The following is a 57671-nucleotide window of genomic DNA, read 5'->3' as shown; positions in this document are numbered from 1 at the left end:
TGCTCGGCGATACGGCAAATCTCATCTCGAATATGCTGGGGTTCCAATACTTCAACATCTGCGCCAAAGCCCAGAATGAACCCATATAACCAGGAATCGTCGGGAAAAGCGACCTGGCTGATATAATACCCAGTCCCATCAGGGATGACGTTCTCGATCCCAAACCATTCTTCCGCAATATGACGGACGCGAGCATGGAATTTCAAGGTTAACCCAGCCTGATTGTCTGGACGAGTCCATTCCTGCTGCCAGGGTCTGTCCTGTGGGTTAATTACTTTACGCTCGAAGCGCACATCAGCCAGTGTGACATCTTGCATGCGTACGAGTTTGAACATGCGAAATTGATTTCGCTTGTGACAAAAGGCATACAAGTAATAGGAGTGCTTCTTGAGTACGATGGTATGAGGATCGGCAGTTCGATGAGTCTGGGTACCTTCCGCACTGCAGTAGGTAAAGGTGACGGGGCGTAATTGATCCATGCCCTGCTCGATAAGCTGAAGCTTGATTTGCAGGGCTTCGGGATGCGTCCAGGTTGAATAATCGACGATGAAGCGATTGGTATTGGCCTGAAAATCATCATTCTTGGCTTCAGGCACGATACTGCTGAGTTTTTCTACCAGAAGCTCACGGGCCGCATTGGCATGAGAAGTGGATACACTGCGTAAGGCGGTGACTATGGAAGCGAGGTCTTTGTCTGTTAATACGTTTCGATCCAGGCGGTATCCCTCTGCCAGACCAATGCCACCGCTTGCCCCCTGATACGTTACCACCGGAATGCCAGCTTGGCCCAATGTGTCGATGTCCCGATAGATGGTCCGGATCGATACTTCAAACATATCTGCCAAGTCTTTGGCTTGTACCCGTCCACGATTGATTAGCAACACCACGATGGCTAATAAACGCTCCAGTTTCATATGTATGGATTCCTTTCATTGGTTTATCTGTTGGATTCAAATATGTTATATTGTTGAGCATCACACATAGGAGTGGAATAAGCAATGAAGCGAATTACGATTCTGATCGCAGACGATGAAGTTGAGATCGCTGATCTGGTTGCTTTACATTTACAAAAAGAAGGATATCACACCGTTAAGGCCTTTGATGGGAAGGCGGCGGTACAAGCCGTTCAGACCCAAGCGATAGATTTGGCGATTCTCGACATTATGATGCCTGGTATGGACGGGTATGAGGTGACCCGTAAAATTCGGGAGCAGCATCATTTACCGATCATTTTCCTGAGTGCCAAAACGTCAGATATGGACAAAATTACGGGACTCGTGATGGGTGCGGATGATTATATGACCAAACCGTTTAATCCGATGGAGCTTGTTGCCCGGGTTAATTCTCAGTTGCGTCGTTCTCTGCAATTCAGCCAGTCTGTGCCTGTTCAGCGCTCCATTCTGGAGAAGGGCGGGCTCATCATCACGCCGGATCAACATCGCGTTACACTTTACGGCAAAGCAGTGGAACTAACACCGAAGGAGTTCGACATTCTGTATCTGCTCGCGAGTCACCCCAAACAGGTGTTCAGTGCAGAAAACATTTTTGAACAGGTGTGGGGAGAAGCCTATTACGAGAGCGGGAATACCGTGATGGTCCATATTCGGACCCTGCGCAAAAAGCTGGGAGAAGATGTGAACAAGAACAAGTTTATCAAAACCATCTGGGGTGTGGGGTACACGTTTAATGACTAAACGACGAAGAAGTTTTCGTACAACCATGATTATGTTGTTAGGGTTGAGCATGCTTGCCTCGGGCGCAATCACCTATGGAGTTTACAAGCTTATGCAAGCCTATTATTCGGGTGTCCGTGCAGAAGATCAGCTCGCTGAATATCGTCATTTTATGAGAAGTATCGGAGATATCTATTTCTTCCTGATCTTATTTATCCCGCTGGCTATTCTATTTTTCTTCTGGTTTACCAAGCCCTACGCGACGTATTTCAAGGACATTTCTGCAGGGATCAGGCATTTGGCCAATGGGGACTTTCAGCATCGTGTGCAGATCTCCTCCAAGGACGAATTAGGTACGATTGCGGAGGATGTAAATCTGGCAAGTGAGAAGCTACGGGAAGCGGTGGAACGAGGGGATTTTGCTGAAAATAGTAAGGATCAGCTAGTTGTCAATTTGGCGCATGATTTGCGAACACCGCTGACGTCTGTGCTTGGATATTTGGATCTGCTCATGAAGGATGATCAGCTGACGGAGGAACAGATTAGGCACTTTACGTCAATTGCATTCACCAAATCGCAGCGTCTGGAGAAGCTGATTGATGATTTGTTTGAAATCACCCGTATGAACTATGGCATGCTGCCTATAAACAAGACACAGCTGGATCTTAGTGAGCTGCTGAAGCAGATGAACGAAGAACTCTATCCTGTATTTGAGAAGAACCAACTAGTCGCCCGATTAAAAATAGAAACTGAACTTACCATCTCCGGTGATGGCGAGTTGCTGGCTCGTGTGTTCGAGAATCTGCTGATTAACGCTGCACGGCACGGCAAGGATGGCATGTACGTGGATATTAATGGATATCGTGATGCAGAGCAGATCATCATTCAGGTGATCAATTACGGTGGACATATTCGTCAAGAAGAATTACCGCATATCTTCGATATGTATTATACCGGAGATCGTGCCCGGACTCCTCAGGAGGGTGGGACAGGACTCGGCCTGTTTATCGCTCGCAATATAGTTGAGCAGCATGACGGTACGATCTCGGCCAAGAGCGATGTGGTACGGACGTTATTCGAAGTTCGTTTGCCCATATTCCAATAAGATTCACGTCAAATTTAAGAAAAACTTTAAAATTGCCCTGCTTTTTCTTTAACTTGTGTTGTCTATCCTTGATGTATGAGGTAAAAGGAGGAACAAGCATGAAGAAGTGGGGCTTTTTGATATGTATTATTTTGATCGGATATATCGTTACGCAATCACCGGGATGGATTCAGCAGAAAAATGAGTTACCCATCGAGATTCAGAATACGCGTGAAAATCCCGCAGGTTATACGGTATCCGTCACGGGAAATATTCAGGATCAGGTACATAAGGGGAACTTGTTACTGGTTGATAAGCAATACCCCGTTCACCCCGAAGGGGTTAAATCCGATATTGTATATGTGGCACATGAGGATGATCTGCTTCGTGGCTATGGAATCATGGACCAGAAAATCAGGTTATCCCGGCAGGTGGCGCAGGAGTTTCAGAGGATGGTTGAAGCAGCAGGCGAAGAGGGAGTCCGATATTTTCTCGTCAGCAGTGGGTACAGGGACTTTGAAAAGCAGGACGAGCTTTATCGGGAAAAGGGTTCAGACTATGCACTTCCTGCGGGACACAGTGAGCACAATCTCGGATTATCCCTGGATGTCGGTTCCAGCTTGGCTGCCATGAATGAGGCACCAGAGGGTGCCTGGCTGGAGAAGAATGCATGGAAACACGGATTTATTTTGCGTTACCCGAAGGATAAAGTGCGCATCACGGGTATACAGTATGAACCATGGCATTTTCGATATGTAGGGCTGCCGCACAGTGCTGTCATGTATAAGAATAATCTGGTGCTGGAACAGTATCTGGATTTGCTAAAAGAGAAAGAGAACATTACTGTGGAGGTAGAGGGTGAGGAGTACCATATCCGCTATTATAGGGCCGCCCAAGATATGACCGTTTACATACCTGAGCAAGGCCACACTGAAATATCGGGTGATAACATGGATGGCGTCATTGTCACTGTAAAGAAATAACAGGGCAACGCAAAGGAGGCAAAACAACATGAAGCATAACAACCAGAAGAAAAGCAAAAATTATATCCTTTGGATTGCCGTGTTCATTATCTATGTATATCTACTGACGAAGCTGATTCTGTTCAAAGGAAATCCAGTCGACTTTGGCATCGTGAAGGATCGACTGATGGCGTTCTTACAACAACCGGATCTGATCCATACGCGAACCGTCAACCTGACGCCGTTTCAGGAAATCTCACGAGACTGGAACAGTCTGTCGTTACATCGTCCGGGCACCGCAATCCATCTGGTAGGCAATATACTGGCCTTTATCCCATTGGGCATCTTCATTCCTGTGTTAACGGGCAACAAATTATTCTCTGGAATAAAGGTGTTACTGTTATCTCTGCTGCTAAGTATGGGCTATGAAGTGACACAGTTAGTGACGGGTATGGGCATATTTGATGTGGATGATCTGATGCTTAATACGCTCGGCGGCTTGATGGGATATATTGTTTTCACCATGGCTATGGGTCTGAAAAAGGTGTTGGTGGGAGGAGAATCCCGCGTGACGACGAAGAAGTTAAATTCTAAGGAAAGTCATGTGTAAGAAATGGCATTGGGCATTAGAAGGAAGTTGCCCTTGAAGTAACGGAGGACACACACATACTGAAACCACCACTGCTCCCCATCATTGTGCAGACTGCACGTTACGGGGAGTTTTTTGCTGTTTCATAAGGTATCCAATTTAGGATGGGATCAGTGAACTTTGCGAGTAACATCGCCAATGAGGTAGAGTAGAGATGATGCCGTTAGTACCTATTCCTTACCAAAAAGGAGGACATACATTGTATTCATTAGCTAAAGAACTAGCAGGAACCATGAGAGCCATTATGCAAATTGAAACCGAAATTGCTGAAGCTACGAATAATCACTACGATGAAGTAGTAGTGCGTGATTTAGAACAGAAAAGAACTGATCTGATAAGAGCTTGTACACGTGATGAGTTGCTGGTGATAAAAACAGTCATGAAAGTGGGACAATCGGAGAGAGGATATCGTCATTATTTCGATTCGAATGATGTTGAGATTATTTATCTCCCTGTTGAGTTAAACGAGCATGAGTTGATGCAGAAATATTCCTATTATCTTATACATAAGACTGAACGCGAACTTGTGGATAGCATTGAGTACTATACCGCTGTGTCGGAACAACTGAGAGAAGGTATGGAGATCTTAAAACTCTAAACTGTGATCTGTAAGTTCTAGGAGGCTTGTAAATGTTAATGAAAATTGTTGTATATCACTTCGATGTGTTCTACTATTACGTTCCCAATCAATATGCAGGAAAAATTGGCGAGTGGAGAGGAGAATTTATCGATTTTTTGCAGAGTCTAGAGTATAAGCACCCATTCACCCTGTATATCGAGTCTATTGATCATGAGGGAAATACGGAATATGCTCACTTTATTCGTAGTTACGGGGCGGATGATTTTGTGGACTGGATCAACGTGGAGAAATTAAATTGCAGAGGTGTATATCGTATTCCTGAACCACCTGATGATTCAGAAGTTGGATTAAATTTTGAGTTTTAAGTGATAAGAACCTACTCATAATTAAATTGATGATGCATATCGACAGTTAAATAAAAAGCTCCCTGCTACGTGCTGATTGCACGTGGCAGGGAGCTTTTGTATAACTTCATCACATTAATGATTTATATCATTAAGCTTTTTTCATCATTTGACGCAATACAGTTTGCAGGATACCGCCGTTATGGTAGTAATCCACGTCAACCATGCTGTCCAGACGAGCGATAACAGGGAAGTCGAACTGTGTACCGTCTTCACGAGTTACGGTCACTTTCAACTCTTGTCCTGGCTTCACATCATTGCTGAGGCCAGTAATGTCATACGTTTCACGTCCGTTCAGGCCGAGGCTGGACCAGCCGTGACCTTCCTGGAATTGCAATGGCATTACGCCCATGCCGACCAGGTTACTACGGTGAATCCGCTCGAAACTTTCTGCGATAACGGCTTTGACGCCGAGCAGGAATGTTCCTTTTGCCGCCCAGTCACGGGAGCTTCCTGTACCATATTCTTTACCAGCGATGACGATCAGGTTCTGTCCTTCATCCTGATACTTCATGGAAGCATCGTAGATGGACATTTCTTCGTCCGTTGGCAGGTACTTCGTAATACCGCCCTCGGTGCCCGGAGCCACCTGGTTACGAATACGAATATTGGCAAATGTACCACGCATCATTACTTCATGGTTACCACGGCGTGAACCGTAGGAGTTGAAGTCTTTGCGCTCTACGCCATGCTCTTTCAGGTACAGTCCAGCCGGGCTGGATGCTGCAATATTACCTGCTGGAGAGATGTGGTCCGTTGTTACGGAATCCGCAAGCAATGCCATCACGCGTGCAGAACGGATATCTGCAATATCGTTCAACGTGTCGCCAAGCTCTTGGAAGAACGGAGGATTCTGAATGTACGTGGAATTCGGATCCCACTCGTACAATTCACCTTCCGGTACAGAGATTGCATTCCAACGCTCGTTAGCTGTAAATACGTTCTCGTACTTGTTGCGGAACATCTGAGCGTTCAGGGAACTAGCGATGGTATCCTTGATTTCCTCGGAAGTAGGCCAGAGGTCTTTCAGGAACACAGGCTCATTGTTCGTATCATAACCGATTGGATCGGTTTCAAAGTCAATATTCACGGTACCCGCAAGTGCATATGCCACAACGAGTGGTGGTGATGCCAGGTAGTTGGCTTTAACCTGTGCATGCACACGGCCTTCGAAGTTACGGTTACCGGACAATACAGCCGCTACGGTCATATCGTTCTCAGCAATAGCTTCGCTCACTTCGTCCGGCAGTGGGCCGGAGTTACCGATGCATGTTGCACAACCGTAGCCGGCAACGTTGAATCCGAGTTTGTCGAGGTACGTGATCAGGCCTGCTTTTTCCAGGTACTCGGTAACAACAAGGGAACCTGGTGTCAGACTGCTTTTCACATATCCTGGTTTGGTCAAGCCGCGTTCAACTGCTTTTTTCGCCAGCAGTCCCGCTCCGACCATAACACTTGGATTCGAGGTGTTCGTGCAACTTGTGATCGCTGCGATCACAACAGCGCCTGCTTTCAGTTCACTGCTGGAACCGTTCGGGTGCTTCACAGGTACGGTTTGTTCGATTTTCTCATCGCTCAGTCCGTAGCCGCCTTTATCTACAGGTGTGCGAATGATGCTGTTGAAGCTTTCTTTCATTTGTGTCAGCTCGATGCGATCCTGTGGACGTTTTGGTCCTGCAAGACTTGGTACAACAGAGCCAAGATCCAGTTCAATCACATCTGTGAATTCAGGATCAACGGTGCTGGAAGTACGGAACATGCCTTGAGCTTTGTAGTAAGCTTCAACCAATTCAACCTGTTCGTCAGGACGACCAGTGCTGCGCAGATAGTTCAACGTTTCACTATCGACAGGGAAGAAACCGATGGTAGCGCCGTACTCTGGTGCCATGTTGGCTACTGTTGCACGGTCAGCCAGACCGATGTTGGCAAGACCTGGTCCGTAGAACTCAACGAATTTACCAACAACGCCTTTTTTACGAAGCAATTGGGTAACGGTCAGTGCCAGATCCGTTGCTGTTGCGCCTTCACTCAGGCTGCCTGTCAGTTTGAAACCGATAACGTCCGGTGTTACAAAATAAAGCGGTTGACCCAGCATGCCTGCTTCAGCCTCGATTCCACCAACACCCCAACCAACAACGCCAAGACCGTTGATCATGGTGGTGTGGGAGTCTGTACCTACGAGGGAATCCGGGAATACAACGGTCTCGCCGTCCACCGTTTTCGTTGCTGCCACGGAAGCCAGATACTCCAGGTTAACCTGGTGAACGATACCTGTGGATGGTGGAACAGCACGGAAGTTGTTGAATGCCGTTTGTGCCCAACGCAAGAAGCGGTAACGCTCTTCATTACGCTCGAACTCGACTTGGATATTGTAATCAAGTGCATCGTTGGTGCCGAAAGCATCAACCATAACGGAGTGGTCGATAACGAGATCGACGGGTACGAGCGGGTTGATCTGTTTCGGGTCGCCGCCTGCTTTTTTCACAGTATCACGCATTGCAGCGAGGTCAACGACAACCGGTACCCCGGTGAAATCCTGCAGAACGATACGTGCAGGGATGAATGGAATTTCCTTGTTATTGTCACGGCCATCTGCCCAGCCGGTCAGTTGTTTTACGTGTTCTTCGGTAATGGCACGTCCGTCGAATTGACGAATTGCTGCTTCAAGCAACACTTTAATGGAGAAAGGGAGCCTGGAAAGATCGCCGTGGCCGCCTTCCTGAAGAGCATCGAGACTGTAGTAGCGGTAAGACTTGCCTCCAACCTCAAGACTGCGAGCGGCGGAGAAATGATTCTTTGCTGACATACATGTACCTCCTTGGGATGTGTCGGTGAGATGAAGAAAACGTTCATTTAGGTGAAGAACAGGCCTTCATCGTTCCGTGTTCTCGTTCGTTAGTTTCATCAGGTGAAACGTAATTTCATAATCATAACTTTAGTTTTAAGTATACCGTTTTCACCTCCGTACGTAAAGGGCTTTTTACCTGTTCAATCAAGCTTTTGAACCAATGAAGGCGTTTTCGTGAAGCGAGGAGGAATAAGATATATCATGCACCTGTATTTGCCGAATTTAGAGTCTTCATCCCGAGCTGTGTACATACAACCGAAGACCCTCTCATATGAATAGTAGGAGTTTATATATGCAATGAGATATCCCAGACATTACTCATGCCAAAGGGGGACATAGGCTTGGAACGGGAATGGAAGAGTGCCTTATATACTTACGTGAACCAGTACAATCGCTGTGAGATCGACTACCGTCCACAGACCAGCGAACGGATCGTTACTGATCCTGACTTCGTGGTGGAACGGGGAGAGCGTATGGCAAGGCTGGACGAATGGTACCGTAAGCGGCGCGCCGTGCCTCTTCGCAGCGAGACTAGCGCCAAGCTTGTGCGTACGCTTATGGATGGACAGGAAGAAGCGGTGGTGGATGTACAATTGTACAGCAGGCTATTCTACGAAAAGAGCGGGATCACCCATCGGGAGGACCGAATTGAGCGAGAGCGGCTAACCTTTCTGCGGCAGAGTGGTGGATGGATCATTGGACGGGTTGAGCGGGAAGTACCAGAGCATCGCCCCGTTGGGGAAGGGCGTCCTTTTCAACAGGCCGATTTTGTACAGGCGATGAATCGGCCACTATTGAATCGGGAAGTTTTGGGTCAAGGCAGAAGCTCGAGGCAGCAAGCTTATCGCAGAGATTTGGCGGTTGCCTATGCGGATCGATGGTGGAATGCGGGGAATCCGGCATTTGAGGAATTTGATGTGGATTGCACCAATTACGTGTCCCAATGTATCTTTGCAGGGGGCGCACCCATCCACTATACTGGTAGAAGAGAAGCTGGCTGGTGGTATAAAGGGTATATGAACGGCTCCGAAATGTGGAGTTACAGCTGGGCGGTTTCCAATAGTCTGGAGCGTTATTTATCAGGCAGCAGCTGGGGTCTGACTGCGACAGTCGTAGATCGTCCGGAGCAACTGATGCTGGGAGATGTTATTCTCTATGATTGGGATGGAGATGGACGATATCAGCATAGCACCGTTGTAACCGCATTTGATGCGGGCGGTATGCCGCTTGTTAATGCACATACGGTTAGCAGCCGTCACCGATATTGGGATTACCGGGATTCTTACGCTTGGACGGAGCGGACGGTATACCGGCTTTTTCATATTGCAGATGAGTTTTAATGACGAAAGATTTTCGGGATGCGGTGACGCAGACATCCAGTTCCGTGTAAAATAAGACCATGTAACGCAAGCAGAATAACAAGGGTGCTGAGCATGCAAGGATGACAGCATCAGGCACAGATAATCGGAGGTTACGCATGAGTATGGATAAATTAAAAGTAGGCGTCGTGTACGGCGGAAAATCGGGCGAGCACGAGGTGTCGCTGCAGACGGCGTTTGCTGTAACAAACGCATTTGATTATGAGAAGTATGAACTGGTTCCTTTTTATATCTCCAAGCAGGGGACGTGGAAAAAAGGACCTGTCATGCATGCGCCGTTCGCGCAGATTGAAGATCTGAAGCTGGAGCAATCGGCAGGCGGAACTCAGGATGCGCTGAACGCACTGTTTGGCCGTTTGTATGGCGGAGCGGAAGCGCTGGACGTCATGTTCCCTCTGCTGCATGGTACGTTTGGTGAAGATGGCACCATTCAGGGCATGTTCGAGATGGCGGATATGCCATATGTAGGTGCAGGTGTACTCGCTTCAGCTGGTGGCATGGACAAAGTGGTCATGAAGAAGCTGTTCGCACAGGCTGGCATTGACCAATGTGCCTTTACGTATTTTAACGCTACACAATGGAAGCAGACGGAGCACGAAATGATCGTACAGGTCGAAGATCAGCTGGGGTATCCTTGTTTTATCAAACCGGCAAATCTGGGCTCCAGCGTAGGCATCTCCAAAGCGCGTAACCGCGATGAGTTGAAAACAGCTGTCGAGTTCGCACTTCGGTACGACACGAAGGTCGTCATTGAGGAGTTCGTTGAAGCACGCGAGGTTGAGGTTAGCGTCCTCGGCAATGACGAGCCTATGGCTTCCGTTCCTGGGGAGATTGTATCCTCCGGTGAATACTACGACTATGCAGCCAAGTATATTGATGGTCAATCCCAGATGCTGATTCCAGCTCCACTAGACCCTGAGGCAGCAGATCGCATTCGCGAAGCAGCGTTACAGGCGTTCCGTGCGATTGAAGGTAACGGTATTTCCCGTGCAGACTTCTTCATTCGGAAAACGGATGGCGCATTACTTATTAATGAAGTCAACACCATGCCTGGGTTCACACCGTACAGCATGTATCCACTTTTGTGGCGTGAGACCGGTGTTTCGTATGCCGAGCTACTGGATCGCATGATTGAGCTGGCACTGGAGCGTTACAACCGCAAGCAGGCACTGAATTACGAGAACGGCGTACAGGCGTAGACGAAAACGACAAGATCAGGAGGGGTATGCATGGGATTTCAGACTGAATTCAATTCCGTATGCAAATTCAAGAGTGAGCAGGAGCTGTTCGAACTGCTTGAATACGGTCGCGGCAAAATGGTTAAACAGGGCTTCCGGGTATTTCCTACCGGTCAGAAAGTCATTGCTTATACACCGGATAACGTGGCTGTAGCCATCGTGAAGATCGTGGTTTCCATTGCAGAGATCAACTTCCAGGGGCAAGAGGTAACCGAAGTGGAGATGCAACTGATCCGTAAATTGACGGAGGAAGAATCACGTATCCAGACCGCACTTGCGGATGAGATGTTCTTTGGAGAGCAGGCACAGGAATAGTTGTTATGATTGTGAGTGTGGGGCGGAAGGACTGATTTGCCAGAATACGATTATGGTCACTCTTTTAGGGTAAAACTTGGTTATATACAGTGACGGTACATCCTGACGGCTGAATATGCCGTGCGGGTTATCCGCCCTAACAGAGAGGAAGAAATTCATGCTCGTACGTTTTGGTTATGTGGCAATGTCCGTGCTTGTTGAGAATGCCTCACCTTCCCGGACCATGACCATGTCCAGTTTCAACAAAATCGATGACAGGGAAGCAGCCATCCGCAAGCTCGAACGGATTGCAGCCGAGAACCTGCACAATACATTACGTTTGCTCAGGCACAACAAAGGCAGCCATATTCATGTATATCGCTTCTCTTCCAAATTGATTCCACTGGCGACACACGAGGACTTGAATGACTGGGACCCGTTCCCGGCACTGAAGCAGGACTTTGCGGCCATTGGTGATTTTGTGAAGGCAAATCATATGCGTGTGTCCTTTCATCCGGATCATTTTACTGTACTTAGTACTCCCCGCGAGCAAGTTTTGCACAACTCGATTCGCGACCTTCGTCATCATGTTCGGATGCTGGATGCTATGGGGCTGAATGCCACTGCCAAGAACAATATACATATTGGTGGTGCGTACGGGGACAAGCCTTCGGCGGCGCTTCGTTTTGAAGAAAACTTTTTGAAGCTGGATCGGGATATTCAGGAGCGACTGACACTCGAAAATGATGACAAAACGTTCAATGCGGCCGAGACACTAGCCGTGTGCCAGCGCTTGGGATTGCCCATGGTGCTAGATATTCATCACCAGTGGGTCAATAATGAGGGAGAACAGCCATGGGATCTGTGGCCTGATATCCTGAAGACCTGGCAGTCACCGCTCGCGCAGGCAGATTCACCAGCTGATCAGCCATTGCCACCCAAAATCCATGTGTCCAGTCCGAAGAGCGAGAAGGATTTGCGAGGTCATGCTGATGGTGTAGAAGTAGAGCCTGTGCTCGACTTCTTGCGTCATATCGCAGCAGATACCCCAAGGATTGACGTGATGATCGAGGCCAAACGCAAAGATGAGGCACTTGTGCAACTGATGCAGAAGCTGGCATTCTATCACGAAGAGGGTGTGGAGTGGGTGGACGAGTCTACCGTCATCATTCATCCTTAGAGCCAAAAGGGGCCTGGGCAACGAGAAACTTTACGACCTGTGGGGCGTATACTTTTAACAAGTATTTCAACTTTTCGTAGATTGATATAGAAAGTAGAGTGAACGCTTTGAATGAGAAGGAAAAGATACCTTATGTCGTGACAAGCAAAAGCTATACTGCCGTTGCCATTAATGCAGCTTCCAAAGCTGGCGAATGGATCAAAAGCCGTCTTGGGACGGTAGCTGAACTTGGCACCAAATATTCACCCCAGGATCTGGTGACCGAAGTGGATAAAGGAGCGGAGCAGATGATCCGCCGCCTGATTCTCACGCATTTTCCCCACCATGCCATTCTGGGTGAAGAAGGCGTCGAACCGGGACCGGAAGCATCGGCAAAAGCACTGAAAGAAGCAGAGGAAGAAGAGTTCCTCTGGATTGTTGATCCGGTGGATGGAACGACGAACTTTGTACACGGATTCCCGTTTTATTCGGTGTCCATCGCATTGGCTCACAATGGTGAAGTCATTGTCGGCGTAATATACGACCCTTCCCGTGATGAACTGTTTGTTGCGGAAAAAGGGAAAGGAGCTTACGTCCACGGAAACCGGATGCTTGTATCTGGTGAAAAGGAACTGGCTCAGAGCCTGATTGCGGTTGGATTCCCGGCAGACACAACCTTTGCGTTGCCACTGAACATGGCCGCTGTGCAGGCTCTTGCTCCGCAAGTTCGTAACTTGCGTGCGGGCGGATCTGCGGCCCTTCATCTGGCGTATGTGGCCGCAGGACGTCTCAGCGCCTACACCGAAGTTGGACTGAAACCGTGGGATATAGCCGCAGGTGCGCTGCTGGTTGAAGAATCCGGCGGTAAGGTGACCGATACTATCGGAACGCCTTACCAACTGTCCGTGAATCATGTCGTTGCCAGCAATGGTAAAATCCATGATGCATTAACAGGTGTGTTGAAGGAAGCAAAGGCTACTGGGTTAGAGTGAGTTTATTCAACTCATCCATGCTTTACTTTTAATTGTACATTAACGGAGGGGGACAGAAAGCATCTGAAGAAACGAAGTGCTCGCCTTTATCACCTGATTTCTCCCTTGGAAAAGGGAATCAAAGAAATCTGGGGATAACAGCGATCGGAAGATGATTCTGTACACGAAGTGAAAGTACAATAGTATAGGTACGCATGTATGACTTTAATTAAAGGAGCGAAAACAATGGATGAATCCAAAGAACTGGAACGACGGCTCAGTGATATGCTGACGGAAGGGGACATGGAAGAGTCCGGCGACACCGATCAGCGGGAACGCCAGCTGATTCCTCCCAAATATGAAGTGCGGATTCAGACGGAACGTGATCCAATCGTCGAGGAAACGTTAAAGTACCGGAAGATGGCACGCGAAGTGGACGATCGTTATGATCGATATCTGGAGCGAGCTGCCGGGAACAAATCGGAGAGCGACACGGATCATTCGAATTCTGAAGACTCATAAGCCGCAATCTTAATTAATCACAGAACGTCATAGCTGAGCTTAACCAATAACAGGCTCCCCATCAGGGAGTCTGTTATTTCATGTGTGTTCTCAGCAGAGAGGACAACGCCTACTTTAAAATGATAGAATAGAGTAACACCAACCTATGTCATTGGAATGACCGATGTACTATACAATAGTGTAATTATAGATTAGAAGAAGGAGTGTTACCCCGAATGAAGCGTAAACGTATATGGGAAAATACAGCTGCTGGTTTAACAGCCAGCATGCTGGCAGGGATGCTGCTCTTCACGTCGTCTGCATTGCCTGCACACGCTGCAGACGTTAAGACTGGCGGATTGCCAGCAGGTACTAACGAGGCATCACTGACTGCCAAGAAAGACGCCGTAGCCGTAACGAAGGAGTTTCGCATTGTTACCTTGGGAGACTCCATAACCGTAGGTTATGAGCCCAACACCAAAGAGCTGCCTTATGGTTATGTAGAACGTCTGCAGGAGCAGGGTTTGCTGCATGGACGTACACAGGTGGACAACTACGGGATTGCTGGATTGAAAACCAGTGGCCTGAAAAACTTCACTACTGCAATTAAGGATGGCAAAACGCTGACTTCTGAAGCCATTCAACCAAGTCTTCCCGATCCAAGAGCGGGACAGATTGGAGCCAATACAGCTGCAATTCGCGAGAGTATAGCGCAGGCGAATCTGGTTGCAATCACCATCGGGGGAAATGATGTATCGGAGTTGCTTGGTACAGCAGACAAACTTAGTGATCAGGAACTGCAAGAGAAGGTAAAAGAATTACTCACCACATATACAGCCAATGTTAGTGCAACGATTAATGATATCCATGAGATTAACCCGACAGCTAAAATTGTCATCGCTGACCAGTATCAACCGATGCCAGAAGTAGCGGGCAAAGCTCTTTATGCCAAACTCATGGAGGCATCCCAAGGCTTCACACAAACCATTGATGGTATTGCAGCACAATTCTCGGCTCAGGGTACCGATGTCAAAGTGGCACACGTGGCTAAGGAATTTGTTGGCGGCGAGGGCACCATGACACATATGATCAAAAATCGTGATTTCCACCCGAATCAATTCGGATATGCAGCCATTGCCGAAGTATTTGCCAAAACGATCTGGGGTGACTTCACCAAGCTGACTGCACCTGCGACAGGTGAACCGATGAACATTATTGTGAGTGGCAAAACATTGAATACACCGTACAAACCGATTATCCGTAACGGCAAAAACTTTGTGGCAATCCAAGATATCGTGAACGCTGTCGGTGCTACTACGGTGTGGGATAACAAAACCTCAACTGCAACGATTACATACGGAGACCGGAAGGTTGCTGTAAAAATTGGTGCCAATGCTGTGCAGGTCAACGGAGCTTCCGTTACCGTGGATACACCTGCATTCCTGAATAAGGTAGGCAAAGAGTCCAAAACATATGTACCGCTTGCCATGGTAGCTGAAGGTCTTGGCTTTGACGTGCAATATATAGCGAAGTTGAAAACCGTTTTTGTTAATCCATAAGTTTCGAATACGAATGTAATGAAGAACAATCTGCTACGTATGTGCAGGTTGTTTTTTTTATGCATTTTTCTGAAAATTACCGAGTAAAATGGCCTGTGAAGATGGGAGGGCAAAAAGGATATCGGAAGTTTCTCTGACCGACTCAACGTGTTGTCCTTTTTGTTCAGAAGTTGTTCAGAGCGATCCTATAATGTAGGTAGTATAAGAGGAGGAAAAGCCTTATTATTGTGTAAAATCATAGTGTAGACATATTTGATGGGGTTACATGGAAAATTCACGAGAGAAGAGGGGAAACATGCGCGTTATTAAGAAATTGATGCTAAGCATGATGGCATTCATTCTGGTGTGTTTTACTTGGCCAGTTCTGCCCATACATGCGGCGGGACAAATGATGTTTGAAGGTGTACCTTCAGTTGAAATGCGTCCAGAAACAGAAGGCAACCAACTGGTAAAACCTGATGTAGCGAAGGTCGTTTGTTCAGATCCTACTACCGAAGCAAGTTCACCAAGTTGTCCAGTAATTAAGTGGGGAGACCTTACGTATTGGATCTTTAGCGACATAAATAACGACATGTTGTTCTACGTTGCAGTGTATAACCAAAAGGGGACTTTGATTAATCATAAGGTCTTTTCAGGTGCACGTTATATTAAAGAAATTATTGTAGATGAAAATAATGGTTTGGTTATCTTAAAAGGGCAAGCTAATAACACCACACAAGTGACTTTTGAAGAGTTAAAAGAAATTACCTATACCCCAGGTGTAGATCTCAACGTTACTGACAATAAGGTTGGGATGAATGAAACAGTTAACTTGAATGTAACCATGAGGAGTCCTATAGAGGATTTGGACGGGGATATCGTGTTTAAATCAAGCGGCTCAACGTTGACACAGGTAGAACTTGCTAACTGCAAAGCGGAGTATTCATTGGACTCCTCTACTCTGGGACTCGGAGTGCATACATTTACAGCAGATTATATCCCAAAATCGGGCAGTGAGTTCAAAATGAATACATCCAAGCCGGTTACTATTGAGGTGGCATACAGGGTCAATTTTATGGATGGACAGGGTAACGTTTTTTCGAAAAATATCGTGAGGGATGGTGGACTCGCTCAAGAACCGAACCCAAGCCCAACGCGAGCAGGTCATACCTTTGTAGGCTGGTACACAGATCCGACAGATCCAGCAACCCAGTGGAACTTTGGGAGTAATACGGTGGCGGGCAATGTGACGTTGTACGCACACTGGACGGTGAACAATTACACCGTGACGTATGACGCGAACTACAGCGGAGCGGGAACCGCGACCACAGAGACAGTGGCGTATGGAGTGAAAGCGAGTGAGCCGAGCCCGACCCCAACGCGAGTAGGGTATACCTTGGCAGGATGGTACATAGCTCCGACAGATCCAACCACCAAATGGAACTTTGGAAGCGATGTGGTGGAGGGGGATGTAACGCTGTACGCACACTGGACAGTCAAAATTACGCCACAGCCACCAACTCCATCGTTACCTTCACCTTCTGTTCCATCATCACCCTCATCAACTCCGGTGGTTACTCCTGCGGATGGGCAACAGAGTCAATTCACCGTGTTGATTAACGGTAAAGAAGTATCCGCACGCAGAGTAGATGAGACGTCAGCTAATGGTCAGCCTGTCGTTCGTTTGATTTTAACGGCTCAAGGATTAACGGATGTGATGAACATGAACACTAACTCTTCGGAAGCGAGGATTGTCATCAACGGGTTAGGTACAGCGGTCAAGCTAGAGATTCCTGTGCAGCCGTTACAGTCAAAGGTTAAAGCTGATGCCAAGGCTAAACTCCAGATAACAGTGAATGGTAATCGTATATCTATTCCATTGAATAATCTGGCTGATCGGAAGTCAGACTCTGCGTTAACTGTTTCCATCATGGAAGGCTCCAAAGAGGCACAGGCACGTGTAGAACGTGTGGCGCAAACGATGGAAGCAAGGGTAGTATTGAAACAGCCAATCACGTTGTCTATCGATATCAATGGGCAAGATGCAGAGGATGGTTCGAACGATTACTTGCATAAGTCTATCCTGATCCCTGCTGGGCTTAACCCAAACCAGATCACAGTAGTTAGAATTGATACGAATGGGCAGCTTCATTTCGTACCTGCTGTTTTTACAGCCACACAAGCTGAGATATTGTCTACTCAGGGCGGTGATTATACGATTATCAGTATGAATAAGGTATTCAACGATGTGCAGCAACACTGGGCTGGAGAAGATATTCAGCAGATGGCCAACAAGCTGATTGTTGATGGGCGGCCTGATGGAAGCTTTGCACCTGAACAACCGATTACTCGTGCTGAATTCACAGCCATGCTTGTACGTGCCATGGGATTATCCGGAGGTAGCGTAAAAACCGAATTGCCTTCCGCTTTTAATGATGTGGATTCGGAACAGTGGTATGCCAATGCACTCATAACTGCAGGAAGTAAGGGGTTGGTTAATGGTTTCGCAGATGGGTCATTCCACCCGGATGGTCAGATTACTCGGGAGCAGATGGCTACGATGCTGGATAGGGCATTGAACTTGATGAAACTTCCTAATGACCAACTGACAGGTGCTGCTCCTTCATTTACAGATGCATCGAATATCTCGAACTGGTCTTCTGACGCCGTAGCTCGACTGGTAGAAACAGGGATCGTCATGGGAATGAACGGGGGAACCTTCGCGCCTCAGGAGAATGCAACGCGAGCACAGAGTACGGTGATGTTGATGAGACTTATGCGCTTTGCTCAACTAATCAATTAATGATTAGCCAAGTTAACGATTACTTGTGAAAAAATAAAACCCAGGTTTAATTGAGAAAGCAAAAAGCAGTCTGCTCTTTGAATGAGTAGGCTGCTTTTTGCTTTCTCAAGATACATTTTCAACTGTATACCTTCTCTAGTGACCTAAAATGTTGCATAAATATATCTTGTCAGATGACCATGGATGTGTAAATATGAAAATAACTTACAATAAAACCACTGACCCATAGCATCACAGCACCCTTCGCAAGCCAAAGGAGCGCTTAGAATGAGCAAAATTAAGAACGCTTTCACAACACTGCCGATTCATCACAAAACGATTCTTCTCATCGGACTTTTGATGTTAATCAGCTTTACGTTTTATGCGTCTGTACTTCGATATGTGTTCAGTATCTATGACCGTCAGATCTATGAGAAATCCTCGCAAGTCCTCAATATGTCTTCGGTAGGCATTGAGAATCAACTGCGTGAAATTTCCAATCTTTCCTTCAAGGTGATGTCAGACGAGCCGCTTCAGCAATATCTGCTCCAACTGAAAAAGGTCGAAACGGGTTACGAGAAAAATGGATTGCGCAAAAAGATTACCAACAGGTTAGTCGCTTACGCGGGTTCCGAAAAGTACGTCTATTCCATGCTATTTATCGATAATGATAATAACGTTATGGCCGCAGGCAATCGGGAGGGAATTTCAGAGTCGAAGCAAAAGGAATTGGTTGCACTGGGACAGCAATATTCCGGCTCCAATGCCTGGCACACCAGCGGGGATAAACAGTCCCGACTCTTGTCCGTCCGACAGGTGAAATCTTTTATAGGCGGGGCATTTACATTGGAAGACCTCGGCACACTGATTATCCGCGTACGTCTGGACCGAATTGTACAGGATCAGATGCAAGAACCGGCTGAGGACTCTCAACTACTGATTACCGATGGAAGAGAAGTGATCTATCCAACTGAATCGTCGGTCAGTGAAGCCGAGATTGAGTCTGAATTGAAGCGCACCCAGCCCTACGGAATTACCATGTTGGAGCAGGGAAGACATTTTGTTGCCCGTGCCCATTCTTCCTATACGGATTGGACCTATTTGTACACAACCCCGTTTGACCAGATGTTTAAACAGATCCAGTTTGTCAAGCAGTTGGTCACGATCATCTTCATTATGATTTTTCTCGCAGCGCTTATCATTGGAGCGAGATTCTCTCGCAGTATTACCCATCCGATTGCCCAGTTGATCAAAAAGATGCGTAATATCGAAAAAGGCGATCTGGATAAACTGGAGGAGGCAGCCCTCGGCAATGTCCCGATATCTCCACAGAATGAGGTTGGCCTGCTGCATCGTACATTCAAGATGATGCTTCAAAGAATACGTGAATTGATTGATGAGAATTATGCGAAGCAACTGGTGATTCGTGAGACTGAATTGAAAGCGCTTCAGGCTCAGATTAATCCACATTTTCTATACAACACGCTTGAATCGATTAACTGGCTGGCCAAAGTACAGAAGCAACGTCAGATCTCGGAAATGGTGGAGGCACTCGGATTTCTGCTACGAAGCTCCGTGAACATGTCCGAGAAGTGGATCACGCTGGAAAGAGAGTTGGACATTGTCCGCAGTTACGTGACGATTCAGCGCACTCGTTTTGAGGAAAGACTGGATTTCGATATGGAGATTGCCCCAGAGGTAGGGACGGCCCGGATACCGAAGTTAACATTACAGCCTCTGGTGGAGAACGCTATACATTATGCACTCGAACCAAGTATTGACCCCTGCCGGATTCGAATCCGAGCGAGAGCAGAGGGAGATAAGGTGATTATTGAAGTCGAGGATGATGGTCCTGGGATGACACCGGAATTCCTGGAACAGTTACATGAAGGACGTATTCAGACAAGAGGACAGGGCATTGGGTTATCTAACATCCAGGAACGAATCAGACTGACCTTCGGTGATGAAGGTGGAATGGTGATGAGCAGCAAGCCCGGATCAGGAACTGTAGTATCGATCAGCATACCTTGGATTAGAGAGGACGATGACGATGTACAAAGTGATGCTCGTAGATGATGAACGTGTCATTCTGGAGGGGATTTCCCAGGTGGTCGATTGGGCCGCGGCAGGTACGGAATTGGTGGATACGGCGAGGAACGGGATCGAAGCATTGGACAAAATCGGACAGTCTAGACCCGATATTATCATTACGGATATTTCCATGCCAGGTCTGGATGGTCTCGGGCTCATAGAGAAGGCATCCGAAGCATATCCGGGAGTACGCTTCATTATGTTATCCGGCTATAAGGAGTTCGAATATGCCCGCAGAGCGATGCAATATGGTGTGAAGCATTATTTGCTCAAGCCCTGCAATGAGAATCAGATCCATGATGCGTTAACTGAACTGTTGCAGGAACATCAGGATGCCCAAGTGAAGGAGAATGTTGCTGGTGAAATGAAACAGCGGCTACAACGGGTGCTTCCGCATGTGAAGGAGCAATTTCTGCTGGAGTTCATGACCAACCGAACCTATGGGCCAGTTGATTTGGAGTATTATCAGGAGCTATTCGATCTGGAGCTTGAAGAGAACGCGGTTCGGTTACTGCTGTTCCGAATTGTGGATGAACATGATTACAGTCACTTATTTGCGATCAAAAACATTGCCAGTGACCTGCTCCCACATGTACTGTTAAGCACAACCATCGAAGGCAAACTCTTGATTCTGCTCGCGGATTCTGCTGATCCGGCTGGACTGAGGGAGAGCATTGAAGAAGTTCGGGCTGCGTTTACCCGACTATATAAATTGGAAGTGACGGCTGCGCTTAGTGAAGCGGATCGAATGATCCAGTCCCGGCGGTTGTTTCGTGAGGCATCGCAGTATCTGAACCATCGCTTCTTTATCGGTGAAGGTAAGCTGATCACGAAGAATGATCTGGTACTGGCCGGAGAATGCGACGGGGTGCATGTAGAGCAGGATGCCGAGCAACTGTGTCAGTTGATCAAATCGGGCAATACCGAGGAAACAGCGGCAGAGGTAGATCGTCTGTTTGATCTATTATCGCGTCAGCAGCTGGAAATCGAGGTGACTCGCTCTTACGTAGTGCAACTCTACTCGGCGATGGTTCATGTCTGTCCACCTGAGGAGGCAACGGAATTCACCCAGCGTATGGCAGAACTGCCGCATATCGATACGTTATCCGGTTTGAAATCTTTTGTTGCAAGCAGTACAGCCCGATTAACTTCCGGTTATTACAAAAACCATATCAGCCGCCAGTCTTCAGCTGTTGAGAAGATGATGGATATCGTGGATCGTCATTTTGGAGAGGCGGATCTTTCACTCAATGGAGTCGCCCATCAGATGCTCTATATGAATCCGGATTACCTGGGCAAGATTTTCAAAAAAGTCACAGGCGAGAATTTTTCCAACTACGTGAATCGCCTGCGCATTGAACGTGCATGTGACCATATTCGCAGAGGCGGGGATGTGAAAGTATTCGAGCTTGCTGAATTGTTCGGATTCGGTGGGAATTCACAATATTTCAGTCAGGTGTTCAAAAAGTGGACTGGTATGACACCTACGGAATTCCGTAGGATCGGCATATAACAATGGACTACCAATCATGTGATTCATGTCTGGGGAGGACGAACAGCGCCGAGAGGGGGACTGTTGTCCTCCTCTGTTTTTTGAACCAACAAGACGGTTTTGTGTATTCAACTATGGTCGTACATTTGCGAAAATGACATTAACAAGTTTGTGAAAGCGTTATCAGAAACGAGAGGATAACTCCTTCACACAACCATATCAACATAAAAGGGGAGATTGGCATGGTGAAAAAGGCAATATTCCTGATGATGGCTGCATTGCTCGTTTTTACAGCGGCGTGTAGTTCAGGTGGAGGAAACGAACAGGGTTCTTCGGATGGATCGGTTACCTTGCGGATCGCTTGGTGGGGCTCCGATGCACGACATGAATATACACAGAAGGTCATCGACCTGTACAAATCGAAAAACCCGAATGTCAAAATCGACGTGGAATATGCTTCATTTGATGACTACTGGAAAAAGCTCGCACCACAAGCAGCAGCAAATCAGTTGCCTGACATCGTTCAGATGGATATTTCCTACATCAGCCAATATGCACAGAATGGTCAGCTTGAGGATCTTGCACCATATCTGGGTAACCAGATCAAAGTGGACGATGTGTCCGAGAATGTTATCAGCACAGGTGTAATTAACGGTAAACAATACGGTGTACCTGCCGGTGTTAACGTTTTGGGCTTCCAATATGATCCGGCATTGCTTAAAACAGCAGGTGTGGATGCAATCCCTGACAATATGACTTGGGAATCGTACGAAGCACTGGGTAAACAAACCGCAGATAAAGGCCTGTATTTGGATGGAGGGGTAGCTCCGGATATTTTCTTCCACTACTTCCTGCGTACCAAAGGATTGTCGCTATACAATGCAGAAGGAACAGGGCTTGGCTATGATGATGACCAGTTGTTTGTGGAGTTCTTCGGACTTATGCGCCGCATGATCGAGCAGGGCGCAGCACCTACACCGGACGTAGCTAACCAAACCAAAGGTATTATTGAGGAATCGGATCTGGTGAAGGAAAAAGGAATTGGCGTGTGGCAATGGTCCAACCAGTTCGTAGCCTTGCAACAGGTAGCGAACCGTCCACTCGATATCGCGCCAATGCCAGGACCGGATATGGAAAAAGGACTTTATATGCAACCAAGTATGTACTGGGGTGTAACGTCAAACTCCAAAGTGAAGGAAGAAGCGGCTAAATTCATCGATTTCTGGGTGAATGACGTGGAAGCCAACAAACTGATCAAAGGTGAGCGTGGTGTACCAATCTCAGGAGCAATCAAAGAAGCCATCGCACCTGAGCTGAGTGATGCAACGAAACAGGTCTTTGAATTCGTAGCAGCCATGGAGCCTAAAGCTTCACCAATGAGCTCTCCGCCACCGGTTGGTTCACCTGAAGTAATCTCTTCTCTGGCAGATGTGGTTGAAGAGTTGAACTTTGGCAAAATTACACCCGAACAGGCAGCAGAAACATTCCGCAAGAACGCCGAATCTGTACTTGCGAACAATAAATAACAGTTGAATGATGGCTTGCTCGTCCCACTGCAGGGATGGTCGGGAATGGGGCTACTCGCGAATGCGAGGGCCTTTCCCCGTCCAGATAACCCGAAGCAAGGATTGAGGCAGCAGGCTGATCCATGAAGGAGGTACGTTCCATTGAGGCAGTATTCATCGCTACGTAGAAACTTAACCGGATATGCGTTTATAAGCCCGTTTATAATTGGCTTCCTGGGCTTTACGCTCATCCCCATGTTTGTTTCCCTGTACATGTCGTTCACGAGTTATAACTTGTTCACTTCTCCGCGGTGGATTGGGCTCGATAACTACACTAAAATGTTTTTTGATGACCCAAAATACTGGAATTCGGTCAAAGTCACGTTTCTGTATGTATTCATAGGGGTGCCGTTAAGGTTGATCTTTGCCCTCTTCGTAGCGATGGTCCTGAACACTGGCTCTCGTATGATTGGAACGTACCGGACACTGTATTACCTTCCATCCATTATCGGTGGTAGTGTGGCCGTATCCATTATGTGGCGTAACCTCTTCAGTAATGAGGGTGTTATCAACAGTGCTTTAACGGCAATTGGGATCGGGCCTATCAGCTGGTTTGGTGACCCGAATGCGTCCCTGGTTATGCTTATCTCACTGTCTGTGTGGCAGTTCGGTTCGTCCATGCTGATCTTCCTGGCTGGTCTCAAGAATATCCCCACGGAGATGTACGAGGCAGCAGGTGTAGATGGTGCGAATCCTGTTCGAAAATTTTTCAGCATTACCTTGCCGCTCCTTAGCCCGATCGTTCTATTCAATATGATTATGCAAACGATTGGTGCATTCATGACGTTCGTACCAGCCTACATTATCTCCAAAGGAGAAGGCGGTCCAATGGATGGTACCATGCTGTACTCTCTGTATCTGTTCCGTCAGGCATTTATGTTTAACAACATGGGTTATGCTTCGGCCATGGCCTGGATCATGCTTCTTATGATTGGTGGACTTACAGTAGCAGTATTCTTAACATCCAAGTACTGGGTGTTCTATGAATCTGAAGGAGGGAAGTAACGATGGTTTGGAGAAATGTAAAATGGCCCATTTATCACCTGTTCGTTGCAGCGCTTGCCCTCCTGATGTTGTATCCCGTACTTTGGATGCTCTTCAGTTCATTCAAGGAAAGCCGTACAATCTTCGTCACTGCGGATACCCTGTTCCCTACCGAGTGGATCTGGAGTAACTATGTGGATGGTTGGAAAGGAACCGCGGGAAGACCGTTCATGGATTACATCACCAATTCACTTGTTATCGTGGTTATTTCTACCATTGGTGCCGTGATATCATCATCGCTGATCGCTTTCGGTTTTGCCAGACTTAACTTCAAGGGACGCACATTCTGGTTCTCCTTGATGATGTTAACACTAATGTTGCCACATGACGTGGTATTAGTCCCTCAATACATTATCTTTACGAAGCTGGGCTGGTTAAATACCATTCTGCCAATCGTTGTCCCTACATTCTTCGGAATGCCGTTCTTCATCTTCCTGATGGTACAGTTCATTCGAACGATTCCGAAGGAGTTGGATGAGGCTGCAACCATCGACGGATGTAACAAGTTCAGATTGTACATTCAGATTATTATGCCACTGATCAAGTCTTCTCTGGCAACAGCAGCGATCTTCTCCTTCTACTGGAGATGGGAGGATCTGCTCGGTCCGGTATTGTACCTGAACTCGCCTGATAAATACACCGTGTCGATGGCATTGAAAATGTTCCTGGATAGCGAATCAGCTTCCAACTGGGGCGCGATGTTCGCCATGTCCATCGTCAGTCTGGTTCCGGTTGTAGCGGTGTTCTTCATCTTCCAGAAACAAATTGTTCAAGGGATGAGCACCAGTGGATTGAAAGGATAAGCAGGATTCACTGTATCATATCTTCGCCCGAATGAACGTTTACGAAAGTTAACCAAGGAGGTTATCGCTTTTGAATAAAGCTCAGGGTAGTCAGGCCGTTGCCATGGAGGCAGCGGCAGAGGGCCAGGCAGTGTCCGTGACCAGCTGGAAGTTTAACTTTGGACCGGACTCGGGAAGAGCAGATGAGACAGGGGATTATCTTAAAGTAACTGCAACAACCGCATATGAGGAACGTGGAGGATACGGATTCGAAGCAGGTTCTCTGGTGTATGAGAAACAACGCATCGGAGATGACGATGAGCCGAATTCCACGAGACAACATCATACCAATTCGGGGCAGACAACCATGTCTGCCCGATTGCGTTCAAGCTTCTGTATTCCACTCAAAGCATCTTTCATCGTGGATGTTCCCGATGGAACCTATCAAGTTTTACTTGTTGCAGGTGATCAATTGGCTGAGACAGTGACCCACGTGAAAGCGGGTGAAGGAAGGCTTGTACTGCCAACCATTCGTACACTTCCCGGGCAATTTGCAGAGGTGAGATTCTCGGTCGTTGTTCGCGGCGGCAGACTTCGTCTGTCATTTTCCGGTCCTGCACCGAGAATTAATGCTTTGGAGATTACTCTTGCGAATCAGACCATGACTGTATTTCTTGCCGGGGATTCAACCGTAACAGATCAACCGGAAAGTGGATATCCGTATTGTGGTTGGGGCCAGCTGTTGCCTGCGCAGTTCAAACATGATGTGGCAGTGGATAATCACGCCCAGTCAGGCCGCAGTTCCCGCAGTTTTATCAATGAAGGCAGACTCAGCGCCATTATGGAGCGAATCAAGCCGGAAGATTTTTTGTTTATTCAATTTGGACATAACGATGAGAAGCCGGACCCTGAACGTGGGACCGACCCATTCATAACATATAAGGAATATTTGAAAAAGTATATCGATGCTGCCCGCGAAGCCAAGGCTCGTCCAGTGCTCGTGACCCCAGTGCATCGGCGCTATTTCGCGGACGACGGTATATTGACCGATACGCACGGCGATTACATTATCGCCGTGCGTGAGCTGGCGGAAGAGGAAGATGTTCCGCTGATCGATCTGGCGGAGCGCAGCCGTCTTCTGTTCGAGCAGGCGGGCGTGGAAGGCAGTAAGGAAGACTTTATGTGGGGGCTGCCAGGAGAATATGTGGCCTTCCCGTCAGGCGTGGAGGATAACACACACTTTCAGGAACGCGGCGCCCGCCGCCTTGCCCAGCAAGTGGCAGAAGCCATCCGTGAGTTGCAATTACAACCGTTGCAGATGTATCTGCGGTAAGCTCATGTCCTTAATTATTAAGCAAGTTAAACAAAGTGACGAGCGAAACAAAGTTGCCCAGCGAGTAGCGGCGGCAATGATTTTTTAAAAAACAGGCGAGCGTAGCAGCGGAGGAGGGCGGAATCGGGTAGAGGGAGCGAAGCGTCCGCCTTTGGAGCGGGATTTCCCCTGCTGAGGGGGAATTGAATAGAAATCCCGAGCCAACAGCGGCCCGCAGCCCGATCCGCCCGCAGAAGCGTCTGCACCGCGAGTTATTCAGGGTTTAGAAGGTCTTAAAAGATGTAGCCAGTTAAACGAAGTAACGAGCCAGCAAAGTTGCCCAGCGAAAGAGCGAAGGCAATAATCTTTTAAAAAACAGGCGAGCGTAGCAGCGGAGGAGGGCGGAATCGGGTAGAGGGAGCGAAGCGTCCGCCTTTGGAGCGGGATTTCCCCTGCTATGGGGGAATGAATAGAAATCCCGAGCCAACAGCGGTCCACAGCCCGATCTGCCCGCCGAAGCGACTGCCCCGCGAGCACCCCCACGTTTTTAATCTAATTATTGCATGACGAAAGGAGCACCTTATGACACTTGAACCAAACCAAAAAGATGCTTCCGATTTCATCGGAGAGCACAAGGCGAAAGGCCATACCTATTGGGTCATCCCCGATGGCTACATCCCGCCGGAGAGCAGCGGCACACTGGAGAGTCATGAGAGCATCTGTGTACTCAATACGGGCACAGTGGATGCGGAGCTGCAGATCACGATTTTCTTTGAAGATCGAGAACCCTTGGAAGAGATTGTGGCTACAGTGCCCGGTCGAAGAACGAAGCATATTCGTACAGCATCGCTACACAGCGATGGTCAACATATTCCAGCAGGCGTACCTTATGCAATAACGGTATCCAGTAACGTTCCGGTCATTGTGCAGTACAGTCGTCTGGATACGACCCAGCCTGAATTGGCGTTAATGAGCGTAATTGCTTTTCCCATCGCATAGATGACAGTAGCTAATAAGAATGCAAATAGACGGTTCCAGCCCTGAGTGATAAGGGCAACGGAGCCGTCTTTACTTTTCTGAGGATGGATTGTATTTGTAGGTATTCGCATTAAGGATGTTCACTTGAACGTCCACGGTTCCGAGCTTGAACTGTTCTAGTGGGTTATCGCGGTTGTTGGCATGGTCACCCCATAACTTATAGTTGTATCGATACAAGTGTTCGACCAGACCATAGGTGTCGATTTTCATGGATTGTGTTTGTTGAAAGGTACTGCGAATCTCGCTCTGTATTTGCCGCTCCGCTTCTTGTTCCATTGTACGGACAGGCCGTGGTTTACCATGATCTTCAATGATAGTGCCCTTTACAGTCGTAGTCAGGTCAAACCGTACTCCATTCCCGTCCTTCCTGGCTCGCATGATCGTGCGTGGGTTGCGAAGCATAAGAGACAGACAGGGTACCTTTTCATTATCCTGATGAACGTATAGAGGATACTGATAGACTTTGTCATAGTTAACGTACCTTGCTCCAGTGGCCTTCTCGGCATCTACTTTCCCTTGATTTTGCCCACTGGTGATGACATAGAATCCATTCATCTGAACAAGTGAAGGCTTCTTATCCTGATAGGTCCATGTCCGATTAATATTGGTAACCGATGGGACAAGAATCGTCGAGGCAGGCTCGCGAAATCCATCCAGCAACTGATGCAACCGAATGGGTTCGAACGCAGAATATTGCCTGTACAGCTTCATGGGCTCAAACAATTCAATGGTCTGTGCCGACTGATTCAGGAGAGCGGAGGAAGAGAGCAGATCCTTCATATCGTCTTCTGTCCCATAGATCCAAGGGGTGTAACGAAGCTGGCCGGAATGCAGGAGGGTGTCGAAGATATCTTGTAGATGTCCATCCATTGCATTTTGGGTTAATACGATCGCTTTCACATGTGTCCACAAGGTCTGCTGCTGCGAGCTGCGATACAAGTCATTTACCGCCATATTTATGGTTGTGCCTTCACCCTGGCCGATCCAGATGTCACTTTCTTCCCTAGGCGTGGGCCCTTCCTGTTTGGCAATGCTCGAAAAATCAATCATTTGCGCATAGGCCACATAGTGGTCCTTCACATAATCAATGCCCAATGCCGTGATAAAGTTGATACTTTGCACTTCCTTCGAATCCCAACATCCTGACAATAGAAAGGTCAGCGTACAGGCGATCAGAGGGAGTCCAATTTTTTTGCTCCAACATATTACCGGTAGAAAGCACTTCATGAGTCTCCTCCTCTTCGAGTGGAGTCCTCCGTATGAAGGGACGCTGGCCGTTTTTTGCGACGTGTGGAAGGCAACATGGAAACTGAATGGGAGAAATCTCCCCGAATAAATGGGGACACGGGCGACAGATAGGACACACCATAACATTCCAGAGAAACCAGATGCACAATTAGCGCAAATAGCCCGATCATGAACCCGTATAATCCGAGAACGGAAGAGGCCAGAAGCATATAGATTCGAATCTGGGAGGTAACGCCGCTTAGAACGGAGTTCACCAGGATATAGCTGGAGATCACGGAGATCGCAACAGTCACAATAATGGTCGGAGATGTAATGCCTGCGCGGATGGCAGCGTCCCCGATAATTAGCCCTCCAACAACGCTGACTGTCTGACCTAAAGCCCTGGGGAGCCTGCGTCCCGCTTCGTTAAACAGTTCGAACATGAAGATCATCAGAAAAGCTTCCAGTGTAACCGGCATGGGCAGACCGATGCGAGTGCCTGCGATGGTTGCCAAGAGAGGTAGTGGAATCTGTTCCACATTGAAGCTGGTTAAACCAATAAAGAAGGCCGGAAAAAAACAGGCAATCAGCAATCCGGCAATGCGCAGAATCCGTTCAAAGGTGACGATAAAGAAAGGGGTACTTTCATCCTCCGGTGACTTGAGTTGGTTAAATAAGGTGGTGGGTGCGATTGTAGCGATCGGAGATCCATCAAACAAGACGGCAAAGCGCCCGTTAAGCAGAGAATCTACCACATAATCCGGACGTTCTGTGCTGTCCGTAAGCGGAAAAATACTTTTCATTTCACCCATGATACTTCTCTCCATAAGAGACGTTCCGATCACGCCATCAATGTCGATCTGATCCAGATTTTTACGGGCTTCGCTCAGAATGTCAGGGTTAATGATGTCATCAATGTACAATAACGCAATAGACGTTTGTGATCGTTTTCCTTTCACAAACTTTTCGTAACACATCGAGTCTGTCTTCATTCGTTTGCGGATCAGTGCGATATTGGTACTGAGTTCTTCGGTGAACCCGTCACGTGGTCCCTTCACGGAGGTTTCAATCGCCGATTCTTCCGGAGAACGGCCCGGGATTGAAGCGATATCCATGCTGTAGGCGGGGTCACCTTTACCGAAGAGCAGTATGAGCTGTCCACTGAACAAGAGTTGATTGATATCAGGTATATTTGTAATATCCTGAATTGGATTCAATACGAGCCTCAGTTCTGCAGGTAAGGGAATATTGACGTTTATTTCATTTTGTTCAAGACGAGGTACAATGAACTTGTTAATCTGCTGAATGTCGGTCAAACCTTCACAATATAACATGATAACAGGCACAATCGGATGATGATTACCAACGGAGTAGGATTGGACAACAACGTCGGCACAAGGCTGGAACATCTGCTGTAGTGAGATAAGCAGTGCTTCATGGGACTCTAGGTTAATCCGTGTGTGCTCCATGATGTTTCCTCCTCTGAGAGCGCGAACTGAACCAGGCAACAACCGTTGCGATGACGCCAAGGCTGCCCAGATATAACACATTCAACGGGAAAATATAATGTACCAGCATTAATTCAAAAGTAATATCATCCATAGGATATAACATCATCATAATGAACAAGACTGTTAGTGCCCCGCAGGCAGCTTGTCTTCTAATGGCGGTTTTAATATTCCAAATCTCAACCACAATATACATGGCGAGGGAAATCCGTGTAAAAGAGCCTGCTAGCCACTGGTAGATGGAAAAAAAGTCAGTCTGGGCAATGTATTTGCCCAAGGAAGCAATTCTCCACTCCTCATAAGCCGGATAACGCATCTTGGCTGCTTCAAACGGATCAAATTCAACAATCGCCCCAATTAATGGACCCAGTGTTAATCCAATCATGATGAATGCAAGTAGCAGGTACTGCCATAATCGAATACGAGAGCTCAGATGAGGCTGAATAAACCAGATGAACAGCAGTTCGAACATCCCGGCCAGACTATAGAGTGTACCTTCAAAAACGGGTGTCCATCCATGTTCAAGCACAGGCAACAATCGGCTGTAGTCCTTGTACTGTATATTTACAATTGCGACATAAAAGCCAAGCAGTACAACGACAGGCAACAGCAATCCTGCTGTGAAGGCCAGTGATCGCATGCCTTTATAGGCGGTATATCCACATACCGCCATCAAGGCTATACTTGTCGCAATGACTGGCGTGTCAGGCAAATAATTTGTTTTGGCCCATGTGGTTGTATCAAACAAGGTGAAATAGATGACAGATAAAAAGAAGAGGCTGTTGCCAATGCGGAACAGCATTCCGATTGGTTTGCCCAGATGTGTGGTCAGCCAATTATTTAGCGTTTGGTGCTGAAGGTGTCGGGAGACATAAGCAAGCATGAGGGTGAACAGCAGAAAAGGACCTGCAGACACCAGAATCGATATCCATGCATCCCGCTTGGCCGCAGCCAGCAGGGCAGGGATAATCAACACGTGACTGATCAGGCCCACGGTTAGCATAATGAGCATTAGAGCTTGCAAAAATGAAGGTTTAGTTGGTTTCATGCTGAGGGGAACCTCGCTCTCCCTTATGGTCTGTTCTCAGCAGTGTTAACGTGATCAAGTCTTCTCATACTGTTAGTAGAAATAACGAAACAAAGCAAATCTTTCCACAAAGGATTACGCTTTGATCCCACTGACCAGCCTATGTTTCCTGCCGCTCATATTGGTACCAAGCACACCGGCGATGATCAATAATGCTCCGATAAAGTGATAGCCACTAACAGGTTCATGCAGTATCCATGCACCCCCTACGATGGAGATGAGTGTGGACAGATTGCTGAATACACTCATTTGGGAAGCTTCCAGATGGGTCAGGGCATAGCTCGCGAGCAGTGTGGTGATCATGGTGGAGAGGATCGCCAGATAAGCGAGTGCACCGAGATAGGATGCATCCCCGAGTGGTTTGAGGTAGTCCATCATGGAACCGCTGGACGCATGCCGGATCAGGGAAGCGGCGTTAAATACAATACAGCCAACCATCAGTGTGACCCATGTTAATTCCATCGGTTTATACTTCTGGGCTAACGGTCTCGCAAGCACGCCATAACCTGCAAAACAGACTGTGGATAGCAGCAATAATGCAATACCCTTCAGGTTACCCACTGACATGACACTTCCTCGCATCATGAGAATAAAAACAACCCCAGCAACAGACAGCAGCAGGAACAGCTTCTGCGTGGTGGATGTGCGTTCCTTCAGGAAAACTGAAGCGAGAACGAGTGTGAATACAGGGGCCATGGCCTGAATAATACCGGCTTCCGATGAGTTGGAAGATACGAGCCCAAAGGCTTGAAAGGCAAAAAATAAGACGGGAGATAACAGTCCCAGTGGAATGATTCGCCACAGATCACGAAGGCTAAGTCGGATTTTAATCCAACCAAAAATGACAGGAATGCTGACAACGATCAGCGACAGGGCGAATCGGTGTGCAAGCACATCAATGGGATGTGCAACAGTGACAGTCATTTTAACAAATAAAAAAGATAGACCTATAATAGCCGCGTACAATACAGCTGCGATATAAGCGTATCCCCGAGTGCGTGCTGTGTTCATGAATGTTCCTCCGATGCAGTAGTTATATAGTGTGTATATCTTACGATTGTCCTAATACATATCAGGTTCGTAGGCGTGTGCTGCTGGCCTTATTCAATATACTGCCGGGTACTTCGTGCTACAATAGATAAAAGGTTGAACTGTATCGGTACAGTTGTTGGAGAGGGATGGGTGCATTGAGAAAATACGAAGTGATTGCCGAAGCGTTAAAGCAATGGATTCAGGAACAGATGCAGCAGCAGGATCGCCGCCAGTGGGCAGATAAAGGCATTCGACTGCCAGCCGTTCGAGTTGTAGCAGAACAATATCAATGCAGTGTAAGCACGGCTATTCGTGCATATGAGTGGCTGGAACAGCGGCATTTGGTGTATGCCATACCTCAATCCGGTTATTATGCCGTACAGAATGGGACAGGTGCTCAGGACATGGACTGGCAGGGAGCGTTGGACTTTGCTTCAGCTGCTCCCGATCCAAGGGTGTTCCCTTATTCAGACTTTCGTCATTGTGTGGATCAGGCGATGGAGAAGAAACAGGCAGAGTTATTTATGTATGGCACGGATCAGGGATTACCTTCGCTTATCATGCTGTTGCAGAAGCAGTTTGCGGATTATCAGGTGTTTGCGAGAACAGAGCAGTTCTTTATCACATCAGGTGTGCAACAGGCACTAGCTGTACTTGCGTTGATGCCCTTTCCCAATGGAAAGAGAAAAGTACTGCTGGAACTACCGACTTATCACAATATGCCCTCCCTACTGAGTGGATTGAATGTGCCAATTGCCGGTGTGAGACGAGCCTTGAGTGGGCTGGACTGGGAATCGCTTGAACGTCAGTTTGCTGAGGGAGATATTAAGTTTTTCTATGTCATGCCGCGCTTTCACAATCCGATAGGCATATCGTTAACGGTTGCTGAAAAAAAGAGACTGATCCGGCTTGCACAGAGGTACGATGTCTATCTGGTTGAGGACGATTATCTGGCCGATCTGGAGGACAATACGAAACAGGACCCGCTCTGGTCCTATGATACGGAAGGTCGGGTCATCTATCTGAAGAGTTACTCCAAAATTTTGTTTCCAGGCCTGCGTATTGGTGTAGCTGTTCTGCCCTCACCTCTAATCCAGTCTTTTGGTGCTTACAAAAAAATGCTCGATATCGATACCTCTGTTCTGTCTCAAGCGGCTTTGGAAATCTATGTCCACAGTGGAATGTTTGCTCATCACAGGAAAGTGATTCGTAATCGCTATGCTGCCCGGATGCACACGGTGCATGAGCAACTGGACTCATATCCAGACTTTGCTCCATTTAAGGACGCCCCTCGTACAGGAGCAGAGCACACGGTATTGCCTTTGGCGGGTGATATGCCGCTTCGTGTTCTGATGTCCCGGCTCCAAAAGCGCGGAGTCATCGTTGATACGACAGAACGGTATTATCCGGAGGGAACATATCAGGTACATCAGGATCAAATGCTGCGATTGAACATCTCTAATGTGCCGAAGCAGCGAATTGAAGAAGGGCTGCAGAAGATCCGGGAGGAGATTTTGAAACTTCAGATCAGGCAGAAATAACCTGAAGAAACGGAATGTTCAGCTGGAAGGCTGCTCTGTCATCGGAGTGTTGTCCATAAACATCAAAAGGCGTCCACACAAGTTGATCACTTGTTGGACGCCTTTTCCATGAATTTCGATCATAATGCCTATACGCTAAATATGAATGAAATTAATCCGATCTATTCCTGAGCCATCGCCTTGAAAGAAGCTTCTGCGGCTTCCAATGTAGCTTGAACATCCTCGTCTGTATGAGCAGTGGTCAGGAACCAAGCTTCGTATTTGGATGGAGCCAGGTTAATGCCACGGTTCAGCATGTGACGGAAGAAGGAAGCAAACAGTTCTCCATCCGTGTCTTGAGCATGATCGTAGTTCGTAACCGGATGGTCACAGAAGTGGGTGGAGAATGCACCACGAATCCGGTTAATCGTTAGTGCAATGCCATGACGGTCAGCAGAAGCTTGCAGGCCTGCTGTCAGGTCGATAGCAAGACGTTCCATCTCTTCATATACACCCGCGCCTTGCAGGACCTCCAGACATGCGATACCAGCCGAGATGGATGCAGGGTTACCAGCCATCGTTCCCGCCTGATAAGCAGGGCCGAGCGGAGCAACTTGCTCCATAACGTGTTTGCGTCCGCCGTAAGCACCGATTGGCAGGCCGCCACCAATAATTTTACCAAGAGCCGTCAGATCCGGTTCAATCTCTGCATGATTATCGAGTCCGGCATACGTCTGTGTAGAACCGTAATGGAAACGGAAAGCCGTAATGACCTCGTCATAGATAACCAGTGAGCCGTTAGCTCTTGTCATGGCACAGAGACCTTCTAGGAAGCCAGGCTCAGGCATAACCATACCGAAGTTACCAACGATCGGCTCAACCATGACCGCAGCAACATCGTCACCCCAACGCTCCAAAGCATCTTTCAGGCCATCCAGATCATTGTAAGGCACTGTAATGACTTCTTGTGCAATACTGGCCGGAACTCCCGCACTGTCAGGAATTCCGAGCGTAGACGGGCCCGAACCGGCAGCTACAAGCACCAGATCGGAGTGACCGTGGTAACACCCGGCGAATTTTACGATTTTGTTGCGTTTGGTGTAGGCACGAGCGACCCGAATCGTGGTCATAACTGCTTCCGTACCGGAGTTTACAAAACGAACTTTATCCATGGAAGGAATAGCTTCCTTCAGCATTTTGGCGAGCTTGATCTCAAGTTCAGTCGGGGTACCATATAGCACGCCATTTGCAGCAGCTTCCGTAATCGCCTGTGTAATATGAGGGTGAGCATGTCCTGTAACAATCGGACCATAAGCGGCGAGATAATCAATATAACGGTTGTCATCAACATCCCAGAAGTGGGCCCCTTTGGCTTTTTTCATAAATACAGGTGCACCGCCACCAACGGCTTTGAACGAGCGTGAAGGGCTGTTAACACCCCCAACAATATGTTCAAGTGCTTCTGCGTATAGAAGTTCGGAACGGGAACGTGATGTATTCATAGGATAACTTCCTTTCGTCATTCAAAATATAATAAAGGTACAAGCTACAGAAAGATATGATGATTTTCTCATAAAGCTATAGCCGGGCACAACGAGAGGGCAGCGTAATGGCTGCCCTCTGCATGTGTACATTACTGAGCCGGTTGCTCTGACTTTTGATCGTCACCACTGGCTGTTTTATCTTCGGTGCTGGTCGTACTATCATCCGTTGTAGCAGGCGGGTGAATAATATCCTGAATATGCTGCTTCAATTTCTCTTCATTCGTAACCGTCAATACTTGCGCACCACCTGCTGTACGTTCTTCTTTCAGCAAGTTCATTGGCGGAATCTGCTCACTGCCGTTCATGCTGCTCTGGTATCCGAGGCCACCAAGTTTCCACATGTCGGAGAGTGTCAGATTCGTATCTACGTAAGGATTAACCTGTTCCAGAATGGCAGGCAGTTTGGCAATGGTAGTTGTTGACTGCATTTTCGCTGTTACAGCTTTCAGCAACTCACGCTGACGTTCGGAACGAGCGAAATCCGACATCGCATCATGACGGAAACGAACGTACATGAGCGCTGTCTCGCCGTCCAGATGCTGATACCCTTTTTTGAGATCAATATCGTATTCGTTATTGTCTGCTTTACTTGTATAGTGCATGTCTTTCTCCACATCAAAATCGACACCGCCAACGGCATCCACCAATTTGATGAATCCTTGGAAATCCGTATACACATAATACTGTACAGGAATGCCAAGCAGGTCACCGGCAGCTTGCATCGCTGCGTTAGGGCCATGGGTGATGGCTGTGTTGATCCGCTCTTTGCCATACCCGTCAATATCGACGTATGTGTCGCGCAGAATGGAGAACAGATTAATTTTTTTGGTAAGGGGGTCAAGCGATACGACCATCATGCTGTCGGAGCGGGGAACTTCACCTTTCTTCAATCCACGTGCATCGACACCCATAACGAGAATATTTACCGTTTCCGTGCCTTCCCATTTTGGTGGGTCAGGAGTATTTACTTTCTCCACATTTTCGATACCTGCGAAGGGTGAATCGTCACCGTCCTTTGCCAAACCGTCCAACTGATTGAGAATAGAACCGAAATAGTATGCCGCTGCTCCTCCGACTATTAACACGAAGGCGGCAAGAGAAATCCAGATGGTTCTCTTCGTCTTTCTGGTCATGCTAGCTCTCCTTTGTATTTGAGATGAAATAAAAAACGAGTTCGGGTATTGCTGAATTTTGACTGATACCATTATAATTTCTTTTTGGGCTACAAGCAATTTCAACAAAATCCAAGTGAGGTATAATCATGCTGGCGATTGATGTCAAAGATTTGCGCAAGTCGTTTAGCGTCCAGAAAAGCCGAGGTGGGCTGAAGGGCGCATTCCAAGACCTGTTTGCACGTCAATACCAGGAGGTATTGGCTGTAAATGATATTTCATTTCAGATTCCGCAGGGCGAAATATGCGGATATATTGGGGAGAACGGTGCCGGTAAATCAACAACAATCAAGATGTTGACCGGCATTTTGGTGCCTACTTCAGGGCAAATATCGGTTGGTGGATATGTTCCGTATCAGGAACGGGAGAAGTTTGTACAGAATATTGGTGTTGTTTTTGGTCAGCGCAGTCAATTGTGGTGGGATATTGGCGTTATCGAATCCTTCCATTTATTGCGCAAAGTATATCGTGTCGGAGAGGCCGATTTCCGCAAACGGCTGGATGAACTGGTTGAGCGATTGCAGCTGCAGGACCTGTTAAGCCGTCCAGTACGTAAGCTCAGTCTCGGTCAGCGCATGCGCTGTGAGTTGGTGGCAGCCTTGTTGCATAATCCGAGTATTGTTTTCCTGGACGAGCCAACCATTGGCTTGGATATTGTCGTGAAGTCGGAGATTCGGGATTTCCTGAAAGACATGAACAAGGAGCATGGAACGACTATTTTGCTCACAACCCATGATTTACAGGACATTGAGGCCCTGTGTTCCCGGGTCATCATGCTTGATGCAGGCAACATCATCTATGATGGAGGTCTGGATCATCTGAAGTCCCAGTGGGGTAAAGAGCGGGAGATCCGCTTCAAATTTGGTTCAGCTCACAACATCAGTCAGATGCAGGAATGGACTGCAGCGTTGCCTGTACGTTGGACGGTTGAGAATGAATTGTCCGCATCCGTATGGATTCCGCTGGAACTGAATGTTTCGGATGTACTCGGACGTGTCGTTGGACAGGCCGATATTACCGATATTCAGATTATCGAGATCAACACGGATGAGATTGTGCGCAGTATATACCAATCCGGTTCCGCCGAGCGTCCCGAGATTGTGGGAGCAGGGAAAGAAGCGGTGGGTGTATCCTGAGATGAATAGTGCATTTATTGATTTTATGCGCATCCGTTTTCTAACGATGCTGGCATACCGGGTGAATTATTACTCCGGCATTTTGATATATACGCTGAATATCGGCGTGTATTACTTTACCTGGCAGGCCATTTACGGTAGCAGTGGTGAACTTGGCGGCTTCACGGCAGCGCAGATGACCACGTATATCGCCGTATCCTGGATGGCACGTGCTTTTTACTTTAACAACCTGGATCGAGAGATTGCCGCAGACATACGGGATGGCTCCATCGCGATTCAATTCATCAGGCCGATCAATTACGTTATGGTCAAAATGATGCAAGGTCTGGGCGAAGGCATTTTCCGGTTTCTGCTGCTCATGATTCCGGGGATGCTCATCGCTATTCTGCTGTTCCCGGTTGAACTGCCTACGGCACCGTCCGCTTGGATTGGCTTTCTCGTCATGCTGTTCTTCAGTTTCCTCATTAATTCCCAGATTAATGTGATAACGGGCCTGGCGGCATTCTTTGTGGAAAACAATGAAGGTATGATGCGTATGAAACGCGTCGTGGTCGATCTGTTCTCTGGTCTAATCATCCCGATCAGCCTGTATCCAGGCTGGATGTCTGCTGTGATGAAGGTATTGCCTTTTCAGGCCATTACGTATCTGCCCGGTTCCGTTTTCACTGGAAGAGTGGAAGGTACCGCCATCTGGAATGTACTCGGTATTCAGGTGTTCTGGTTTGCCGTGCTGCTGCTTCCGATGGTATTGATCTGGCGTAAGGCGCGCAAGCGTCTGTTCGTGCAAGGGGGATAACAGATATGTACTATATGGGTCTGATCTGGGAATATTTGAAAAACTACATGAAAACACGTCTTACGTACCGTGCCGACTTCTGGGTAGAGATCTTATCGGATCTTCTGTTCCAGGCGACCAACCTGATCTTTATCTTCGTGGTCTTCCGCCACACGGATAACCTGGGCGGCTGGAGTGAGAGTGAAGTGCTCTTTGTTTATGGATATTTTATGGTGCCCTATGGCATCTTCAGTTGTTTTATCAATCTGTGGGGATTCAGTGAGCGGTACATCGTCAAAGGTGAGATGGATCGGATTCTGACACGTCCTGCACATAACCTGTTCCAGATATTGCTTGAAAATGTGGATCCGCCTGCACTCGTGGGCTCGTTTATCGGCTTGATCATCATGATCTTTAGCGGAGCAGAGATGGGACTTGTGCTGGAGTGGTGGCATATCCCTGCATTGATTATTTTGGCACTCAGTTCAGTCATGATCTATGCCGGCATTTATACCACTCTGACTTCGTTGTCCTTTTATTCGGACGCACCAACAGGTATTCTGCCATTGATGTATAACATTCAAGGGTATGGACGTTACCCGGTAACGATCTATAACCGTGCCATTCAGGTGCTGCTAACCTGGGTCATTCCGTTTGCCTTCGTGGGCATCTATCCGGCAGCATTGTTCCTGGAGAGGTCCGAGATGCATCGGATGGCGCTCCTGACACCTGTGATGGGACTGGTGTTTGGTTCCATGGGATTGCTGCTGTGGAATTATGGCGTGAAGCGGTATCGCGGAGCAGGATCATAATAAACGCCCTATAGCAATTCATGGGGGAGACTAGGGAGGAACTAACATGACGCTAACTGTAGGCGAATTGGCACCGGACTTTGAGCTTCCATCCAGTACAGGGGAATCGGTGAAGCTCTCGGATTACCGCGGACAGCGGGTGCTTCTTTATTTTTATCCTAAGGATATGACCTCGTCCTGTACGCAACAGGCTTGTGATTTCCGGGATCGACATGCTGACTTTGAAGGACTGAACACCGTTATTCTCGGGATCAGTACAGATCCGATGAAACAACATGACAAGTTTATTGCCAAGTATGGACTGCCGTTCACCTTGTTGTCGGATGAAGAGCATGTTGTAGCCGAGCAATACGGGGTATGGCAGCTGAAGAAAATGTATGGCAAGGAGTACATGGGGATGGTTCGCTCCACTTTTCTGATTGATGAAGAGGGGAAATTGATCAAGGACTGGTCCAAAGTTCGGGTCAAAGGACATATCGAGGCTGCACTTGAGGCTGTACAGGCATTGTAGTGATTTAGACATGTGTCAAATAAAACTCGTAAGCGTCTCATCAATAAAGGCTGTGCTTCGCGGAATTCACCGTGAACACAGCCTTTTTAAGTGGGCAATCGTTTAGGATGGGTTGAATTGTTCTTGCTCTTGCCAGAGCGAAGCCGATGCACAAGCAAAAGCAGCAGCGGGATAATAAAACCAACAGTGACATCCCAATCTACCCAAGCAGGCATGATCGTATTAGTGTAGAAGATGACATTGGGAGAAATCAGGACAGCTAACGCGAATAATAACATCGCTGATGGCAGGACTAGAGGTTTGTATGTCTTTAACCGAAATAGCTGAGCTGTTCCAACGACAAAAGAGAACATGTACAGCAGGCTTTTGAAATAGGTAGCAATTAACCAAGCGGTCGCCATGAAGGCCTCAATTCGTTCGAAAAAGTTGCCGATATTGATTTTCTGGGACAGGGTATAGGAGATATAGATGTCATGCTGGGTTAGAAAGGGTCCAAAAATCATTAGCGAAATGAGCAATAGTGTGGTTAGAAGTAGCCCTCCACATAAGGTAGCTAGTAACATATCACGTTTGATATGAGGCCCGGACATCACATAAGGAAGAACCATGGTGATTACGATGAGTTCACCAAAGGAAGTAAATGCTCCCCGAATGATGGAATGAACCAGATGGAGCCAAGGGGTGTTCAAATAAGGTTGCAGATGTGAACTGTTTACTTTGGGCATTAGCCCGAGAAATAACAAAATCATAAAGGCAACAACGATGGGCGTCAGCAGTTCACTGCTACTTCCTATTGTATGCAAGCCATGCATAAGCCCCCAGACCAAAGCGCACATAAGGATAATCAGAATGACCCGGATGGGAGTCTGGAGGTAGATCTGTGTGGTCATAAAGTCACCGACTTCACGGATGCATATGGCAGCGCCTATGGCGAAATAAAATAGGTATGCAGCTGACAAAACAGCCCCGACCCACCGGCCAAGTATTTTTTGGCAGATTTCAATAAGGGATAGTTCAGGGTGTGTCTGATGGAGTTTGTATAGCACCCACATGATAAATATGCCGATCGGCTGACCAATAAGAGAACAGATCCATGCGTCCTGCTGACCCGAAGCAGTAACCACTGAGGGATAGAGTAGAATCATGTCCCCGACCATGACTAGAAAGGTAAGGACTGCAAATTGCCTAATGGTGATTTTTTCATTTATTAACATAGACACCGCTCTCCTTCACTATATCAGCATGGATGACATTCATTGATGAGCTTCATTTCTAATTTCAGCACCTGATGGAAACGGCAGAATCAACCCAACATAGTGAACTGTCTAACCGTGAGCGTTCCTTTTTCCATCCATGCCAGGCTCCTTCCCCAAAAAATTCATTCCTGTGAGGATTTGTTTTGAGTAACCGATGATTTTCTGTAAGACGACTTGAACAATTGTATTAGCAGAAGACAGCCCGGAAGAATGATCCCCAGTGTGGTATCCCAATCTACCCAATATGGAACAATGGCGATCACGATAAAGGTTATGCTTGGTGAGACCAGATTAGCTAATCCGAAAACGAGTATGGACGCAGGAAGTACAAGTATCCGATACTGCTTAAGCTTAAACAGTTCCGCACAACCAACAATAAAGGCATATAAATATATCATCGCTTTGAAGTACGTTGAGATCAGCCACGAAGAAGCCATAATGGCTTCAATACGTTCAAAAAAGCCCCCAATACTGATTTTCTGGGACAAAATAAAAGAAGCATATATGTTATGTTGCGTAAGAAAGGCACCCAAAACCAGCAGGGAGATGGTAACAAGCGTTGCTAATATCAAACTGCCTAAGCCTGCTGCAATAAGTACGTCCCGTGTTCGATGAGCTTGCTTGGCAACGTAGGGCAGAATCATCATGATGGGCACGGCTTCACCGATGGGATATATAATGCTTACCAGAATGCCCTGCGAGATAGAGACCACACCCGTATCACTTACTGGCTTTAAATTGCTGGTATCTATCTGAGGAAGCAGGCAGACAGCAAGGACCACAATAAACACAATAACGACAGGCATCAGTAGCTCACTACTTCGTCCCATCGCCTCTAATCCGTGCGATACTCCCCAGCCAATCACGATGACGAACATCAGAATGATGATGCGGATCGGAGTGTACTGAAAGATTTGTGTGGTCATGAAATCGCCGACTTCTCTCGTATGAGTGGAAGCACCAATAATGAAAAAGAACAGGTAGAAGCAGGAAAAGAAAGTACCTGGCCAGAACCCTAAAATACTTCGTGCCATCTGCACCAAGTTTTTTTCTGGATGCATGCTGCACAGTTTCAGGATCATAGCCATCAATGCCATCCCCAGAGGAACGCCTATAAAAGCACAGATCCAGGAGTCTTGTTTGGCATAGGATGTGATGACTGAGGGGTAGATCAGCATCATATCCCCGACCACCATCATAAAAGTGAGAGTGGTCAATTGTCTTGTTCCAAGGCGCCCCTGTTCAAGCATAATGGTTCTCTCCTTTTTCTAGGTTCCCGTCAGACGTGCCAAGAATTGATTAACAGGTTCATAGATCCACATGATGATATAGAGCGGACTCGGAAAATCCCACAGGTTTGCTGCAATCACACTGAACCCTGTGGCAATGACGAGCATACCGCTGTACACGGCTGTTTCCCTCCATTCCTTGCGGCGGATGAGACCCGGAAGATCAACCATGCCTACAAGTCCTCCTATGACAATAACAGTAATTGTAATCAACATCCGGTCTCACTCCTTCAAATCATCCTTGAATGAATCATCCAGTGTACCTACACGTTTGATCTGAACATTGGCTTCATATTTAACATCCAGATTCTCGAAATATTTATCCCAATCATTCTCAATCTGTTTAAAAAATTTAGGATCAGCGTGATATACTTCCTGACCAAATCCAAAAATGTCAGCATGGAATTTTCGCCGCACTGAATTCACCGATTTTTCCATCAGCTCTATCAGTCGTTCCTCACTGTCTTTTTCCAATTCTTTGAGGGTTTCCATCGAACCAATTCTGATTCCGCACTCTACTGCACCGATGGAAGACACATTTTTGATTTTGATGTGGATCACAGGCTGGTCATCAACGACCTTCGCTTTACGTTCAGTCTTGGTGCGGAGGGCTTTAAAAGTCACATTTCCTCCTTTTCGGCAAGGCAGATGACTGATAGTAGACACCACATTGTCACGGATATAGTTGTATCCTTTGGATTCATCTTCCGTTAACCAGCCAATCAGTTTGTCCTTCCTGAAGATGCTTAATCCCGTGGAATTCAGACGGGCTGGAGACTTGATTGTGGCAATATTATCTTTGCTCCCGCTGTTCTCTGAATTGCCAATAACCTCTACACCGGTGATTACGGGCTGTATTCCGGGAGTCAGCATATATTCGATTAATTGGTCTCCGGTTACGGTTGTTGTGGGAGACCAGGTTTTGGAGGATACGTCCAGAGAATTAAATAACTTCTCCGCGGGAATATTTTCCAATGGGGTAAGCACGTCCAGTACTTTGGAGGCTGTTGTACTTCGAGCAACCATGACGTAATAATCGGGCCGGACTGTAGGTTCCCGCATTAATGCTTCCATAACATCGTAAATTCCCTCTTTGCGGGCATATTCTTCGCCAAATACCAGTACACGGATATGCGCCATGAATATGCGGCGTGGACTTGTCTCGGTCAGCTTTTGAATTGCTTCAAACAGAGTAGGGGCGGAAGCCTGATATTGCGTAACAGGAGTACCTTTTCCACCCCCAGCTTTGGAGGAGACCTCATTTGGCACAACGACCTGAGCACTCACTTTAATCAAATCTCCATCCTTGTCCACACCGAGACCGAGCATAATGCCAAGTTCATTGAGTTCCTGACGATCCCAACATCCGGTAAGGAGAGGGAAGAGGAATGCAATGCATAAAATTAATCGGAGGCACTTGTTCATACGTTGTTCTCCTTACCGAATTAACGCTTCATTTTTTTGTTGGCTTGTCTGGTTTTGTTCGGAGTACCCGTAGAGAGTGGCCGGGTTTTCATATGGGACCAAGGTACACGAAACAGAGTATCCTTCAGATCTTTCTGAATGAAAGGTGCAAAGGGAGACATATACGATACGCCAAAAGAACGCAAGCTGCACAGGTGTGTAACCGTAATGAGCAGAACAATTAGAATACCGTAGAAACCAAAAGCTGCCGCCAGAATCATCAATACAAAGCGTAGAATTCGGACAGAGATAGACAATCCATTCTCTGGAATGACATAACTGGATATCGCTGTAATGGAAACGATAATAACCATGGCAGCCGAAACAACCCCTGCATCTACGGCGGCTTGGCCAATGACCAGCGTTCCGACAATGGAAACGGCCTGACCAACTGTTTTTGGGATACGTATACCTGCTTCTCGCAAAATTTCATAGGTCAATTCCATGAGTATGGCTTCAATGAATGCGGGAAAAGGAACGCCTTCACGTTGAGCTGCCAAACTAATGAGCAGATTGGTGGGCAACATCTCCTGGTGAAAGGTGGTAATGGCAATATAGAAGGATGGAGCGAGTAGAGCGATAAAAAAGGACAGATAACGAATCATACGAATCAATGTGCTGATATCGGCCCGTTGATAGTAATCCTCCGGTGATTGGAAGAAATGCACGAACAGGGCCGGGACCAGCAATACAAAAGGTGTACCGTCTACGATGATGGCTACTCTGCCCTCAAGCAAGGCAGCACAAACCGTATCTGGACGTTCACTATTGTAAACGGTGGGGAATAGCGTGCCTGTCTCGTCTTGTACAAGTTCTTCGATATACCCGCCTTCCAGAATCCCGTCAATATCAATCTCATCGAGTCTGCGCCTTAGTTCCTTCACGACCCCCGGATCGACGGTATGTTCCAGATATAAGACGGCAACTCTTGTTTTGGTGACCCGGCCAATCTCCCTTTCTTCGATCCAGAGATGAGGGTCACGAATCCTTTTGCGAATTAAGGAAGTATTCGTACGCAAATTTTCATTGAAGCCCTCCATAGGACCCCGCACAACGGTTTGTGAGATAGGTTCACCAACAGCACGGTCTTCCCAACCAGCCGCGTCAATTTTTAACCCGCGTACACACCCTTCGATAAGCAGGATAGCGGAACCTGATAGGAGAGCATTAAGCACATCTTCCATGTCATCAACGAATACTACATTGCTCGCAGCCAGAATGTCATTTTGGAGGTAGCTTAGATGCTCATCATCTGCCGAGAATTCCGGCAGTTCATGCGTCTTTAACAGGGATTCCAGGATGGAATGATTCAGGATATGTACGTCCACCAACCCATCGATGTACAACATGACGGCAGGCCATTTATGCAGACACTGCAAAGGGCGCATCATCAAGTCGTTGCTGTTCCCCATCACCTGCTTGCAATATTCTGTATTTTCGCTCAGATCCGGAGAGATCTGCCTCTGATCTTGACGGTCCTGCGTTGCATCGCTCATACCTTCACCTCCCTATACACCCTATATTTTCAAGTTAGTATGACCTGGATGAATTCGGATTATCACAAAAACATAAAAGAATGATTAGTTCTTACGCCGTTAGGATAAACGCAAAAAAAAGGAGTCGCGATGATACGCGGCTCCTTACTTATAGACACACATTCTTTTGAATTTACTTTTGTCTTTGTCGAACAGGGGTGGGCTTGGATACGGATCTCGCTGCCCATGCTTTGCGGTAACGGTAAAGCACGGCTGCGATGAGCAATAAGCCGATGCCTCCCACGATATATGCTGCATACTGATGAGCCAGATGGAATACGGCATTCCACTGGGGGCCGAATATTTTGCCAATGCCCAGAAACAGTACTACCCAGAACAACGCGCCTGAATAGGCGTAGAGAGCGAATTTACGAAAGGGAACAGCGGCTATGCCTGCGAAATATCCAGTGAAATGTCTTACTCCCGGAATGAAATAACCGATGAAGATTAAGGCATTACCATACTTGGCAAACCACTTTTGCGTTTTATCGAGTTTGTCCTGCTTCAGCAGAAACCATTTTCCGTATCGTGTTATGAAGGGCAGACCTGCTTTGGCTCCAATAAAATAAGTGATGGTCATGCCAATCGTCGTTCCCAGAAAAGCCAGTATGGTGAGGATTCCAAAGTCCAGATGTCCCTTATAGGAGAGAAACCCTGCGTAAGCCATAGTCGTTTCACCCGGAAAGGGGAGTGCGATGAATTCGAGCAACAAGCCAAAAAATAAGACACTGTATCCATAGGACCCAAACAAATGTTGGATCTTCTCAAGCAATTCCAATAGATTTCACTCTCCTGAAGACGGGGTGGGAGCATACTTCCTCTCCAAGGTGTTTTGAATACGTTCTGCCTGTCCATTATGCTACCTAATCCGAAGCGAAGAATCAATCACGCTCCATACCAAATTGTGAAAAATTATTAAACAAAATCGCGTCTTTTTTCAAGGAAGCCTCCATATAATTCTAACAAAACTGCTGAAGTCTATCAGCAAATTACTAGAGACGGTGGAGGTCGATTCGTAAATGGTACAGGGACCGGAATTAAGCATCAAGGAAATAGGGGAAAACTCCGCAACACCTATACATATGTTTTTATCTGGACAATGGTCTGTCATTCTAGTGCGAATAGCTATATTGTTATGTGCATTTGCTACCTATGCAGGTACGGCTGCCGCCTCTTCTGCTGCCGGCTCAGATGAGCCTGTCTCGGCAGAAAAGAAGAATCAAGATAAGGTAGTCTATCTGAGTTTTGACGACGGACCGGGTAACCATACCCGTGAAGTATTGGATATTTTACGCAAGGAGCAAGCTCTGGCTACATTTTTCGTATTGGGTGAGCAGGCCGAGCGTTATCCCGAGCTAATCCGGGCGCTTGTGGAGGATGGACATGCACTGGGCAATCATACGTTCAATCATCAATATGAACAGCTGTACAGTGATTTCAAAGTGTTCTGGAAACAGATCAAGCAGACAGAGGCAGTGCTGGAGCGTATAACCGGCTTTCGTCCGGATCTGGTGCGAGCACCTGGCGGTACCTATGGTCATTTTGACCAGAGTTATTTTGATTTGCTCCAACTGGGTGGATACACGGTCATGGACTGGAACGTCGACAGTGGGGATTCCAAGCGCAAAGGTGTCCCAGCCAAAGAAATCCTCAGCAATTCGACCAAAGTACCTGCTGGAGCACGTTCTGTCATTGTCCTGATGCATGACGGAGGTGCACATGCTGAAACGGTAAAAGCACTTCCGGGTATTATCAAATATTATCGTGATCACGGATATCGTTTTGACACGATGAAGAGTACGGATCAACCGGTTCAATTCCGTGTACATCCAGATGGTAAGTATAAGACGCGTAAGGCACCAGGAAAGGCCTGGATCGCAGAGCATGTAGAAGCGAATGCGACGTTGTGGCTCGCAAGCAAGAAGCTGAAAGTAGAGGTGGGATTAGCAGCGGCTACCCTGCAACCGGGTGAGTTTCGCATGGAAGGTCAGCGAATCATGGTGCCTTTGCGTACGTTTATGAAAAAATTCGGAGGCAGCACTCGCTGGGACCCTGAAACAAGGACAGCCACAGCTGTATGGAAGGAAAGAACGATTCATGCAGACAGTGTGAGCGGAAAACTGACAACGACGGGGGCAATTGAAACGGGAGCAGTGCATAGTCAGGGGGGGACCATCTGGGTTCCGTTACGTGAATTACTGGAGCAGATGGGATTAAGGGTGAATTCCTTAACCAGTAATGAAGCAGAGTGGACGGTAAAGGCAGGTTCTTCCATATCCATTTCGGCAATGAACTTCATATATAAGTATAAAATGATCTGAAGAAAGTCATTCTTGCAGGACTATTCTCTCTACTTCCGGGCAACACTGAATCATAGATTACTATGGCTCAGGAATGCCGATGGATGGAAGGAGATTAAGAGAAATGGCTTATATCCGAATGGAACATGAACATGCAGTTGAATTGCTAAACAGGGTTATGAAGCGTGTTGAAAGTGTGATTATTGGCAAAAAACAAGAGATTCGTTATGTCCTCACTGCAATGCTTAGTGGGGGTCATGTACTTCTGGAAGATGTGCCGGGTACCGGGAAAACGATGCTGGTTCGTGCTGTTGCTTCTGCGCTGGATTGCTCTATGGGGCGGATTCAGTTCACGTCCGATGTGATGCCGGCAGATGTAACGGGCACTTCAATCTATCACCCGCATACAGCTGAATTCAAGTTTCGGCCCGGGCCCGTCATGTCCAACATCGTTCTCGCTGATGAAATAAATCGGGCTTCACCCCGTACCCAGTCTGCCCTCCTGGAGGCAATGGAGGAACGACGTATTACGGTTGATGGCACAACCTATGCCTTGCCACGTCCCTTCTTTCTGCTGGCGACACAGAATCCGTTACAGTTCGAGGGTACGTACCGTCTGCCTGAAGCGCAGTTGGATCGATTTATCATGAGGATTGGACTGGGGTATCCCGATCCGGAACAGGAATTGGAATTGTTAACCCGCATGCAAAATAGAGAAGCGCTTGATGATCTTCGTCCCGTCCTGCTTGCGGAAGAGGTCGTAGCTATGCAGCGTGAAGTCAAACAGGTACATGTTGATCCCGTCGTCAAACAGTATCTGGTGGCAGTTGCTGTGGCCTCTCGCAGCCTTCCGGCGGTAAGACTGGGCATCAGCCCGCGTGGAACACTAGCCTGGATGGCTGCGGCGCAGTCATATGCTTACCTTCAAGGACGCAGATATGTCATTCCGGATGATGTGAAAGAGGTGGCTGTGCCTGTTCTTTCTCATCGTATTCAATTGAAGGCTCAGAACAGAGCGGAGATTTGGGGGCAAGTACAAGTCATTGAAGAAGCATTGTCATCGGTCCCGGTACCTGTACAAATGGCATCACAGGGAAGGGGACGTAGGCAATGAATGCGCTGGGACAACGGATTTTGAGTGCTGCCTTGGTGGTGGCTTTCGCTTCCTTGTATCAGTGGCATGGGGGCAAAGCGGCGTTATTTCTATCCATTATGGCTTTCTTGATGTTCGCAGGAGGTCTGCTTCTTCATTGGTTCAAACCACGGCGTATTAATATCCGTCGGAAAATGCACACGAGCCGGATTGAGGCAGGTGAGCGGGTAAGGGTTCTGGTCGAGCTGGAATTCGAATGCCGTATTCCATTGTTATGGATCGTTCTGTGTGAGAACACCCCTGCAGGTGTTCATCGCAAATTGATTTTTCCGGGAACACGTCGTCAATTTACCTATCAATATGAATGTTCTGGTTTACGCAGAGGAGTCTACAGATGGAATACAGGAAGATTGTACTGGGGGGATATATTTGGCTGGAATACGCTCTCCGCAGAGACCACAGGCGACACGCCCTTGATTGTTGTTCCTCAAGCAACGGCTTGGGGGAAGGGGGATTCGGTAGAATCTGCAGCCATGATCGAAGGGACGCTGTCTGAACGGAGAAACAGCCAGGCAAACCGTAGTCCTGAATTCCGTGAATATCAGCCGGGGGACCCGCTGGGACGTGTTCATTGGAAAAGCACAGCCAAAACAGGTCGACTTCAGACCTTTTTGCCCGAAACCACAGATTTAGCTTCGCTGGGCATCCTTGTATATGAAGCCGCGTCGGGTTATGACGTGAAACAGGCGGGGATCATGGATTCACCTGCTTTTGAACGTGTGGTTCGTGCAGCTGCCCGCTGGGTTCATACCGCTGAACGGGATGACATTCCTTATCATCTGTGGATGGAAGGTGGCAACAAGAGCTATGACCAACAAGATCACAGGCAACAGGGACCATTCCATGTAGATGATGAGAATCATAGACTGGACAAGCTTGCGGGGGCACGAATATCCAAGGCGGAATCTGTCTCGGTTTCGCTTCGCACGGAGATGCTGGATAGATTGGCGAGCGGGTCTCGTATTGTGGTTCTCACAGGTAAGCTGGATCAGGCTTTGAGGGAATGGATCATGTCTGCAATGGGGTTGGGTTACCGCGTAGAGGTGCAGCTGACTGAATCGACCCAGTTAGGATCAACCGATAGGTCGATGAATGGATTGGGATATGACAGTTTGAGTTTGGAGCAGCTTCGTCACAGCGGGGTGCCGATCCATTCGGTCACAGACAGCGCGTTATCTTCAATGGGAAAGGCGGAGGTAACGGATGTGGGAGCATAATGGAAACGATCGACCGAATTCTACTGCGGTAGACAGGGAGTCCGTAGAAGTCAATATAGAATCGGCTCATTCTGTATATCAAACTGTGAACCAGACAATGGTAACCGATGTAAAGGATGAAGGTCATGTTGCAGTACCTGTCCTGTACAAAATTTTTATTTCGGCCATTTTACTCATACTGTCTCTGGAATGGATATATCCTGTTACGTCATCGAATCAGCAGGGCAGTGAACGGTTCTTGTCCGTGATGGCGGGATTAACGGGAGCTTTGCTGCTCGCGGGGTTAATTCGTACAGGCTGGGTCACGGGAGCAATAATCCGATTGTTCATTGCACTCGCTGCTCTATGTCTGATGTACGGAGGAAGTGATCCTGCCCGTTGGGCAGTTGCTTACCCGGGAATACTGTCAGCGGATATGGACACTTTTATGAATAACTGGCGATTTCATTCGATTAGTACAGAAACGAGAGGTTTGTTCATGATGTGCGGCTGGAGCATGCTCATGGCTTCTGTGCAATCCCTTGTATTGCTGCGTCGAAGCGTTATGCTGTTTGGCAGTGCAACGCTGCTCTATTTGCTTCTGCTTGAATCCTTTGCTGGACTGGATGTGTATGCTTCGGTGATACGGTCTGTCCTATGGATTTTTCTTATTCAGGCGCTGCTTCAGCTACTTCGTCTTAACGGAGGAGTCACTACCCCGAGTTATCGCGGCAGTCCCTATGGTCGTTGGAGTATGGTAACCATTGTGGCTTCCGCAGGCATGGTACTTATCTCTGCATTACCTGGTCAGTTCGCTTCTATACCTCAACCGGAACGCATATCGCTCGAGCAGATGGGTGAACGCTTAGCCCGCTGGGCAGGTTATACGCAGAACAATAGTATCCCTGCTGCAACAGCGGTCACGGGATATAGCACAGCGGATGCGCCCATGGGAGCACCTTTGGTGCAGGGGAACGCCATCTTTTTTACGGCGAAAAGTCCGGAAGTGACGTATTGGCGAGGAGAGACCCGTTCATATTATAACGGTAGTACTTGGAGTGATCCTGGTCAAAGCTTCGAAACGGCTAGTCCATCCGGATTGCTGCGCACCGATGGATGGGAGAATCCAACCTATTGGAGTCGCATTCGTCAAACCGTCACGATGCAGCGAGAGTGGAGGGGACCAAATCCACTTTTTACCGGTGGCATACCGGTTAACGTATCGTTTCAGGATAAGAATAAGGATAATCAGAAGAACCTGCTTTCTTTGCTGTCTAATCGAGATTCCGCAACGTTGTGGCTCGCAGGCTCCGGGAATGATAAGACGGTTAAACATTATACAGCGGACATCATGGTTCCAGTGGCATCGCCTGAACAGTTACGTCTACTTGGGGAAACGGATAAAGGGAAAGATCCGGCCTCTATTCGGAGGACATATCTGCAATTGCCTACGACACTTCCGGGTCGAGTGCAGAGTCTTGCCAAGGAAATCATGCAAGGAAGTGATACCCGTTATGACGCTGTACAGGCTGTGAAAACTTATCTGGCTGCTCATGCCGAATACACGTTAGATACCCGTATGCCACCGCGAGGAACAGATTTTGTGGACAATTTTCTATTCGTCACACGGCAGGGGTATTGTAATCATTTCTCCACAGCCATGATTGTGCTGCTGCGTGCAGAGGGAATTCCCGCACGTTGGGTTAAAGGCTTTGGCCCGGGAGTAGCTGACCCGGATACACCCGGTCAGTACATCATTTCCCAGGGAGATGCACATTCCTGGGTAGAGGTGTATTTTCCGGGTGCAGGCTGGATGCCGTTTGAGGCTACGCCGGGCTTCACCATGGCGCAAGGCGTGGGCGAAGATGTCGCAGCGCTCGCCGGGCCACAGCTTGTTGCGGAGACTCCGCCGTATATGAGCGGCGGAGTGGCTTACGCGGGCGCATGGCTGCTCGCCCGCGCACGGGCTTTTGCCGCGGAGCCATGGCTCGCGGCAGCCCTTGTAGCAGCGGCCCTGCTGGGCGCCGCTGCTCTGGTCCGCATGCGGCGGCTACGCCCCGCGCTGCGGATAAGGCTGCTGCTGGCGTGGCCACGCAGCAGCTTTCCAGACCGCGAGCGGCTGCTAGGCGCCGCCGCTCCGGTCTGGGCCGTGCTTGCGCGCCGGTACGGCCCGCGGCCGCCGGGCATGACGCTGCGAGAATATGCAGCGTCACCGGCTTTGGCAGCAGGCGCGGACGGCGCGGACATCGCGCGGTTTGCAGCCGACTGGGAACGGCTGCTGTACGGGCCAGACCGTCCGCTGCGCGCGGACAGTCTGGACTTCCTGCGCAGGGCACTTCGTCTGGCCCAGCGGATGCAGACGTTGTAACACAAGGATGTTACAACAAGGACGCTACACAACCTGCAATGATTTAACTCTCGCTATCGCTTTCCGATACAGTTTGGCAGGTTGATGACGGATGATGATACCACGGGCGCCTCTATTCTATGTTTACTGTGCAGTGTTTGTTGATCGTTGCATGCCATATATAAGACGCCTTTCTCGCTATGCTGCGAACGAGGCGTCTTTCCACGATCATACACATGAACCAGCATCTTACTTCCAAGCTTTCTATTCGGAATTTCATATTCAGAGGCATTCGGTAACCCTTGTTTTAAAATGTCGAAAAAAGGAGTTTCGCCTTTCCTTGACGGTATGTTTTGTCGTTGCGTATAATTAGTTTCATTGAATTGAGGGAGGCACGGTTATGAATAAGCAGAATGAAATTGTAGTTGTCCTTGACTTCGGGGGTCAATACAATCAGTTAATCGCCAGAAGAATCCGGGATCTTGGCGTATACAGCGAGCTTTTGCCGTATAATACACCGGCGGAAAAGATCGCAGAAATAGCACCAAAAGGAATCGTATTTTCGGGTGGTCCGTCGAGCGTATATGCTGAGAACGCTCCGCACGTGGACCCGGCTGTCTATGACTTAGGCTTGCCAATCTTCGGTATCTGCTACGGGATGCAGCTTATGGCCCAGCAGCTAGAAGGTAAAGTAGAACGTTCCGAGAAGCGAGAGTACGGTAAAGCAGACCTTGAGTTTGCCGCTGGATCTACACTGGCAAAAGGCATTGAAGGCGAACATACCGTATGGATGAGTCACGGTGACCACGTGGTTACACTTCCTCCAGGTTTCAAACTGGATGCAGGCACGGAAAGTGCGCCAATCGCTGCCATGAGCGACGATGAGCGTAAATTGTATGCTGTTCAGTTCCATCCGGAAGTACGTCACTCTGTTCGCGGTAACGACATGATTCGTAACTTCCTGTTCGAAGTTTGTGGTTGCGAAGGCAACTGGACGATGGAGACATTCATCGATGACACGATCAAAGACATTCGTGAAAAAGTTGGCGACAGTAAAGTACTGTGTGCGCTTAGCGGCGGTGTAGATTCTTCCGTTGTGGCTGCCTTGCTTCACAAAGCCATTGGTGATCAACTGACATGTATGTTTATCGACCACGGTCTGTTGCGTAAAGGCGAAGCGGAAAGTGTAATGGAGACGTTTGTCGGCAAATTCGACATGAAAGTTGTCAAAATTGATGCACAAGAGCGCTTTATGTCCAAGCTGGCTGGCGTGGATGATCCGGAACAAAAACGTAAAATCATCGGTAACGAGTTTATTTACGTATTTGATGAAGAGTCCAAGCAGTTCGATGATTTTGCATTCCTGGCGCAAGGTACACTGTATACGGACATCGTAGAAAGTGGTACAGCAACTGCACAGACGATCAAATCCCACCACAACGTGGGCGGTCTGCCTGAAGACATGAACTTCAAACTGATTGAGCCATTGAGCACGCTGTTTAAGGATGAAGTGCGTAAAGTAGGTACCGAGTGTGGCCTGCCGGACGAAATTGTTCACCGTCAGCCGTTCCCTGGTCCGGGTCTTGCGATCCGTGTTCTTGGTGAGGTTACTGAAGAGAAACTTACCATCGTTCGTGATTCAGATTACATTCTGCGTGAAGAGATTGCCAAAGCGGGTCTTGACCGCGAAATCTGGCAGTACTTCACAGCCCTGCCGAACATGAAGAGTGTCGGCGTTATGGGTGATGCACGTACGTACTCCTACACTGTAGGTATTCGTGCCGTAACATCCATCGACGGTATGACAGCGGACTGGGCACGTATCCCTTGGGATGTGCTTGAGAAAATCTCCGTACGGATCGTTAACGAAGTCGATAACGTAAACCGTATCGTTTATGACGTAACTTCGAAACCACCTGCAACAATCGAGTGGGAATAGGGTATACAGCATTAACAATAGATTGAAAAATGACTCTCTTTTATCTGCGTTGTTTCGCAAATAGAAGGGAGTTTTTTTATTGCTCATATTATGATAAAACTTTTATTGGGGAACTGCTCTCCAGTCATCAACTCTCCAATTTCATCCCATTTTAAAGCTCACTTCATGATCCTTTCAGGTCCAGCCTGTACAATAAGTACATACTAAGAGCTATATGGCTACTGAAGGGAGAATTGAATGTATGCGTAAAACCGACTATATGAGCAAATGGAAAATGGGCATTGGAAGTGCGTTTCTGATGGTGATGCTGGCAGGATGTGGTTCAGGTGTGCAAGACCTAGCTTCCGGTTCGGGAGATTTTCCATTTGTGAACTTAGAGGCAGCGGATGCTTCTTCCGATCAGACCAGAAACCAGGAGTTATCCTCTGACTTAACAACGAACACGAATCAGGATCGACAAGAGATACAGGATGCTCCGCAGACAGAGATTTAATTAACATAGGACTGATCCGGTAAAAAGTAGTTCCGGCGCATGTCGCAAGTTACTCCATATACCTAATCAATATATGCTTTAGGAATACCAGACATCGTTATTCCTAGATCATGACTCACCTGATTGCTAAAACGCATCAAAAACATAAGCTACCCTGATCAGAGGCCTTCCTGCCCTTTGATCAGGGTAGTTTTTTATATTAATTTGCTGATCTTTCAGTCTGACAGAATGAACATATTCCCTTGAGAATTCATCCGAAAAAGCGTATTCAATTGGGTTGTAAACCGCTGAACTGGTTCAATCTGTTAAATAATACGAACGATATTATAAAAGGGTGAGATTAATATTCGTTTTTCTCATTGACAAAAACATACTGCCCTCCTAAAATAGTGATGGGAAACAAACAAATAGCGCATACTTATTCGTATAATCCTGGGGATTGGGCCTGGGAGTCTCTACGAGATCACCCTAATGATCTGGCTACGAAGAGGAGAAGGCTGAGCACAGGAATTCTACATGATTGCGGGACATCACGCACATTAGAATTTTTTTTGTTCTTAGTAAAGGCATCGTGCCTCTCCTTGTCAGCTGAACCCTGGGTGAAGAATCTTCTTCAGGGTCATTTGTCGTTTTTCAATATGGCTTCAACATCTCTAAGGGGGAGTTAGTAATTATGGATCGTTTCTTTAAATTAAAAGAAAACGGAACAAACGTTAGAACGGAGATTGTTGCGGGTCTCACTACGTTTATGACAATGGCGTACATTCTTTTTGTGAATACGTTGTTCTTGGGTCAAACCGGTGCGGGGATGTCGGATAATGCAGTATTCTTTGCAACAGCCGTCGGCGCCGGATTAATGACTATTATTATGGGATTGTTCGTGAATATTCCGATCGCGCTCGCACCAGGTATGGGATTGAATGCGTACTTCATGACTGTCGTTCTAAGCTCGAATGGAGCGATTACATGGCAGGCTGCTCTCGGGGCGGTATTCCTTTCCGGTATCGTGTTCATTATTTTGACCGTGACGAAGATTCGGCAAATGCTGCTTGTAGCAGTTCCACAGTCGATCAAAATGGCCATTACGGTGGGTATCGGTCTCTTTATTACCATTATCGGTTTCAAACTTGCTAATCTCGTGGCTGTAACAGTTAATGTTGCACCAGACGCAGACCTGAGTCAGCCGATTCCAGGTAGCAGTTTTAACCTGTCATTGGGTAACTTTATAACACATCACGATGCATTGCTGGCTCTGATTGGTTTGCTCCTTATTGCTATACTGATGGTTATGCGCGTCAAAGGCGCTCTGCTGATCGGGATCGTAGCAACAACGCTGATTGGTATTCCGATGGGCGTTACGAATCTGAGTGGTCTTTCAGGCGCAAGCTGGTTGCCTAACTTCAGTGATCTGGCGGTTGGACAACTGGATTTGAAAGGTGCTATCAGTCTGGGATTGTTTGAGATCATCTTCATCTTTACCTTCGTTGAATTGTTCGACACGTTCGGTACGATGGTAGGTACTGCAACACGTATGGGTATTATGAAGGATAAGAAAAAAGGCGAAAAAACCATCGGTAAAGCGATGCTCGTCGATGCAGTTGGTGTCAGCGCAGGTGCTGCACTGGGTACAAGTACCATTACGGCATACGTTGAAAGTGCTTCAGGTGTTGAGGCAGGTGGACGTACAGGACTGACTTCCGTGACGACAGGTTTGCTGTTCATTTTGGCCCTGTTTATCGCGCCGCTTGCGCTGGTTGTTCCATCCGCTGCAACAGCTCCCGCATTGATCATCGTGGGTGTGCTTATGATGAGTCAAGTACGTAGCATCGAGTGGGATGATTTCCTGCAAGCTTTCCCAGCGTTCCTTACAATTGTATTGATGCCTTTCACAGGCGGAATCGCAAACGGGATCTCCGCAGGTATCGTATCTTATGTGATTCTGGCGGTGTTCAGTAACTTGGTTACAGAGCGTAAAGTGAAAATTCACTGGCTCATGTGGATCTTGGCGATCATCGTAATCTGCCGATACGTATTTATTGGCGGGGAGTAAGGGTCCGTTAGGTGTAACAAAAAGTTATCTGAGATAAGTTTCTTATCTTATAAATGAAAGAAGCGGAAGCCACGGGATTAGACCCGGAGCTTTCGCTTTTTTTGTATTCTTTTCTTGGGAAAAACGAATTTCAGAAATGTTTTCCTTCTATAAAGAAGGAATGAGTATAATGATCTATGATTTGTTGGTTGTTTATCTAATGAAATCATCGGTTAATAAGTTTCTATAACCTGATGAGTCTGTACTCTGTACAACATGAGTTTCTCTATAATTGGATTAGGGATCATACGAAAAACCTTTTTGCGTATTTGAGTTAATTACTCCGATCATTAAAGTTAGTGCGCAGATGTATCATTTAGCTGGTTATAAGGAGATACTTGTTAAAAGGTCTACAGGATACTAATTGTATAAGAATTAATCTTTTTCGAAAAAAGACTTGCGTTCCTTATCTGTACATGGTATATTCTAATTCCGGCCAAGAAAACACGGTTTACACGGTGCGGTAAGCGAATGAAATAAGCTTCGAAAGAAACTTAAAAAAAGAGCTTGCAAAGTTGGTTCGGACATGATAATATATAAGAGTTGCTGAAGAGAACAACGTTCGGCAGTGAAACAAGTTTGATCTTTGAAAACTGAACAACGAGTGAGTAACGATCTTGCTTGCAAGATCGATGCTGAGAAATCGATATAAGTCTTTGGACTGTATGATTTCGAAGCAAAAAAGAGATTTTTAATCTCGTCAGATTCAAAATGAGCTTATCGCTCTTTTCAAATACTGAGATGATGTTCATAACGTTTAACCGCGCTACTGAAATTCATCTTTATTGGAGAGTTTGATCCTGGCTCAGGACGAACGCTGGCGGCATGCCTAATACATGCAAGTCGAGCGGAGTATCAAGGAAGCTTGCTTCCTTGATACTTAGCGGCGGACGGGTGAGT

General features: G+C 47.5%; 47 protein-coding genes, 1 rRNA gene and 1 riboswitch (1 of these 49 running past the window's edge). Of the genes, 34 read left to right on the top strand and 14 right to left on the bottom strand.

What is annotated here, in order from left to right:
- Window positions 1-914, bottom strand: the 5' portion of a protein-coding gene (locus OM416_RS29555) for a helix-turn-helix transcriptional regulator (RefSeq protein WP_264935500.1). It extends 37 nt beyond the left edge of the window; the window shows 914 of its 951 coding nt (coding positions 1-914); the start codon lies at window positions 912-914; the stop codon falls past the left edge of the window.
- An 84-nt stretch (window positions 915-998) separates the two neighbouring features.
- On the opposite strand from OM416_RS29555, the gene OM416_RS29550 reads away from it, so the two are divergent.
- From OM416_RS29550 to OM416_RS29525, 6 genes are all read left to right on the top strand, one after another.
- Window positions 999-1694 carry a response regulator transcription factor gene (locus OM416_RS29550; protein ID WP_264935497.1) on the top strand — a complete coding sequence of 232 codons (696 nt, stop codon included), beginning with the start codon at window positions 999-1001 and terminating at the stop codon, window positions 1692-1694.
- Complete coding sequence (locus OM416_RS29545; RefSeq protein WP_264935495.1) at window positions 1687-2778, top strand: sensor histidine kinase; 1092 nt, start codon at window positions 1687-1689, stop codon at window positions 2776-2778. Before OM416_RS29550 ends, OM416_RS29545 begins: the two co-directional genes overlap by 8 nt.
- A 98-nt stretch (window positions 2779-2876) precedes the next feature.
- Window positions 2877-3740, top strand: a complete 864-nt coding sequence (locus OM416_RS29540; protein ID WP_264935492.1) for a D-alanyl-D-alanine carboxypeptidase family protein — start codon at window positions 2877-2879, stop codon at window positions 3738-3740.
- Window positions 3741-3768: 28 nt separating this feature from the next.
- Window positions 3769-4329: a VanZ family protein gene (locus OM416_RS29535; protein ID WP_264935490.1), complete on the top strand. Its 561-nt coding sequence runs from the start codon at window positions 3769-3771 to the stop codon at window positions 4327-4329.
- Between the two features lie 193 nt (window positions 4330-4522).
- The gene (locus tag OM416_RS29530; RefSeq protein ID WP_264935488.1) at window positions 4523-4966 is read left to right on the top strand and encodes a hypothetical protein; all 444 of its coding nucleotides are present in this window, start codon (window positions 4523-4525) and stop codon (window positions 4964-4966) included.
- A gap of 32 nt (window positions 4967-4998) precedes the next feature.
- Window positions 4999-5313, top strand: a complete 315-nt coding sequence (locus OM416_RS29525; protein ID WP_047841416.1) for a hypothetical protein — start codon at window positions 4999-5001, stop codon at window positions 5311-5313.
- Window positions 5314-5443: 130 nt separating this feature from the next.
- Here OM416_RS29525 and acnA read toward each other — a convergent pair whose 3' ends face one another.
- Window positions 5444-8158, bottom strand: coding sequence for an aconitate hydratase AcnA (gene acnA, locus OM416_RS29520; protein WP_264935485.1), 2715 nt, complete (start codon window positions 8156-8158; stop codon window positions 5444-5446).
- 383 nt (window positions 8159-8541) lie between these two features.
- Here acnA and OM416_RS29515 point away from each other — a divergent pair, with 383 nt between their 5' ends.
- From OM416_RS29515 to OM416_RS29445, 15 genes are all read left to right on the top strand, one after another.
- Window positions 8542-9540, top strand: a complete 999-nt coding sequence (locus OM416_RS29515) for an amidase domain-containing protein (protein ID WP_413775842.1) — start codon at window positions 8542-8544, stop codon at window positions 9538-9540.
- Between the two features lie 137 nt (window positions 9541-9677).
- On the top strand, window positions 9678-10778 hold the full coding sequence (locus tag OM416_RS29510; protein ID WP_062837612.1) for a D-alanine--D-alanine ligase: 1101 nt from the start codon (window positions 9678-9680) through the stop codon (window positions 10776-10778).
- 30 nt (window positions 10779-10808) lie between these two features.
- Complete coding sequence (locus tag OM416_RS29505) at window positions 10809-11132, top strand: hypothetical protein (protein WP_062837611.1); 324 nt, start codon at window positions 10809-10811, stop codon at window positions 11130-11132.
- A 157-nt stretch (window positions 11133-11289) separates the two neighbouring features.
- The gene (uvsE, locus tag OM416_RS29500; protein WP_264935484.1) at window positions 11290-12291 is read left to right on the top strand and encodes a UV DNA damage repair endonuclease UvsE; all 1002 of its coding nucleotides are present in this window, start codon (window positions 11290-11292) and stop codon (window positions 12289-12291) included.
- A 107-nt stretch (window positions 12292-12398) separates the two neighbouring features.
- Window positions 12399-13262: an inositol monophosphatase family protein gene (locus tag OM416_RS29495; protein ID WP_413775841.1), complete on the top strand. Its 864-nt coding sequence runs from the start codon at window positions 12399-12401 to the stop codon at window positions 13260-13262.
- 225 nt (window positions 13263-13487) lie between these two features.
- The gene (locus OM416_RS29490; protein WP_264935482.1) at window positions 13488-13763 is read left to right on the top strand and encodes a hypothetical protein; all 276 of its coding nucleotides are present in this window, start codon (window positions 13488-13490) and stop codon (window positions 13761-13763) included.
- A 215-nt stretch (window positions 13764-13978) separates the two neighbouring features.
- A complete protein-coding gene (locus tag OM416_RS29485) occupies window positions 13979-15301 on the top strand; it encodes a stalk domain-containing protein (protein WP_264935481.1) in 1323 nt (440 codons plus the stop codon).
- Between the two features lie 295 nt (window positions 15302-15596).
- Window positions 15597-18083, top strand: a complete 2487-nt coding sequence (locus OM416_RS29480) for an S-layer homology domain-containing protein (RefSeq protein ID WP_264935480.1) — start codon at window positions 15597-15599, stop codon at window positions 18081-18083.
- Between the two features lie 267 nt (window positions 18084-18350).
- Window positions 18351-20138 (top strand): sensor histidine kinase, encoded by a 1788-nt coding sequence (locus OM416_RS29475; RefSeq protein ID WP_264935478.1) that lies wholly within the window; start codon window positions 18351-18353, stop codon window positions 20136-20138.
- Window positions 20113-21666 (top strand): response regulator transcription factor, encoded by a 1554-nt coding sequence (locus OM416_RS29470; protein WP_264935476.1) that lies wholly within the window; start codon window positions 20113-20115, stop codon window positions 21664-21666. The genes OM416_RS29475 and OM416_RS29470 overlap by 26 nt, the downstream gene beginning before the upstream one ends.
- Window positions 21667-21887: 221 nt before the next feature.
- Window positions 21888-23171, top strand: a complete 1284-nt coding sequence (locus OM416_RS29465; RefSeq protein ID WP_264935474.1) for an ABC transporter substrate-binding protein — start codon at window positions 21888-21890, stop codon at window positions 23169-23171.
- Window positions 23172-23312: 141 nt separating this feature from the next.
- Complete coding sequence (locus OM416_RS29460; RefSeq protein ID WP_264935472.1) at window positions 23313-24215, top strand: carbohydrate ABC transporter permease; 903 nt, start codon at window positions 23313-23315, stop codon at window positions 24213-24215.
- A 2-nt stretch (window positions 24216-24217) separates the two neighbouring features.
- Entirely contained in the window at window positions 24218-25057 is an 840-nt protein-coding gene (locus OM416_RS29455) for a carbohydrate ABC transporter permease (RefSeq protein WP_076333843.1), read from the top strand.
- Window positions 25058-25160: 103 nt separating this feature from the next.
- Window positions 25161-26369 (top strand): rhamnogalacturonan acetylesterase, encoded by a 1209-nt coding sequence (locus OM416_RS29450; protein WP_413775843.1) that lies wholly within the window; start codon window positions 25161-25163, stop codon window positions 26367-26369.
- Window positions 26370-26930: 561 nt separating this feature from the next.
- Window positions 26931-27347 (top strand): sensory rhodopsin transducer, encoded by a 417-nt coding sequence (locus tag OM416_RS29445; RefSeq protein ID WP_264935468.1) that lies wholly within the window; start codon window positions 26931-26933, stop codon window positions 27345-27347.
- 69 nt (window positions 27348-27416) lie between these two features.
- Here the strand turns inward: OM416_RS29445 and OM416_RS29440 are convergent, their stop codons facing one another.
- The 4 genes from OM416_RS29440 to OM416_RS29425 all read right to left on the bottom strand — a co-directional run bounded on the left by OM416_RS29440 (window position 27417) and on the right by OM416_RS29425 (window position 32219).
- Window positions 27417-28613, bottom strand: coding sequence for a Ger(x)C family spore germination protein (locus OM416_RS29440; RefSeq protein ID WP_264935466.1), 1197 nt, complete (start codon window positions 28611-28613; stop codon window positions 27417-27419).
- Window positions 28610-30082, bottom strand: a complete 1473-nt coding sequence (locus OM416_RS29435) for a spore germination protein (protein WP_264935464.1) — start codon at window positions 30080-30082, stop codon at window positions 28610-28612. The genes OM416_RS29440 and OM416_RS29435 overlap by 4 nt, the downstream gene beginning before the upstream one ends.
- On the bottom strand, window positions 30063-31169 hold the full coding sequence (locus OM416_RS29430) for a GerAB/ArcD/ProY family transporter (RefSeq protein ID WP_264935463.1): 1107 nt from the start codon (window positions 31167-31169) through the stop codon (window positions 30063-30065). The genes OM416_RS29435 and OM416_RS29430 overlap by 20 nt, the downstream gene beginning before the upstream one ends.
- Window positions 31170-31283: 114 nt before the next feature.
- Complete coding sequence (locus OM416_RS29425) at window positions 31284-32219, bottom strand: DMT family transporter (protein WP_264935462.1); 936 nt, start codon at window positions 32217-32219, stop codon at window positions 31284-31286.
- A 167-nt stretch (window positions 32220-32386) separates the two neighbouring features.
- On the opposite strand from OM416_RS29425, the gene OM416_RS29420 reads away from it, so the two are divergent.
- Window positions 32387-33781, top strand: a complete 1395-nt coding sequence (locus tag OM416_RS29420; protein ID WP_264935459.1) for a PLP-dependent aminotransferase family protein — start codon at window positions 32387-32389, stop codon at window positions 33779-33781.
- A gap of 161 nt (window positions 33782-33942) precedes the next feature.
- Here OM416_RS29420 and OM416_RS29415 read toward each other — a convergent pair whose 3' ends face one another.
- On the bottom strand, window positions 33943-35262 hold the full coding sequence (locus tag OM416_RS29415) for a glutamate-1-semialdehyde 2,1-aminomutase (protein ID WP_264935457.1): 1320 nt from the start codon (window positions 35260-35262) through the stop codon (window positions 33943-33945).
- Between the two features lie 131 nt (window positions 35263-35393).
- A complete protein-coding gene (locus OM416_RS29410; RefSeq protein WP_076333834.1) occupies window positions 35394-36437 on the bottom strand; it encodes an LCP family protein in 1044 nt (347 codons plus the stop codon).
- 128 nt (window positions 36438-36565) lie between these two features.
- Here OM416_RS29410 and OM416_RS29405 point away from each other — a divergent pair, with 128 nt between their 5' ends.
- Genes OM416_RS29405 through bcp form a run of 4 tightly spaced genes read left to right on the top strand, consistent with a single transcriptional unit; the run spans window position 36566 to window position 39710 of the window.
- The gene (locus tag OM416_RS29405; protein WP_062837593.1) at window positions 36566-37612 is read left to right on the top strand and encodes an ATP-binding cassette domain-containing protein; all 1047 of its coding nucleotides are present in this window, start codon (window positions 36566-36568) and stop codon (window positions 37610-37612) included.
- Window position 37613: 1 nt separating this feature from the next.
- Window positions 37614-38408 (top strand): ABC transporter permease, encoded by a 795-nt coding sequence (locus tag OM416_RS29400; RefSeq protein ID WP_062837592.1) that lies wholly within the window; start codon window positions 37614-37616, stop codon window positions 38406-38408.
- 5 nt (window positions 38409-38413) lie between these two features.
- Window positions 38414-39199 carry an ABC transporter permease gene (locus tag OM416_RS29395; RefSeq protein ID WP_264935453.1) on the top strand — a complete coding sequence of 262 codons (786 nt, stop codon included), beginning with the start codon at window positions 38414-38416 and terminating at the stop codon, window positions 39197-39199.
- 46 nt (window positions 39200-39245) lie between these two features.
- Window positions 39246-39710 (top strand): thioredoxin-dependent thiol peroxidase, encoded by a 465-nt coding sequence (bcp, locus tag OM416_RS29390; RefSeq protein ID WP_264935451.1) that lies wholly within the window; start codon window positions 39246-39248, stop codon window positions 39708-39710.
- 86 nt (window positions 39711-39796) lie between these two features.
- On the opposite strand, the gene OM416_RS29385 is transcribed toward bcp, so the two are convergent.
- From OM416_RS29385 to OM416_RS29360, 6 genes are all read right to left on the bottom strand, one after another.
- On the bottom strand, window positions 39797-40924 hold the full coding sequence (locus OM416_RS29385) for a GerAB/ArcD/ProY family transporter (protein WP_264935449.1): 1128 nt from the start codon (window positions 40922-40924) through the stop codon (window positions 39797-39799).
- A gap of 164 nt (window positions 40925-41088) precedes the next feature.
- A complete protein-coding gene (locus tag OM416_RS29380) occupies window positions 41089-42216 on the bottom strand; it encodes a GerAB/ArcD/ProY family transporter (RefSeq protein WP_264935447.1) in 1128 nt (375 codons plus the stop codon).
- A gap of 18 nt (window positions 42217-42234) precedes the next feature.
- The gene (locus tag OM416_RS29375; RefSeq protein ID WP_264935445.1) at window positions 42235-42471 is read right to left on the bottom strand and encodes a hypothetical protein; all 237 of its coding nucleotides are present in this window, start codon (window positions 42469-42471) and stop codon (window positions 42235-42237) included.
- Between the two features lie 6 nt (window positions 42472-42477).
- Complete coding sequence (locus tag OM416_RS29370; protein WP_264935443.1) at window positions 42478-43680, bottom strand: Ger(x)C family spore germination protein; 1203 nt, start codon at window positions 43678-43680, stop codon at window positions 42478-42480.
- A gap of 20 nt (window positions 43681-43700) precedes the next feature.
- Window positions 43701-45215, bottom strand: a complete 1515-nt coding sequence (locus OM416_RS29365; RefSeq protein WP_264935440.1) for a spore germination protein — start codon at window positions 45213-45215, stop codon at window positions 43701-43703.
- 172 nt (window positions 45216-45387) lie between these two features.
- A complete protein-coding gene (locus OM416_RS29360) occupies window positions 45388-46032 on the bottom strand; it encodes a DedA family protein (protein ID WP_264935438.1) in 645 nt (214 codons plus the stop codon).
- Between the two features lie 241 nt (window positions 46033-46273).
- On the opposite strand from OM416_RS29360, the gene OM416_RS29355 reads away from it, so the two are divergent.
- The 8 genes from OM416_RS29355 to OM416_RS29320 form a co-directional block, all read left to right on the top strand.
- Window positions 46274-47575 carry a polysaccharide deacetylase gene (locus OM416_RS29355; RefSeq protein WP_264935437.1) on the top strand — a complete coding sequence of 434 codons (1302 nt, stop codon included), beginning with the start codon at window positions 46274-46276 and terminating at the stop codon, window positions 47573-47575.
- Between the two features lie 103 nt (window positions 47576-47678).
- Entirely contained in the window at window positions 47679-48668 is a 990-nt protein-coding gene (locus OM416_RS29350) for an AAA family ATPase (protein WP_264935434.1), read from the top strand.
- Window positions 48665-49924 (top strand): DUF58 domain-containing protein, encoded by a 1260-nt coding sequence (locus OM416_RS29345; protein WP_264935432.1) that lies wholly within the window; start codon window positions 48665-48667, stop codon window positions 49922-49924. Before OM416_RS29350 ends, OM416_RS29345 begins: the two co-directional genes overlap by 4 nt.
- Complete coding sequence (locus OM416_RS29340) at window positions 49911-52271, top strand: DUF4129 domain-containing transglutaminase family protein (protein WP_264935430.1); 2361 nt, start codon at window positions 49911-49913, stop codon at window positions 52269-52271. The genes OM416_RS29345 and OM416_RS29340 overlap by 14 nt, the downstream gene beginning before the upstream one ends.
- 379 nt (window positions 52272-52650) lie before the next feature.
- The gene (guaA, locus tag OM416_RS29335; protein WP_264935428.1) at window positions 52651-54189 is read left to right on the top strand and encodes a glutamine-hydrolyzing GMP synthase; all 1539 of its coding nucleotides are present in this window, start codon (window positions 52651-52653) and stop codon (window positions 54187-54189) included.
- Between the two features lie 241 nt (window positions 54190-54430).
- The gene (locus OM416_RS29330) at window positions 54431-54682 is read left to right on the top strand and encodes a hypothetical protein (protein WP_264935426.1); all 252 of its coding nucleotides are present in this window, start codon (window positions 54431-54433) and stop codon (window positions 54680-54682) included.
- Between the two features lie 402 nt (window positions 54683-55084).
- Window positions 55085-55185: riboswitch (purine riboswitch) on the top strand.
- A gap of 170 nt (window positions 55186-55355) precedes the next feature.
- Window positions 55356-56732 carry an NCS2 family permease gene (locus OM416_RS29325; RefSeq protein WP_264935424.1) on the top strand — a complete coding sequence of 459 codons (1377 nt, stop codon included), beginning with the start codon at window positions 55356-55358 and terminating at the stop codon, window positions 56730-56732.
- Between the two features lie 821 nt (window positions 56733-57553).
- Window positions 57554-57671 (top strand): 16S ribosomal RNA (locus OM416_RS29320); the annotation flags it as partial.

This window comes from Paenibacillus sp. LS1 (genome assembly GCF_026013365.1).
Taxonomy (GTDB): Bacteria; Bacillota; Bacilli; order Paenibacillales; family Paenibacillaceae; genus Paenibacillus.
The sequence above is the reverse complement of the archived record's forward strand: the minus strand, read 5'-3'. Positions and strand labels throughout refer to the sequence as shown.

Bases quoted from the DNA above. Each gene is read 5' to 3' on its own strand.
- OM416_RS29550 (WP_264935497.1), top strand. From the start codon at position 999: ATGAAGCGAATTACGATTCTGATCGCAGACGATGAAGTTGAGATCGCT.
- OM416_RS29545 (WP_264935495.1), top strand. From the start codon at position 1,687: ATGACTAAACGACGAAGAAGTTTTCGTACAACCATGATTATGTTGTTA.
- OM416_RS29540 (WP_264935492.1), top strand. From the start codon at position 2,877: ATGAAGAAGTGGGGCTTTTTGATATGTATTATTTTGATCGGATATATC.
- OM416_RS29535 (WP_264935490.1), top strand. From the start codon at position 3,769: ATGAAGCATAACAACCAGAAGAAAAGCAAAAATTATATCCTTTGGATT.
- OM416_RS29530 (WP_264935488.1), top strand. From the start codon at position 4,523: ATGATGCCGTTAGTACCTATTCCTTACCAAAAAGGAGGACATACATTG.
- OM416_RS29525 (WP_047841416.1), top strand. From the start codon at position 4,999: ATGTTAATGAAAATTGTTGTATATCACTTCGATGTGTTCTACTATTAC.
- acnA (WP_264935485.1), bottom strand. From the start codon at position 8,158: ATGTCAGCAAAGAATCATTTCTCCGCCGCTCGCAGTCTTGAGGTTGGA.
- OM416_RS29510 (WP_062837612.1), top strand. From the start codon at position 9,678: ATGAGTATGGATAAATTAAAAGTAGGCGTCGTGTACGGCGGAAAATCG.
- OM416_RS29505 (WP_062837611.1), top strand. From the start codon at position 10,809: ATGGGATTTCAGACTGAATTCAATTCCGTATGCAAATTCAAGAGTGAG.
- uvsE (WP_264935484.1), top strand. From the start codon at position 11,290: ATGCTCGTACGTTTTGGTTATGTGGCAATGTCCGTGCTTGTTGAGAAT.
- OM416_RS29490 (WP_264935482.1), top strand. From the start codon at position 13,488: ATGGATGAATCCAAAGAACTGGAACGACGGCTCAGTGATATGCTGACG.
- OM416_RS29485 (WP_264935481.1), top strand. From the start codon at position 13,979: ATGAAGCGTAAACGTATATGGGAAAATACAGCTGCTGGTTTAACAGCC.
- OM416_RS29480 (WP_264935480.1), top strand. From the start codon at position 15,597: ATGCGCGTTATTAAGAAATTGATGCTAAGCATGATGGCATTCATTCTG.
- OM416_RS29475 (WP_264935478.1), top strand. From the start codon at position 18,351: ATGAGCAAAATTAAGAACGCTTTCACAACACTGCCGATTCATCACAAA.
- OM416_RS29470 (WP_264935476.1), top strand. From the start codon at position 20,113: ATGTACAAAGTGATGCTCGTAGATGATGAACGTGTCATTCTGGAGGGG.
- OM416_RS29465 (WP_264935474.1), top strand. From the start codon at position 21,888: ATGGTGAAAAAGGCAATATTCCTGATGATGGCTGCATTGCTCGTTTTT.
- OM416_RS29455 (WP_076333843.1), top strand. From the start codon at position 24,218: ATGGTTTGGAGAAATGTAAAATGGCCCATTTATCACCTGTTCGTTGCA.
- OM416_RS29450 (WP_413775843.1), top strand. From the start codon at position 25,161: ATGGAGGCAGCGGCAGAGGGCCAGGCAGTGTCCGTGACCAGCTGGAAG.
- OM416_RS29445 (WP_264935468.1), top strand. From the start codon at position 26,931: ATGACACTTGAACCAAACCAAAAAGATGCTTCCGATTTCATCGGAGAG.
- OM416_RS29440 (WP_264935466.1), bottom strand. From the start codon at position 28,613: ATGAAGTGCTTTCTACCGGTAATATGTTGGAGCAAAAAAATTGGACTC.
- OM416_RS29435 (WP_264935464.1), bottom strand. From the start codon at position 30,082: ATGGAGCACACACGGATTAACCTAGAGTCCCATGAAGCACTGCTTATC.
- OM416_RS29430 (WP_264935463.1), bottom strand. From the start codon at position 31,169: ATGAAACCAACTAAACCTTCATTTTTGCAAGCTCTAATGCTCATTATG.
- OM416_RS29425 (WP_264935462.1), bottom strand. From the start codon at position 32,219: ATGAACACAGCACGCACTCGGGGATACGCTTATATCGCAGCTGTATTG.
- OM416_RS29420 (WP_264935459.1), top strand. From the start codon at position 32,387: ATGGGTGCATTGAGAAAATACGAAGTGATTGCCGAAGCGTTAAAGCAA.
- OM416_RS29415 (WP_264935457.1), bottom strand. From the start codon at position 35,262: ATGAATACATCACGTTCCCGTTCCGAACTTCTATACGCAGAAGCACTT.
- OM416_RS29410 (WP_076333834.1), bottom strand. From the start codon at position 36,437: ATGACCAGAAAGACGAAGAGAACCATCTGGATTTCTCTTGCCGCCTTC.
- OM416_RS29405 (WP_062837593.1), top strand. From the start codon at position 36,566: ATGCTGGCGATTGATGTCAAAGATTTGCGCAAGTCGTTTAGCGTCCAG.
- OM416_RS29400 (WP_062837592.1), top strand. From the start codon at position 37,614: ATGAATAGTGCATTTATTGATTTTATGCGCATCCGTTTTCTAACGATG.
- OM416_RS29395 (WP_264935453.1), top strand. From the start codon at position 38,414: ATGTACTATATGGGTCTGATCTGGGAATATTTGAAAAACTACATGAAA.
- bcp (WP_264935451.1), top strand. From the start codon at position 39,246: ATGACGCTAACTGTAGGCGAATTGGCACCGGACTTTGAGCTTCCATCC.
- OM416_RS29385 (WP_264935449.1), bottom strand. From the start codon at position 40,924: ATGTTAATAAATGAAAAAATCACCATTAGGCAATTTGCAGTCCTTACC.
- OM416_RS29380 (WP_264935447.1), bottom strand. From the start codon at position 42,216: ATGCTTGAACAGGGGCGCCTTGGAACAAGACAATTGACCACTCTCACT.
- OM416_RS29375 (WP_264935445.1), bottom strand. From the start codon at position 42,471: ATGTTGATTACAATTACTGTTATTGTCATAGGAGGACTTGTAGGCATG.
- OM416_RS29370 (WP_264935443.1), bottom strand. From the start codon at position 43,680: ATGAACAAGTGCCTCCGATTAATTTTATGCATTGCATTCCTCTTCCCT.
- OM416_RS29365 (WP_264935440.1), bottom strand. From the start codon at position 45,215: ATGAGCGATGCAACGCAGGACCGTCAAGATCAGAGGCAGATCTCTCCG.
- OM416_RS29355 (WP_264935437.1), top strand. From the start codon at position 46,274: ATGGTACAGGGACCGGAATTAAGCATCAAGGAAATAGGGGAAAACTCC.
- OM416_RS29350 (WP_264935434.1), top strand. From the start codon at position 47,679: ATGGCTTATATCCGAATGGAACATGAACATGCAGTTGAATTGCTAAAC.
- OM416_RS29345 (WP_264935432.1), top strand. From the start codon at position 48,665: ATGAATGCGCTGGGACAACGGATTTTGAGTGCTGCCTTGGTGGTGGCT.
- OM416_RS29340 (WP_264935430.1), top strand. From the start codon at position 49,911: ATGTGGGAGCATAATGGAAACGATCGACCGAATTCTACTGCGGTAGAC.
- guaA (WP_264935428.1), top strand. From the start codon at position 52,651: ATGAATAAGCAGAATGAAATTGTAGTTGTCCTTGACTTCGGGGGTCAA.
- OM416_RS29330 (WP_264935426.1), top strand. From the start codon at position 54,431: ATGCGTAAAACCGACTATATGAGCAAATGGAAAATGGGCATTGGAAGT.
- OM416_RS29325 (WP_264935424.1), top strand. From the start codon at position 55,356: ATGGATCGTTTCTTTAAATTAAAAGAAAACGGAACAAACGTTAGAACG.